Below are 52,118 nucleotides of genomic sequence, written 5' to 3'. Positions count from 1 at the left end.
GAGGACGAGGCTCCTGCCGAGTTGGCTGAGGCCATGGGCCGCCGCACGGCCTGCGATCGCGCGCAACAATTCCGGGACAAGGTGTCCAGGTCGTCCAGGCCAACGTTTCACCGCGCCAGGGCGAGCCTCTCCGCCCTGGTGCGGCTTGTGCTCAGTTGGGGACGCCGCCGCGTGGCGAGGCGGGGGCCGACGCCGTACCGCCGGAGTCGCCGCCCGAGCCGCTCGAATCCTCGAGGATGGACCCGGTGCCGTACGGCCTGGCTTCCTGGTGGTCCAGGAGCCAACGAGCCTTGGGGTCGAAGACCCGAACCTTGACGCGCTGGCCGCCCCTCCCCGACGCGACGGTGGTCCCGCCGTTGTTGTGCTGGGAGAAGACCTCGCCGGTCGCGTAGTTGAAGAAGCCCAGCCAGTGGTGGTCCAGGCCCATGCCGAATGGGGGCTTGTACTTCCAGTCCATGGCGCCGAAGACGGCCTTGTGCACGGGGGCGGCGTGGAAGGCCAGGAGGATGATCGACATGGCGACGCAGGACGTGGCCAGCGCGAAGATCAGCCGCCCGGCGTGATAGACGGGCGTGGGGAACCGCACCATGGCGGGGGCGATCGTCTCGGTGGTCATCCGGAAGAGGAGCAGGCAGACGCAGAAGATCAGCAGCATCGCCAGCGTGTCGGAGAATCCCCAGCCGATCCCGGTGCTGTCGATGAGCTTGGCGAGGGGCTCGTAGTAGTTGAACGTGATCATGCCGCTGAAGACAACGTTGAAGAACATCAGGGCCGCGCCCCAGAGTCCCTCGCTGGAAACCACGTAGGTCATCAGCAGGATGAAGAAGCTGATGACCAGGTCGGTGATGATCTTCGTTCCCATGGACTGGATTCCCTATCTCGAATGGCCGGCCGCTCGACTGTGCCCTTGATCCCGCGAGACCGCATCGGCGTCATTTCACCACGCGCAGGAGCTCTTCGATGGAGGTCCGCCCCTGGATGACCTGCCGGAGGCCGTCCTCCTGGAGGAGCATCATGCCGTTCTTGCGGGCCTCCGCCTTGATCTTCTGGAGCGACGGATTCTCGCGGAGCATCTCGCGGATCGGCTCCGTGATGACGAGCAGCTCGTAGATGCCGGTCCGGCCGAAATAGCCCGTGCCGCCGCACTGGGGGCAGACCTGCTCGGGATTCTCGGGCCGCCGGTAGAAGACCTCGACCTTGTCGGTGGGGATGTTGGCCTTCTTGAGGAACTCCGGCTTCGGCTTGTAAGGCTCCTTGCACGACTCGCAGAGGAGCCGGACGAGCCGCTGGCCGAGGACCGCGGAGAGGGCCGACGAGATCATCGACGGCTCGACGCCCAGGTCGAGGATCCGGATCAGGGCCGTGACCGCGTCGTTGGAGTGCACCGTGGAGAAGACCATGTGGCCGGTGTTCGCCGCCTGGCAGGCGATGGTCGCCGTCTCCTGGTCGCGGATCTCGCCGATCATGATGACGTCGGGGTCCTGGCGGAGGATCGACCGCAGGCTGGTGGCGAAGGTCTGGCCGGCCTTCGTGTTCACCTCCATCTGGGTGATGTTGTCCATGTGGTACTCGATCGGGTCCTCGACCGTGATGATGTTCCGCTGGTAGCGGTCGATCTCGCGGAGCGCCGCATAGAGCGTGGTCGACTTGCCCGACCCGGTGGGGCCGCAGCAGAGGAACATCCCGTGCGGCTGGGTCACGACCGATCGCACCTGCTCGACCAGCTTCGGCCTCATGCCGAGGTCCTCGAGCTTGGTGATCGCCCCGGAGTTGTCGAGGATTCGCATGACGAGCTTCTCGCCCGCCTTGGAGCCGGACGTCGCCACGCGGAAGTCCAGGTCGCGTCCCTGCAGCTTGGCCCCGAACGAGCCGTCCTGCGGCTTCCGCTTCTCCGAGATGTCCATCGCGGAGAGGACCTTGAAGACGTTGATGACCGCGTCGCCGGTCGGCCGATCGAAGGGCTCGGCGGCGTGGAGGATGCCGTCGATCCGGTAGCGGACCGAGAGCTGCTCCGAGGTCGGCTCGAGGTGGATGTCGGTCGCTCGCCGCAGGGCCGCGTCGTAGACGAGCTCCTTGGCGGCCATGAACGACCGCGACTCCTCGGCCTTGGCCACCCGGTCCGGATCCTCCTTGCCCATGCCGGCGGTCTTGCCGATGAACGTGATCGGCGGCCCGGCCCGATCCACGGTCGTCACGTCCCGGTTGAACAGCGGCCTCATCCCGAGCTTGAGCAGCAGGCCGTTGACGACCTCGCCGAGGTGGTAGGGGGTCAGAACCTTCTGGTCGTCCGGCACCGTCTGATTTCGAATGAAGGCGTAGGTGATGACCGGGGCCAGCCAGGCGACGAGCAGGAGCGGAAGGGTGAGCGCGTAGATGGGGATCGCGAAGACCAGGATCAGCCCGAGGATCCCGGAGAAGAAGACGACGCTGTTCCAGGTGGCGAACTTGGTGTTGTTCAGGTCCTTGGTGTCGTGCTCCACCCAGTCCGTGGTCCAGGCCCAGAGGAGGTAGATCAGGACCACGGGGATGAACTTGAGGAGATTCAGGTACGATCCAAAGTAGGTCCCCCGGAAGACCGTCGGCGACTGGGCCAGAAGGGACGGGACCGGGCCGAAGTCTGCGGCCGAGGCCCCGGCGGCGACGCCGAGGAGCGCGGCCAGGGCCGTCGCGGCCACCAGGAACGGGCGAATCATGGAGCGAGCCTTTCTTGGGAGCACGACCTCGAGTCCGAGCGGCGAGGCGGGGAGAGTCAATTCTCTTCTTCCCTCTGTCGGTTGGTTCCTGGGGATGGGCGGCCCCGGGCGAGGGCAATGGGATGGATCGCCGGCCCCCGTCCCTCCGGGGGCCGGCGATCCCCATTCACCTTACAAGATACCAGGTTGAGCGATCGTAATCCCCTTGAGGGCCATTTTCAAAGCCTCGGGGCTGGGAGCGACCTCGAAGGCCGTGGCGCGCTCGACCTTCTCGGCCACCACGAGCAGCCGCAGGCTCTCGGTGAAGTCCATCATCCCTTCTTCCTTGCCGATCCGGATCGCGTCACCGAGCTTGGTGTCTTCCTCGTTGAGGATCAGCTTGCGCACGGTCGGGTTGATCCGCATGATCTCGTTGGTCGGCACGCGGGTCGTCCCCTTGGCCGTGAGCTCCTTGGTGGTCGGCAGCAGCTTCTGGGCGATGATCGCCTTGAGGTTGAACGCCAGCGACTGCCGGAGCGAGGAGTGCATGTCGCGCGGGAAGAGGTCGAGCAGACGGCCGATCGTCGAAGGGGCCGTGCCGGCGTGGATCGTCCCGAAGACGAGGTGGCCTGTCTCCGCGGCGTGCATGGCCGCGCTGAAGGTCTCGCGGTCCCGCATCTCGCCCACCAGGATCACGTCCGGGTCCTGCCGGACGGCGTGCTTCAGCGCCACGTCCCAGTCGATGACGTCGATGCCCACCTCGCGCTGGTTGATGATCGACTTGTCGTCCTTGAAGGTGTACTCGATCGGGTCCTCGACGGTCACGATGTGGAGCCGCTCGCGCTCGTTCATGTACTGGAGCATCGAGGCGATGGTCGTCGACTTGCCGGACCCGGTGACGCCCGCCAGGATGATGATCCCCTGGTCGTACTGGGTGATGTCGGCGAGCACCTGCGGCAGGTGGAGGTCTTCGAAGCTGGGGATCTTGTTGTTGACCCGCCTGGCCACCAGGCTGAGCCGCCCGCGTTGCTTGAAGAGATTCACGCGGAAGCGGGTCTCGATATCCCCGTCGTAGATGATGTGGGCGAAGTCCACGCCCCCTTCCTCGTCGAGGATCCCGCGCTGGCGGGGGGTCAGGAGCGGGTACATCAGCCGCTCCATGTCCGAGGACGTGAGCTGGGGGAGCTGCATCTGCCGAAGGACGCCGGCCAGCCGCATCGAGGGGGCGACGCCGACCTTGAGGTGGAGGTCGGAGCCCTTGTATTTCATGACCATCCGGAAGAGCTTGTTCGCCTCCGGCTCGTTGGGCATCGTCTCGACGTTCGCTTCGACCGCTGCGGTGGACATGGGCAGTCACTCCTCGACACGCGTCGCTCGATGATCAGGGTTCAGATCCGGCCGAAATCCTTGGTTGTCGACGGGGCGGCTCGCGGTCGACCTCGCGGGACGATCGTCAGTGGCGCAAGCCGGCCGGCGGGGGGTGGGCCCTCGCGTCGGGCTCGACCAGTCGGACGGGGACGCCATGCTTCGCCAGGTGGTGCTTGGTGTCGGCGATCGAGTATTCGCGATAGTGGAAGATGCTCGCCGCCAGCGCCGCGGACGCGCCGGCATCGGCCAGGGCGGCTCGCAGGTGCTCGGGATTGCCGGCCCCCCCGGAGGCCACCACGGGGACCTCCACGGCGTCGACCACCGCGGCGGTCATCTCCAGGTCGTATCCGTTCTTGGTCCCGTCGGCGTCCATGCTGGTCAGGACGATCTCGCCGGCCCCCAGCCGCTGGACCTCGCGGGCCCAGGCCACGGCCTCGAGGCCGGTCGGGATCCGGCCGCCGTTGATGTGGACCTCCCAGGCCTCCCGGCCGTCGCGCCGGACCCGCTTGGGATCGATGTTCACGACGATGCACTGGCTGCCGAACCGCCGGGCCGCCCGATGCACCAGGTCCGGGTCGCGGACCGCGGCCGAGTTGATCGAGACCTTGTCGGCCCCCGCGTTGAGCAAGGCCCGGATGTCCTCGATGGACCGGATCCCGCCGCCCACCGTCAGGGGCATGAAGCAGACCTCGGCCGTGCGGCGGACGACGTCCCAGAGGATCTCGCGCCCCTCGTGGCTGGCCGTGATGTCGAGGAAGACGAGCTCGTCCGCCCCCTCCGCGTCATACCGCGACGCGACCTCCACGGGGTCGCCCGCGTCGCGGAGGTTGAGGAAATTCGTCCCCTTCACCACGCGCCCATGGTTGACGTCGAGGCAAGGGATGATCCGCTTCGCCAGCATGCGCAGCCTCACCGTGGCGGCCCCGGCGGAAGCCCGCCCGGAACGCCCGTATCCATCTTTCCCGGCACCAGTTGCGGTCCAATTCGTCGCGTCGAAGGGCCAGCGATCCATTCTAGTCGAGCCGAGGGCGCGATCCTAGAGCCTGATGAAAGATATCGGAGAGCGCGGCCCCGACGAATCAGGCCCCCCCCGCCCGCCTCAGCGTTTGATGGCTTCCGCCTTGACGTAGAGCGCCCGCGGCGGGCTCCGGTAATAGCGAAACATCGCCGGGCAGATCCAACCTTCCATGGATGTACCCTCGAGCCGGTAGAAATTGCCCTGGGAGTCGCCGCGGAGCCAGGTCAGTGTCTTCTGGTGGCCCGGGAAGGGGTTGGCGGAGAAGAGGAGGCGGAAGCCGTCCTTCGCCCCGGGGATGTCCTTGACCAGGACGTCGATCATCTCCGGCACGCCCGCGACGAACGGCTCGCGACGGAGGCCGACCGCCGCGTCGTCGAAGACCCACGTGCCGTTATACCAGTACGGCGCGACCACCATGATCGCGTTGCTCGACGGCCCGGCCAGGATCGATGCCCGCGACAGGTACGCCCAAACTCCGGCCGCCGCGGCCAGGAGGACGGCGCCGAGGAGGAGCCGGCGCGGTTTCTTCGACGAATTCATGGCATCCACTCCCGGCGTATTGCCATCTGCTCGGGACGGGTTCCCGATTCGACATGACTCGTCGAGTCCGGAGACCAATCCATCATACAGCCCGGGGAAAGGGCCCCGTAAGGCCCGGCCCGGCCCGGCGCGTGCCTTCGAGGTCCCGGAGGGCGACGATCTTTACGAAGTCCTTCGCTGACTATTTACGAAGCTCTTCGTAATATCGGCGCGAACCTTCACCAGACTGCGGAGGCATTCCCGATGGCGAGCGGCAAGATCCCGAGGCCCACCGAGGCGGAGCTGGCGATCCTCCGGGTGCTCTGGTCCGAGGGGCCGGGCACGCTGAAGGAGATCCACGAGACCGCCTCCCGCGCCAAGCCCACGGGCTACACCACGGTGCTGAAGATCCTCCAGATCATGCTCGAGAAGGGGCTCGTGGTCCGCGACGAGTCGAGCCGGCCCCACGTCTATCGGGCGGCCCAGACCGAGTCGCGGACGCAGCGGCAGCTCGTGGGGGACCTGCTCGAGCGCGCCTTCGGGGGTTCCGCGATGAAGCTCGTGATGCAGGCGTTGTCGTCGCGCAAGACGCCGCCCCAGGAGCTGTCGCAGATCCGGGAGCTCATCGAACGACTGGAGCGAGAACGGGAGGACTGAGCGATGGACTTCACGACGATCCTCGAACGTGCCTCGGCCGGTCCGCTCGTCTTGCGGCTGGGCTGGACGCTGGTCCACTCGAGCTGGCAGCTCGCCGCCACGGCACTCGCGGCGGCGGTGGCGCTTTCGCTGCTCCGGGAGCGATCCGCGAATGCCCGCTACCTGGTCGGCTGCGCGGGCCTCGTGATCATGGCGGCCTGGCCCGCCGCGACCTTCTTCCGGCTCTGAGAGCCGGTCCCATCGTCGCGGCCTGCGGCGATGATCATCGCGAGCGATCGCGGGGAGTTGCCGAAGGTGGAGGAGCAAGGCGAACGGCCGGCCTCGTCGTCGGTCAAGGGCCTTTCGACCCGCCCCACGAACGCCCGACTCCTGGAGCGCTGGCTTCCCCCGCTGGTCGCGGCCTGGGGCCTCGGGGTGCTCTTGCTCTCGATTCGACTCCTAGGTGGCTGGCTGGCGATCCGGGGGCTCGTCCGGCGGGGCGTCCGCCCGCTCGATGGCGACCTTGAGGAGCCCCTCACGCGGCTTTGTCATCGGCTGGGCCTGCGCGGGCCCGTCCGACTGCTCGAGTCCGCGCGGGTCCAGGTGCCGATGGTCGTCGGCTGGCTGCGGCCGGTGGTCCTGCTCCCGGCGACGGCGCTCACCGGCCTCAGCTCGGATCAGCTCGCCCTGATCCTCGGCCATGAGCTGGCGCACATCCGCCGGCGGGATTTCCTGGTCAATCTGGTGCAGAGCCTGATCGAGACCCTCTTCTTCTACCATCCCGCGATCTGGTGGCTTTCGTCCCGGATCCGGGCCGAGCGCGAGAACTGCTGCGACGACGCGGCCGTCGCCTGCTGCGGCGATCGGCTCGATTACGCCAGGGCGCTCGCCGCCCTGGAGGAGCTCCGTCAGGGTATCTGGTCGCTGGCCCCCTCGGCGCGAGGCGGGACATTGCTCGGTCGAATCCGGCGGATCCTCGGGATCCGACCGACCGAGGAGGCGATGTCTCGGACCACCGCCGGGACGCTCGCCCTGACGAGCCTGCTCGCGGCCACGGCGTTCCTGCTGCTCTTCCCGGGCCATACCGCGGCCATGGCCGAAACGCGGCAATCCCGGGCGATCACCGGGACGGTCATCGACGCCGCGGGCAAGCCCGTGCCCGGGGCGGGCGTATGGATCGTCGCCGAGACGTTCCCCGGTCCGAAGGCCGTCGTCCTGGGCGAAGCCCGCACCGACGCCGACGGCCGCTACCGACTTTCCTGGGACGAGGAAATCCCCGAGGATCGCATCGTCGGCAGTCGTGGCGTCTGGGCGTTCCACGATGAGCGGGGTCTCGGTCAAGTCTCGTTGCGGACCGGCCCGGCGCGATCGGGCGTCGATCCCGGCCGGCCGGTTTCGCTCGTCCTTTCACCGGCCGCGGTAACAACCCTCCAGGTCACCGCTCCCGACGGGCGGCCGGCGGCCGAGGCCAGGGTCGCGCCCATCTCCCTGCTTGGAACTTCCATACGCCTGCCCGAGATCCTGGCCGCGCGGCTGACGACCCGGGCGGACCGCGAGGGTTCCGTGAAGGTGGTCAGCCCCGCCGGCCCGTCGATCGAGGCGATTCGCGTCGAGGTCCCCGGCCTCGGCATCCAGGAATTTCATCGTTCGAAAGGCTTCCTGGACGGCGTGGAGCTGAAGCTCGTCCCGCCGATCGCGGTGTCGGGACGCCTGACGGCGACGGATGCGGCCTCGACCCAAGCCGTGAAGCTCCGGATCGCCTCGATGACGCACCCGGTCGACGACGCCTGGGTCGCTTCCGTGGCCGAGGTGACGACCGATAGCCGGGGGGAATTCCCGGCCATCCCCATGGTGTCCAGCAGCCTCACGGCCTGGCCGTCCCTCCCGGTCGATGCGATCGACCGGCCGATCGACCTGAGCGTCAAGGAGATCCACGCCGCCGAAGGCCGGCTTCGGATCGTCGTGCCACTCGTCCGGTGGGTGAAGGTTCGGGCCACCGTCCGCGAGAAGGGGACCGGAAGGCCCGTCCAGGGAGTCGGCCTGCGGTTACATAGCCGGCTGGGCAATGCCCCGCTTCGACCGTCCCTGGCGACCACCGACGAGACCGGACGGTTCGAGGCCCTCTCACCGCCGGGGAAGCAGGTCCTCGGCTTCGTGGATGTCCCGACCGGATACATCAAACTCTCTCAGGGCATCGCGATGCCGGAGATCGTCGGCGACGGCCAGGAGTTGCCGCCGATCGAGCTCGAGCGTGGCGTCGAGCTTCGGGGACTTGTCGTGGACGAAGCCGGACAGCCTGTTGAAGGGGCGGGAGTGGTCGGAGAATGGGATCGGATCGGGCCGGGCGTGGAACAGCCGAACGGGGCCACGATGTTTCTCGGCTCCACGTTCAGCGCCACGGCGACCACGACGCTCCGCGGCGAGTTCACGCTCCGGGGCATCCACCGGGGTGCGAACGTGACGCTCGAGGCGGAGCGTGACGAGGCGAGGACCGAGGCGCCGCGGACCGCCGCCGCCGGGCTCGCCGAGCCGGTCAAGCTGGTCATCAGTGACGCCAATACGGTTTCGCTCTCCGGACGCGTGATCGACTCGATGGGTCGGCCCATGCCGGGGGCCCTGATCCGGATCTATTCGCGGGCCATGAAAAGGGACGCCCTGCCCGACATGGACCCGATTCGCTTCGAGGGGCAGCCGCCGATTCGGACCGACACGTCCGGGCGGTACGCGACGCCTCGTGGCGTGAAGCGGGGCTTCGAGTATTCCGCGCGGGCCGAGGTCGAGTCCGAGGCGGTCATGGCGGATGGCTCGCCGTGGATCGCACTCGGGCCGACCACCGCGCCGGTGCTCGGCGACATCGTCGTCCGCCGGCTCCGCAACCTGGAAGGCAAGGTCGTGGACCCCACCGGCCGGCCGATCCCCGGTGCCAAGGTCCGGCAATCCGGGGATGGACCGAAGTTCGAGGAGGTCGAGACCGACGAGGCGGGGCGATACCGGCTGACCGGCCTCTTCGCGGAGCCCGTGCTCGTCTTCGCCTCCGGGAAGGGCTACCGATTCGCGGGCCGGACGATCGAGGCCGACGCCCCGACGGCCGACATCATCCTGGAACCGGTCAACGGTCCGCCTCCCGCCGCCCTCACGAGCCTGCCGCCGGCGATCGGAATCGAACAGGAGAAGAAGCTGATCCACGTCCTGTTCGATGCCTACGCCGACCGAATCCTGAAGGACCCGAAGACGCGCGATTTCGAACGGGTCTTCCGGATCCTGGCCCAGGTGGACCTACCCCGCGCACGTGAGTTCCTGAATCACGAACTCGCGAGCGTGGACCCGAGCCAAGCCGATGGCCCGCGATGCGAGGTGGCTGAGCGGCTGTTCGGAGAGAAGCCGGACGAGGCGATCGAGATCATCGCGGCGATCCAGGATCCGGGCGTCCGATCGTATGAGTATGAGCGATTGAGCCGCCTCGTGCCCGAGACCGACGCCCCGCGCCGGCTCGCCCTGCTCGAGGAGGCGCTGGTCGCCGGTCGGGCGGACTCCGAGCCGAACTATCGCGTCCTGAGGATGGCAGACCTCGGCCGTCGCTTCCTGGACCTGGGACGTGCGGAGCTGGCGACAGGCGTGCTCCAAGAGGCGAAGGAAATGGCTCATCGCCTGCCCCGGAACTTGAACACGTCGTGGCCACGACGCCGGCTGGCGGAAGAACTCTCGCTCGTCGACCTTCCCGCGGCGATGGCGTTGATGAAGGAGACTGAGGACGACCGGGACTACGGCGCGTCGATGGGGCACATCGCTCACCGGCTGGCGGCGAAGAATCCGGCCGAGGCCGAGCGGATCGTACGGACGATGCCCGACAAGTGGCCCAACTTCCGCGATACGTACATCCAGCGCGTCTGCTACCGGATGGTCGCCGTGGATCCCGACCGGGCCATCAACCTGGCCCGGACCGTCATGACGCGGCCCAATGATAAGGCCCGGGCCTTCGGTGTGATGGCCGTCGGCCTGGTCCGGGCGAAGAAGGACCGGCAGGTCGCCTTGCAGCTCCTCGAGGAGGCCTATGACGTTCTGGAGACCGCCTCCCGCGGGGACCAGGATCAATGGGACGGCCTGGGCATGGCGTGCACGTCGGCCGCGGGCCTGCTACCGCTGGTCGAGGAAGTCGATCCGACCAAAGTGCGGGAGTACCTTTGGAGGACGCTGGCGATGCGCCCGCCCTTCCAGGGGAAGGACCCGCGTGAGGGGATTACCCTGCTGGCCAGTAGTCGTGTGGCGGCGATGGTGGCACGGTATGACAGGGACCTCGCCCGGATGTTGCTCGATCGGATGATCCGCGCGGAGCTATCCAAGCTGACCGGCGCCGCCATCGGCAATTCCGAATTCGGGGCCGAGTCCCTGATGACGGCGGCCGCCTACATCGCCCCGTATCAGACCGCCTCGCGGATCGGCGAGTTTCCGGATAGTCCGGGGCGATGGAGCCGGTCGATCCGCGGCCGGATCCGGGAGGAATTCATCACCGTGCTGGCCACCCCGCCGGGCCCCGAGCGATGGCGTCGGCTGGAGCGGAAGTTCCTCCACGTCTGGCCGATCGATGAGGAGGAAGACCACTGAACCCGGCCGGTCCGCGATGGGACGGCCGGGTTCAGACGAATCCTGGTGGAGTTGTCATGGGCGCCGGGCTCACTTCGCGCTGGCGACGATGTCATTGGCGAGCCGCTCGAGGACCTCGCGGGTGAGCTGGCAGGGGGTCCGCTCGCGGCGGCGGGTCGCCTCGTCGAAGGCGATCCGCTCCATCCGGAGGAGGCCGGAATTGAAGAGGCGGACCTCGTAGAAGGCCCGGCGGTCGTTGCGAGGGGTCGGGGCATCGCTCCGCAACTGGACCTCGCCGCCCCCGGCGTCGATCTCGAGGACCTTGAGCGGCTCGAGCAGGTAGGTCACCCGGCCGGCCAGGCGACTGCCCCAGGCATTGAGGGCCTCGGACGACCATTCGGTGCGGTCGGTCGTGTTGAATTCCAGGCTGTCGAGGGAGGCCCCGACGCTGTCGAGGGCCTGGAGGTGGAGGGTGAATCGATAGCCCGGATCCTCGGCCGTGACCGTGCACGGCAGGACGTAGGCCCGGGTGTTCTCGTCAAGCGCGGCGGCGATCCTTTGACTCGGAGTCATGTGAAGATCCTCCCAATGGGCGGATGGAGTGGTCGGTCCCGTCGAACGAAAGGAGAGTGGGGCGGCCGTCGGACACCGTCTCGATGTGCGTCGGCCGCGACCAGAGGCGGTGCAGGTGGCGGAGCGTGTCCTGGGCGTAGTCCAGCTTCAGGTCCAGCCCGAAGTGCTCGTGGACCAGGTACATCTCCCCGCGATTCCGGTAGTTGCCGTCCTTGACCCGGATGATCGGCTGGCCGAAGTTGGTCAGGTTGAAGAGGAGCCGCTCCTTGATCTTCTTGAACTCGCGGCTCTCGATCTCGTAGGTGTCGTTCTGGTCGTTGTGCTTGTAGCTGAACATCTGGTAGCGGCGGCAGAAGTCCTGGGTGAGGAACGTGTCGATGAACGTCACGTCGTTGTGGATCCGCCGGACCTCGAAGATCTTCTGGCGGCCCAGGCCGAGCTTCTTATCCCACCGCTGCTTCTCCTGGTAGTCGTCGCATTCCTCCCACTCGGGGCCGAACTGGCCCTTGTTCCACCGCTCCTCGATGTCGCGGAGCAGCTCGATGCCGAGCTTGTAAGGGTTCAGCCGCCCCGGCTGGGTGGCCATGGTGCCGGAGTGGTGATCGGCGTAGTCGAGGAGCTCCGAGGGGTGGAGGATCTTCTGGGTCATGATCGTGGAGTGCCAGAACGAGGCCCAGCCCTCGTTCATGATCTTGGTCTGGCCCTGGGGGGCGAAGTAATACGCCTCCTCGCGGACGATCGCCAGCACGTCATACTGCCAGGCCTTGAGCGGGGCGTGCTCGAGCAGGAAGAGCAGGACGTCACGCTCCGGCTGCTCCGGGAACGACATGGGCTTCTGCTTCTCCTTCTCCGCCTCCCGCCTGAGCGCCTCGGCCTTGAGGATCTCCGGCGGGTTGATGAAGGCGTCCATGTAGCCCTTGCTCTGGAACTTGCCCGAGCGGTCCTCCTCGCCGTCGTCGGGCGCGAAGTCGTAGCGGCTAATGGCGTCCCGCCGCTTGATGTGGGGAGAATAGATGTCGATCAGGTTCTCGAGCGACAGGCAGCTATCGATGAAGTTCTCGACGACGTCCTCGCCGAACCGCTCCATGTAGGACCGGATCCGGCTGCCGTGGTTGGCGGTCTCGTCCATCATCTTGCGGTTCGTCTGGCTGAACCAGATGTTGTTCTTGAAGAAGTCGTTATGCCCGCAAACGTGGGCCATGACGAGCTTCTGGTCGACGAGCTGGTTGCACCGCAGCAGGTAGGCGTAGCAGGGGTCATTGTTGATGACCATCTCGTAGATCTTCTGGAGCCCGTACCGGTAGCCCTTGGAGAGCTGCTGGTACTCCATGCCGAATCGCCAGTGCGGATACCGCGTGGGGAACCCGCCGAGCGCGGCGATCTCGGAGATCTCGTCGTAGTCGAGGACCTCGTAGATGCAGTCGTAGAAGTCGAGCCCGTAGCTCCGGGCGTGCTCCTCGGTCTCGAGCTGGATGGCCCGCAGGTCGGCCGGCAGGTTGTGGGCATTCACGATCGACATGGGTCGGGCCTCTTGGTCTCGGGATCGGTCGGGTTCGCGGGCTGGTGTGAGGGCTGCGCCGTTCAGGTCGCGCCGCCGCGGCTGCGGGGAGCGACGACCTCCGCGGACCAGCGGCGGATGTCGTCCATCCAGGCGATGATGTCCCGGCCTTTCCTCCGAATGATCCAGGAATGGACCTCGGCCGCGGTGATCCCTGGGATAGCAATGCTCACGTCGCCCCGGGCGTATGACCCGTCCGGTTGCAGGATAAGGACGAGGAGCTCTCGTCGAGTAAAGATCCACACCTCGGGGACACCGAATCGGCGGTACACCTCGATCGAATCCTCGGCGTCGTGCGACACAACGACCTCGACGACCAGGTCGGGCGGCGGATCGACGCTCAGGTCGATGGTCTCCTTCTCCAGGACGACATCTCGATGGGCGATGTAGTACGACGTATCGCCCTCGGCTCCCCCTTTCTTCTGCTCTCGACGGTAGGTGGTCGATCCCGCAGGCTCGAATTCGATACCGAGCCCGCTCAGGGCGGCCGCGACGAAATACTCCAGGTGGATCTTGAGGCTCTCGTGACGATAAGAGGGAGACACCAGCGACAGCCTCCCGTCGAGATAGACGATCCTGGGTGAGCTTCGTTCGCCCCGCATCCGAAGCATCGCCTCATAGTCGGGCCAGTCGACACGGTCCAGGATGATGCACTGATCCGTTTCGGTCCCGGCCTCGCGTTCGGGCGTCGTGACGGTCGCCATGTTTGCCCTCCACGTTCGTCGAGATTATCCTCGCCTCGCTGGGTTCTTCCGCTCATCCCGCCCTGTCACGGCGTCGAGGTGCAACGACCTCGGCGATCCATCGTCGGAGATCTCGCCCCACGCCCCTTCGTCGTCATCATCTTCCTTCCTGAGCCAGGAGTGGACCTCGGTCGCGGTGATGCAAGGCATCGCGGTGCTTGACGTCGAAGGGGCGAGTACCCCATCCTGGCCCCGGATGAGGAAGACGAGTTCCTCCTCGGTGCAGATCCAGACCTCGGGCACTCCGAGCCGACGATACACCTCGAGGGCGCGTTTCGCCCGGTGAGTGACGACCACTTCAACGGCCAGATCCGGCGGCGGATCGATGCTCAGATCGATCTTCTTCTTACCGCGCACGTAACGCCGGTTCGCCAGATAATAGGACTGGTCGGCTTCGACTCCACCTTGCTCCTGTTCCTGACGGAAGGTTGTGGACCCGAGGGGCAGATGGGGGATTTCAAGCCCTTCCAGGACGGCCCGGATGAGGTCGTGGAGGCGATTGTTAAGGAACTCGCGTGTCGGGGAGGGGGACATGAACGACACGTCGCCATCGAGGAAGACCACCCGAGGGGACCGTCGCTCACCTTTCAGTTCGAGGATCGCCGAATACCCCTGCCAGTCGATGCCCCGCATCGTGACGAGTTGATCGCTCGGCGGGCGGGTCGATTTCGCGGCCGTGCTCGCGAGGTTGGCTTCAGGGGTGGTGACGGTCGCCATTCGTTTGTTCTCCTCGTCGGTCGGAGCATTCCGCTCGCCTGGCAGATCAGGACCCCTCGCCCGCCCGATCACGAGGGCCGACGACCTCGGCCGCCCATTGGCGGACGTCGCTCGTCCATCGCGCCTCATCCTCGTCGTCGTACTGCATCAGCCAGGAATGGACCTCCGAGGCCGAGATGCCCGGAATCACCGAACTCACGGCCCGGCTCCCGTACTGGCCGTCGCCGCCCAGGACCAGGAAAACGAGTTCCTCGGCGCCGCAGACCCAGACTTCGGGAACGGCCAGCCTTCGATAGACCTCCAGAGATCGGTCCGCGCCGTGGGTGTGGACGACCTCCACCGCCAGGTCGGGGGGAGGGTCCTTGAGCAGGTTGACCGTTTTCTTGCGACGGATCCGATCCAGATTCGTGATGTAGTAGGACTGATCGCCTTCCACGCCGGCTTCGTCCCGCTTGCGTCGGAACGTCGTCTGCCCGAACGAGCGGAAGGGGATCTTCCGCGCCACCAGGACCGACCGGATGATCTCGCGGAGAAGATCGTTGAGGGACTCATGGGGCGTGGCGGGGGACATGAGAGACACGCTCCCGTCCAGGTAGACCATCCTGGGATACCTGCGTCCGGCCCGGAGCTTCAGCAGGGCGTCATACCCCTCCCAGCCGATGTCGTCGAACGTGACGGGATCTTGTCGCTCGATCACGGATGCACGTTCGGGTGTGGTGACGGTCGCCATGGCGATCCTCCTCGCGAGGCCGGGCCTAGCGCCCCCGCCCCAGGAATTCCTTGATCGAGTCGTAGATTCCTTCCTTGTTGCGGATCTCCGAGAGGGCCAGGTTCGGGGCCTCGTCGAAGGCCTCCTCGAGCTCGCGATAGAACTCGCCGGAGCCGTAGGGGCTCTCCACCTGGCCGTAGCAGAAGAGGTTGCAGCGGGGCAGGAGCTGGTCGCGGAGCAGGCCGATGCACTGGCGGTTGTCCTCGCCCCAGTTGTCGCCGTCGGAGAAGTGGAGGATGTAGATGTTCCAGTCCAGCGGCGAATGGCTCTCCTCGATGATCTTGTTGGCCAGCGCATAGGCGGAGCTGATCCGCGTCCCGCCGCTCTCGCGAGTGTGATAGAAGGTGTGCTCGTCCACCTCGCGGGCGACGGCGTCGTGGATGATGTAGCGGGTGGTCACGCCGTCGTACTGGCTCTTCAGCCAGGCGTCGATCCAGAAGGCCTCGGTCCGGACGATCTCCTTCTGGTCGTCCGTCATCGAGCCGGAGACGTCCATCAGGTAGAGCACCACGGCGTTGAACTGGGGCATCGAGATCGGGTTCCACGACCGGTAGAGCTTGTCCTCCCGGATCGGGATGACCAGCGGATCGCGGGGATCGTAGGTGTTCGAGGCGATCTGCCGCTTGAGGGCCTTCTTGTAGGTCCGCTTGAAGTGGCGGAGGCTCTCCGGGCCGGTCTGGCGGATGCCCGTGTACTTGTCCTTCTCCTCGATGATGTTGGCGCGGCCCTTCGGCTCGATCCGAGGGAGCGCCAGCTCCTCCCCCAGAATCTGGGCGAGGTCGTCCATCGTCAGCTCGACCTCGAGGATGTGCTGGCCGGGCGCCTCGCCGGCCCCCTGCCCCGGCTCGCCGTCGCCGGAACGCCCGATCGGCGTGCCCACGTCACCCGGCCCCTGGCCGACGCCGCCCCGGTTCTTGGAGCCGTAGCGGAACTCCGGCAGCTCGATCTGCGGCAGCGGGATCGAGACGAACTCGCCCCCCGACTTGCCGATCATCTCCCCATGCGTGATGTACTTTCGCAGGTCGGATTTGATCTTGCCGCGCACGATCTGCTTGAAGCGATTGGCATCGCGATCGATTTTCCGCACCGCTCTTCCCCCCGTCCCTATCCGTTTGATTCGCGAGGGCCTCGTGCCGCAACCGTGCTGCCGAAGGATCCGACACGGCGGCCCAGGAGGCAGGATCGCACTTCCGTCGTCGGACGGCCGGTGTAGGCTGAGGAGGCGACGCCCCGCGAACGATTCCCGCGGCCGATCGCGGGGACTTCGCGCAGCACCGCCCCGGCCGGCCGGAAGGGACGATCCGCCCTCAGCCTAGATGGAAAAGAACAGTATGGTTCGGGCCGGCCGCGATCCTGTCAGCGCCTCGGCTTGGGCTTGATGGGTGACTCGAGAGGCGAGAACGTTTCGTCGATCCGCGACCGGCCCGTGGATGATCTCGCCATCAAGGGTACTGCAAATTCTAGACCTTCGTACAGACCGGATTCAAGGAGCATTTTGCCGCGTGGCCCGCATGCAGCGCCCGCAGAATCGGCAAGAATTGCAACTCCTTGCCTATCTTGCGGGCTATCGTTGCGTGCTCGTTGGGCGACTCGATTCGATCAATGGCTCCCGCGCTTGACGTCGCCGCGGGCGAAGATGCTGGCCACATAATTGAGGACGTCGGTGGCCGAATCCTCGTCGTAGCCGTAGTTTCGGATCAGCCGGGCCTTGACGATGTCGATCTTCTCCTGGGTGTCCTTGTCGACCACGCTGGAGACCAGGCTGGTCAGCTTGATGGTGTCCTTCTGATCCTGGAAGAGCTTCAGCTCCAGGGCCTTCTGGAGCCGCTCGTTGGTCCGATAGTCGAACCTCTTGCCGTCGAGGGCGAGGGCGCCGATGTAGTTCATGATCTCGCGGCGGAAGTCGTCCTTGCGGCTCTCCGGGATGTCGATCTTCTCCTCGATCGATCGCATCAGCCGCTCGTCGGGCTCCTCGGTCTGGCCCGTGTACTTGTTCTTGACCTTCTCCCGCTGGGTGTAGGCCTTCACGTTGTCGATGTAGTTGCCGCAGAGGCGGGTGAGCGCGTCCTCGTCGGCGGCGATGGCCCGCTGGACCTCGTTCTTGACGATGTCCTCGTACTCCTCCTTCACCAGCGAGAGGAGATGGCGGTAGTGCTTGCGGGTCTCGTCGCTGTTGATCAGCGAGTGATGCTTGAGGCCGGTCTCGAGCTCATTGAGGACCATGAACGGGTTGATCGAGCGTTCGGTCGGGTGGGCGACCAGGGCGTTGGAGATCTTGTCCTGGACGTATCGGGGGCTGATCCCGAGCATCCCCTCGCGCTCGGCCTCCTCGCGGAGCTCCTTGATGTTGTCCTCGGTGAACCCCGGCAGAGTCTTGCCGTTGTAGAGCTTGAGCTTCTGCATCAGGGTCAGCCCGGCGTTCTTGGGCTCCTCGAGCCGGGTGAGGATGGCCCACATGGCGGCGACCTCCAGGGTGTGGGGGGCCAGCCGCTTGCCCCGGACCTTGCGGTCGTTGTAGTCCTTCTCGTAGATCCGGACCTCGTCGGCGAGCCGGGTGACGTAGGGGACGTCGATCTTCACGGTCCGGTCGCGGAGGGCCTCCATGAACTCATTGGACTGGAGCTTCTTGTACTCCGGCTCGTTGGTGTGGCCGACGATCACCTCGTCGATGTCGGTCTGGGCGAACTTCTTGGGCTTGATCTTGTGTTCCTGGCTGGCCCCCAGCAAGTCGTAGAGGAAGGCCACGTCGAGCTTGAGGACCTCGATGAACTCGATGATGCCGCGGTTGGCGATGTTGAACTCGCCGTCGAAGTTGAAGGCCCGGGGGTCGCTCTCGGTGCCGTACTCGGCGATCTTGCGATAGTTGATGTCGCCGGTCAGCTCGGTGGCGTCCTGGTTCTTCTCATCCTTGGGCTGGAAGGTGCCGATGCCGACGCGGTCCTGCTCCGAGAGGATCAGCCGCTGCACCTGCACGTCCTCGACGACCCGCGCCCATTCGCCGCCGTAGCGGGCCATCCGCTCGTTGAACATCTGGCGGCAGAAGGGGCAGAGGTCCCCCTCGATGGACAGGTCGTAGGGATGCGACGGGGCGCCCTCCGCGAGCAGGCGGATGATCTCGGGGCGGTCCTCGTGGGGGATCAGGTGGAGCGGATCCTCGTGCATCGGGCACTCGGTCAGGAGCTCCTCGCCATCGGGGCCGGTCTCCTTCCAGGAGTAGGTGAAGAGCCGGCCCTCGTCGGTGCGGGAGTACCGCTCCAGCCCCTTCTTGAGGAGCCGCGCCAGGGTGCTCTTTGAGGAGCCGACCGGCCCGTGCAGGAGCAGCACGCGGCGCTCCGTGCCGTAGCCGTGGGCCGCGCTCTTGAGCACGTTGACCAGGCTCATCATCGTCCGCTCGAGGCCGAAGATCGCGTCGTCGCCGTTGTTGTCCGGATCCTCGAAGAAGCGATAGCGGGCCAGCTTCTCCTTGTTGACGACGATCTCCTCGGTCCCCTTGCTGATGATCATGTCGTAGAGCCGCTGGTACGCGGTCCGCGTCACGTTCGGATCGCTGCGGACGATCTCCAGGTACTGGGCCATGGTGCCGGTCCAGTGCTTCTTCTGGTAGTCGTCGAGGTTCTGGCGGCTCGCGATGAGCGAGATCAGATCCGATCCTGTGGACATTGGAATCCCTCCTGAAGACGGCTCGATCTCTGTTCCGGTTCGTGGCGGGACCGCGATGCGTCCGCGGTCGGGCGTGGCACGCGTGGCGGCACGGCCCGCGCGCACGGCAGTCACGTCCTCATGCTGCGTGAGGGCTTCGCCGAATTGTCAACTACCTCGGGGATCGCGGTGGGTGCATCCCGCGGGGTCAAGGGAACGAATGCCTTCAACGGGTCTTAAGTCCGTCGAGCGGACGTGATGGTCTGGAAGCCAGATCAGACGGTGGGGGACCGGCATCCCGCAGAGGTCCGTCGCCGATCACCCGGTCTCATTACAACGCCGCTTTCGCCGATCTGTCAAGCGGACCAGCGGGCCCCTGGCCGCGAATGGAGGACCCGTTCCGTCTCGAAAAAGCGACGTCGGATCCCCGGACCTGGTCCCGGGTCGGGCATCCCTCACGCCCCGGTCGCGGCAAGCCCGGGCTGTTCGATATCGACGCCGGATTCACGACCTTCTCCCGGTCCCTCGGCGGGATCGGAGCCCGGCTCCTCGGGCATTTCCCGGGCGACCGGCAGCGTCCGGCGGGCCAGCTCGATGAGCGCGGAGAGGGTCCAGAGGCCAACCGGGAGCGTCGCGTAATGCGAGTAGCTGTCGGCGGCGGGGAGGACCCAGCCGGCGGGGGGGAGGAAGAGGAGGATGGCATAGGGCAGGCCGGCCGTCAGGCCCATCGCGGCCGCGGCCAGGGCCAGGGTCGCGACCAGGTGGCCTCCTTCCTCGCGGAGCAGCCTGGCCCCGCCGTGGACGAGGTCCGCCACCGCGCCGCGACTCCAGGCCGCGACGCCGACAAGGCCCACCAGCAGGAGGGATGCCCCCTGCATCTCGATCATCCCCCAGCCCAGCAGCCAGCGGATGGTGCGGCCCCCCTGGACGCCGCCGAAGGACCGGGGGAGATGCTGGAGGGCGAGGAAGACGAGGGTGCCCGCGTACCGGGCCGGGAGCGCCGCCAGGCAGCCGATCGCCGACGCCGGCAAGAGCTCCATCGCGACGAAGGGGCGGAAATGCGAATCCCCGGCGTTCACGCCGGGGAGGTCGGCGTCGCGCAGCTCGGTGAGCAGCCAGGCGAGGAGGAAGCCGTCGCAGATGAGCATGATGAGCGGGATCAGGACGGCCTCGATCATCAGGCAGCCGCCCAGCGGCAGGTCCGTACCCGACGCCTTCGAGACGATCCGGTAGAGCGCATACAGGGAGCCGCAGCCCCAGACGAGCGTCGCCCATCCGGATCCGTCGTGCGGCCTGCTGCCCCGTGGCTCCCCCGCCTTCGCCCGCCGGAGCGCCGGGGAGGCCAGCCCCGAGGCCGCCCGGAGGACCATGTAGGCGGACAGGGCCAGCAGCGGCAGGTTGTCGCCCAGCCCCGCGACGTCGCGCAACGGCGTCATCGCGGCCAGGCTCCCCTGCTCCACGGCCATCTCGGCCGGCGATCGCGTCCGGGAGATCAGGGCCATGTCATTCTTCCACCGATCCGCCCGATCCGAGAGATATCCGACCGTCAGCCCCCCGGTCCACGAGAAGACCGTGAACGCGATCATGGCGGCGACGATCCAGCTCGCCCCCCACACCCGGCGGCTCGCCGCGCGGACGAGCCCCAGGTGACCTCGGACGTCCAGGAGCTGCACGAACGCCCGCCCCACGCCCTGGAAGACGATCGCTGTCAGGAAGAGGGCGGCCAGGGCGACCAGCAGCACGTTCAGCCCGTCCATCCCCGGCGCGGGATCGGGCGAGCCCAGGGTCAGCCCCGTGGACCATCGACGGAATGCCAGCAGCGCCATCGAGGCAGGATTGCCCGCGGCGGCGGGCGCCGTTGGTCCCCCGGAACCCGCGCCCGCGACCTGGCACCATAGCACGGGAACGATCTGGCCGCTCATCCGGTCTCCCCATCATTCGACGGCTCGATTCGTCCTCGGCAATCCCGAACGCCAGGGACGCGGGCCATTATCGCGAGGGGGACGACACGTTCCAATGACGCTCTTCCGTTCAGGCCCGATTCGGTCCCGAGGGCACGCGGATCGATGCCCCGACGGTCAGCCGATCGGCTGCCGCATCCTCCGGACCCGGGGACGATACAAGCGGTCCGAGGAATCCCCGGTCGTCGACCATGCGTTGCGGCGAGCGCCCTTCCAGGCGAGCCAGCCGGCGGAGCCGGCCATGGCGAGGGCGCCGGCGAGCCGGGGTGCGGAGGCCGCGGCCGACTCGCCATCCTCGGTCGAGAGCCGGAGGTTCGCCGCGGACGGCTCGACCGATTTGGCCCCGGCCCCCCTCGCCTCGTCGGCCGCCGGAGCGAAGGGCGTCGTCCCGATCGTGCTCAATCCGCGGTCGACGAGATGGACCGGCGCGAGAGTCCCGGCGAGGATCGGCGCGTCGGCCGGGGCGGGCACGACCGGTGCGTCCGGGACGATCAGGGGCGGCGGGACCAGGTCGATCAGCGACTTGACGTCGGGTTCGTCCCCGAATCTCGCCTTTCGCAGCGCGCTCAGCGAGTCGGTCGGGGCCGCCTGCCCCACCCGGATCAGGTTGGTGAATCCGGGATTCGCCTCGTCGATCGCGGTCGTCGGCGAAGTGTCCAGGTGATGGACCGCGGTCGAGGACGGCACGGGGAGGTCCTCGACCTGCTGGACGATCAGGACGTAGCGGCCGGATCCGACGGGGATCACGATCACGAGGGTATTAGGCGCGATGACCGTTGAGACCGGCTCCGTGAGCGAGGCCACGGGGGCCGCGGCGATCCCCGTCGTCGAGTCGCCCCCGCCGAGGCCGAGCCCGATCTCGAGATGGAGCTGGGCGGCCCGGAACCGGAGGTTCGGGGAGGCACGAAAGGTCGACGTGGAGCCGGCGTAGCCGCCCGGCGAGGCCACCAGGTCGGCGATGAGCCTTGGCGCCACGGGCGTCCCGAGCCCGGTCACCAGGTCGTAGCCCGAGGAGGCGTAGTAGCCGTTGAAGCCGTTGACCACCGCGTTGAAGGCGGAGGTGGGGAGCGAGTAGACCGCCGCCGCGACGTTCCCCATCGAGCCCTTCCCGGAGAGGGCCAGGCCCTGGTCGGCGACGGCGATCAGGCCGGCCCATATCGGGGCCGCGGCACTCGTGCCGCCCACCGCGAACCAGCCGCTGTTCCCCTGGTAGCGAACGGAGCTGTACACGGACACACCCGAGGCCGGATCGCCGATCGCCGCGACGTCCGGCGTGGCGCGCACGCCGTACGAGAGGTTGGCGGCGACGAGCGTCGACGTCTGATAGGCCGGCGCGGCCTCGTACGTGCTGTAGCCCCCGGTGCTCCACCTCCAGCCGGTCTCGCTCGCGTAGCTCCCGTCGGCACCGAGATAGATCGACGTCCCCCCCACCGACAGGACGTTCGGGGACGTGGAGGGATAGGAAACGCCGCCCCAGGCCCCGTCGTCGCCCGACGCGGCCACGAACGCCACGCCCCCGGCCAGCCCCGCCCCGCCGATGTGGCCGACGGGAGTCGTGAAGAGCGAGTCATACCCGGTCTCGCCGGCGAATTCTCCCGTCCCCCAGCTCATCGAGACCACCGAGACCCCGCTCAGCGACCGCGCGAAGTTCACGGCGTTGAACAGGTCCTTCAAGGTGGCGGACTTCGCCTCGACCAGGACGAGGTTCGCCGCCGGCGCCATCGCGTGGGCCCATTCCACGTCGAGCGCGGTCTCGGTCGCCCAGCCGGCATCCACCTTGGTGGCCTTCTGATAATACTTGACGAACGAGGGCGGGTCCGGCAGGCCCATGATCCGGTCGAACGCCTTGAGGTCCGAGCCGATGGTGGGATGGTCGTAGGCCGAGACGATCGCGATCGTCTGCCCGGCACCGTCCCCGACCACCGTCCCGTTCAGGAACGTCACCTGGTTCAACCCGTAGGCGTTCCGGACCTGGGCCGCGGAAAGGCCCGTGGGCGTGAGGTTGGCCGCCAGCGGGGTGGCCCCGATGCTCGGCTGGGCGATGAGCGTGTCCAGGATCGACGCGGTCGTCGCGAGCAATTGCCGCGTCTCGAGGGCATCGAACGAGGGTCGCTGGGGACGTTGCCGACGAGCGTGATGCGACGCGTCAACAACTCCCCGCCCAATGGGGAAGAAGGGGCGAACTCGGCTCACGGGAGACCTCATCGGTGTGGATTCGACGGTGCATCGCCCCAGGATCGCGCTCGACGTCGATAAGTCTAGTCGCCGTTCATCCTTCTGTGAACGAAAAACCCCCCGAAATCGGCGTGCGCGTAGCGGTCGTATCGACCGCCCGCTTCGGACTGTTGTCCAATCTCCGTGGGCCCCCCGTCCACGTTTCCCGCGATCCCCGGAATCTGCTATCCTGATAGCGTCATCGCGAAGTCGCTACTCTTCCGCACCCTCGGTCGAGCCCACCAACGATGGGCTCGTCCCCCCGACTGGACCGCCCATGATCCACCCCTGGCACGATGTGACCCCGGGCGAGCGCCTGCCCAAGGAGTTCGACGCCATCGTCGAGATCCCGATGGGATCCAGCATCAAGTACGAGCTCGACAAGCGCACGGGATTGTTGCGGCTGGATCGGATGCTCTACTCGGCCGTCTATTATCCCGCCAACTATGGCTTCATCCCCCAGACCTACGCGGAGGATGACGACCCGCTCGACGTCCTGGTCCTCTGCCAGGAGCCCCTGGCCCCGCTCACGATGGTCACGGCCCGGACGATCGGGCTGATGACGATGGTGGACGGCGGCAAGCACGACCACAAGATCCTGGCGGTCGCGGTGCACGACCCGGAATTCAATAGCTTCCGCGAGGCCTCGCAGTTGCCCCCGCACCGGCTGATGATGCTCCGGCGCTTCTTCCAGGATTACAAGCTCCTGGAGGGGAAGTCGGTCGAGGTCGAGGAGATCCAGCCCTCGGAGCGGGCGATGCCGATCATCGAGGACTCCCTCCAGCGCTACAGCGAGAAGCGTCGTCGCGGATTCCATTGACGGGGGGTCCCCGACGATGACGGAAGGACCTTCGCCGTTCTCTCGCGACCCCGCGGATCGGGATCCGGAATTCGCGACGAACGCCGGCCCCGCGGGGAAGGCGGCGGGCCCGCTGCTCCAGCGTGCCCGGGACCTGGGGAGCCTGCGATCGCTGGCCGCGGTCCTGGTCATCGTGGCGACGAGCCTCTATCTCCTGGAGCGGCTGGAGCCCATCCTCCGGCCCCTCCTGATCGCGATCCTGCTCTGCTACCTGTTCCTGCCGGCTTACAACGGGCTGCGACGGCACGTGCGGCCGATGCTGGCCTTCCTCATCATCGTGGTCGGCCTGACGATCGGCCTCCAGGGCCTGGCCCGGCTCGTCTATCGCGACGTCGGGCTGATCAGCCACAACCTGCCCCGCTACGTCCAGCGCGAGGGGGAGATCGAGGAGAAGGTCCGGGACCTCACCAAGTCGTGGCTCCCGGTCCTGCACCGGCCGAGGGCCGGCGAGACGGCCGGCGACGACGAGAGCTCGCTCACGGCGGAGCTCTCGCAGCGGATCGTCCGCGGCGCGGCCAGCGCCTTCGTGAACGTGTTGTTGGAATCGCTGGTCATCGCCTTCTACCTGATCTTCCTGCTGCAATCGGCCTCGCGATTCCCGGCACGGATCCGGGCGAGCTTCCCGGCCGACCGCGCGCGGGGCCTGACGGCGATGATCGAGTCGATCAACCGCGCCATCTCCGAGTACCTGGTCGTCAAGGTGAAGGCCAGCCTGATGGTCGCGATCCCGGCGGCGATCGCCTGCTGGGCCTTCGGGATCACCGGCGCCGTGACCTGGGGGACGATCACCTTCTTCGGCAACTTCCTCCCCTACGTCGGGGCGCTCGTCGCGATCGTCCCGCCGATCACGCTGGCGGTCCTCGAGTACCACAGCCTCTGGCCGCCGCTCTGCTTCGCGGCCATCCTGCTGACGATCCACGGCGTGACCTCGAACCTGATCGAGCCGTCCATGACCGGTAGGGCGCTGGGGCTCAACCCCCTGGTCGTCCTCATCGGCCTGGCCTTCTGGAGCCTGATCTGGGGGTTCGTCGGCCTCGTGCTGGCCGTGCCGCTGACCGTGATCTTCAAGATCATCCTCGAGCGGACGCCCGCCACGCGGCCGATCGCCCTGCTCATGTCCGAGGACGACCCGGCGACGCCGGCGGTGGCGTGAGGGCCGCTGGTGAGATGGGATCAGGGAACTGTGATGGATGTTCCGGACTCGTCCTCGAGGCTCTCGAGGAGTGATCGCTCCTCGTCCTTGCCTAGCCTCCGGACGCTCTGCCAGGGACGTCGGCCCGTGTAGTCGTTGACAACGAGGAGACCTCCGCCCACGTTGATCTCAAAGCGATCGTCGCCGTCCCGGATCAGTATCGTCGGAGCGTAGCTGATGAGACTCGGCATCCAGCCGCGATGAGACAGAGAGGCATCGATCGCGATCGCGGTTCTCGAGCCGGGCTCCAATCGTCTTGCTCGGACGACATGGCCGCCGCGGTAGAAATAGACTTTCAAGTCTGCCGCACGAACAGGAAGTCTCGGACCTCGAAGGAGCGGCCCAGCGGCGGCTCCGGTGGGGACCATGGCGAGCGCAGCCGCGACGGCTGCAAGCATCTGACGTCGAGTGGAGATCAATGGAGCCTCCTTGCGGATCACTGGCGCCGGCATGGTCAAGCTCGCCGAGGATTCTAATCGCCAGTCGAAGCACCACAAGAGGAGCTCTTCCCTGGTCGTACGTCACAGCGATAGGAATCTCTCTCCGGTCCCGGCCGCATTCATGCTCTGCACCGGACTCGACCTGGAGCGCCTGAGGGGCCGCGCAGGGATCAGTGGCCCGCCAGCTCCAGCACGCTGAGCAGCGGGCGATGATCGGAGGCCGTCGGCTCGGCGATCACCCGGGTTTCGAGGACCTTCCAGCGGCCGGCCGGGCGCACCAGGACGTAATCGATCTGGCGGTCGGGCCTGTCGGCGGGGAAGGTGAGCAGCGGGGAGGAATCGGTTCGCGTCCAGTTCTCGGTGAAGGCGGCGAGGACGCGGCTGTCGGGCTTCGAGTTCAGGTCGCCGGCCAGGATCGCCGGCAGGTCGGGACGCTCGCGGGCGACCTTCTCGATGGCCTTGACCGAGTCCATCCGCTCGGCGTCGTCGGGCCGAGAGTCGATGTGGGTGGCCATGAACCGGAAGGGCGTCTTGCGGGCGTCGGGCGCGGTCACGTCGACGACCAGGAACCCGCGCTGCTCGCCGACGTGGCGGGACGGATGACGCTCGTTCCGCCAGGCCGTCACCGGCAGCCGCGTGAGCACGGCGTTGCCGTACTCGCCCCCCTGATAGGGGATGTTCCTCGCGAAGAGTGGCTTCATCCCGGTCAGCCGGCCGAGCTCCGCCGGCTCGTCCAGCCCGTTCGTCCGCTTGCATCCGCGATCGACCTCCTGCAGGGCGACGAGGTCGGGCTCCAGCGCCCGGATCACCCCGGCGATCCGCTCGAGATCCACCTTGCTGTCCATGCCCTCGCCGTGGCGGATGTTGTAGCTCAGGATCCGGAGACGAATCGGCTCGTCGGCCCGCGCCGGCGCGAAGGCGGAGAGGGTTGAACAGGTCAGCATGACGAGGGCGAGGAAACCGCGTCGTCGGTCGATCATGGTGAGAGCTCCTGGAGAATTCGACGGGGACCTTTCGCCGGTCGGCCGTAGCGGTCGCCGTTCGGGGGACGTTATAACAGGGTCACTGGAAAAGAGTCGAAGGGAAGGATGAGCGGGGTCGCGAGGGCCTGGTTTCGCAACGGTCCGCGGCTCCGCATGAAGCTTGCCTGGAGTGGATCGACGCATGAGCTCGGAACGGAACACGATGCAGCCGGTGACCTCCGCCAAGGACCCGCTCGACGCGCTGGCGATCAACACGATCCGGACGCTGGCCATGGACGCGGTGCAGGCGGCCAATTCCGGCCATCCGGGCACGCCCATGGCGCTCGCCCCGGTGGCCTATTGCCTCTGGCAGGACCACCTGCGCTACGACCCGGGCGACCCCGTCTGGCCCAACCGCGACCGCTTCGTGCTCTCGTGCGGGCACGCGTCGATGCTCCTCTACTCGCTGCTCCACCTGGCCGGCGTGAAGTCGGTCAACGAGGAGTACGAGGTGCTCGGCTCGCCGTCGGTCTCGCTCGACGACATCAAGAAGTTCCGCCAGCTCCACAGCAAGTGCCCGGGCCATCCGGAGTACCGGCTGACCTCCGGGGTCGAGACGACCACGGGCCCGCTCGGCCAGGGCGTGGCCAACTCCGTGGGCATGGCCATCGCCGAGCGCTGGCTGGCGAGTCGCTACAACCAGCCGGGCTTCGAGGACATCATCGACTTCAACGTCTACGCCCTCTGCAGCGACGGCGACATGATGGAGGGCATCTCGCACGAGGCCGCGTCGATCGCAGGCCACCTCCGGCTCTCCAACCTCTGCTGGATCTACGACAACAATCGGATCACGATCGAGGGCTCGACCGAGCTGGCCTTCACCGACGACGTGGCCGAGCGGTTCATGGCCTATCACTGGAACGTCGTCCGCGTCGGCGACGCCAATGACCTGGAGCTCCTCGAGAGGGCGTACCGGACGTTCCTGGAGACGACGGACCGGCCGACGCTGATCATCGTCGACAGCCACATCGCCTGGGGCGCACCCAACAAGCAGGACACCGCGGGGGCCCACGGCGAGCCGCTCGGCGAGGAGGAGATCCGCCTCACCAAGAAATTCTACGGATGGCCCGAGGACGCGAAGTTCCTCGTCCCCGACGGCGTCTACGAGCAGTTCCAGAAGAAGATCGGCCGCCGCGGCAAGGAGCTCCGCGACGCCTGGTTCAAGAAGCTCGAAGGCTACCGGGCGAAGTTCCCCGCGCTCGCCGACGAGCTGAGCCGGATCCAGCACCGCGAGCTCCCCGACGGCTGGGACAGGGACATCCCCACCTACCCGGCGGACCCCAAGGGGAACGCCTCGCGGAACACCTCCGGCGAGGTCCTCAACGCCGTCGCCAAGAACCTGCCGTGGTTGATCGGCGGCGCCGCGGACCTGGCCCCGTCGACCAAGACGCTCATCAAGGGGACGGCCAGCTTCGAGGCCGACAGCTACGGCGGCCGGAACCTGCACTTCGGCATCCGCGAGCACGCGATGGGGGCCATCCTCAACGGCATGGCGACCGTGAAGGTCCGCCCGTTCGGCTCCGGCTTCCTGATCTTCAGCGACTACGGCAAGACCCCCATCCGCCTGGCGGCCCTGATGGAGCTGCCGCCGATCTACGTCTTCACGCACGACTCGATCGGGGTCGGCGAGGACGGCCCGACCCACCAGCCGATCGAGCAGCTCCCCTCCCTCCGCGCCACGCCGGGGCTGCTGGTGATCCGCCCGTGCGACGCCAACGAGGTGGCCGAGGCCTGGCGCGTGGTGATCCCCCAGAAGCACAAGCCCGCGGCGTTCATCCTCAGCCGCCAGAACCTGCCCACGCTCGACCGGTCGAAGTACGCCCCGGCCTCCGGCCTGGCGAAGGGGGGCTACGTCCTGGCCGACGCCGAAGGGGGCAAGCCCGACGTCATCCTGATCGGCACCGGCAGCGAGGTCTCGCTCTGCGTCGAAGCCTATGAGACCCTGACCGCCGAGGGCATCAAGGCCCGGGTCGTCAGCCTCCCCTGCTGGGAGCTCTTCGACGACCAGGACGCGGCCTACCGGGATAGCGTCCTGCCCCCGGACGTCACGGCACGCGTCTCCGTCGAGCAGGCCAGCAGCTTCGGCTGGAGCAAGTACGTGGGCGCCGACGGCGTGAGCATCGGCATGAGGACCTACGGAGCCTCCGCGCCCCTCAAGGATCTCCTCAAGGAATTCGGCTTCACCGTGGAGAAGGTGGCCGACGCGGCGCGGCAACAGTTGCGGAAGCCCCGCTGAGCGGATTTCGCAAAGGTTGTGATTTGGATTTGAGTCGGGCCACGCTCCGGTTAGAATCCAGGTTCGCCGTCCGCGCCGCGAGCCGATCGTCCCGGCGGACGTCTCGTGCGGGAGCACGCATACGCCGGCTCGCCGGAACCCGTCCCATCCGCCGCTCGACTCGCGAGTACCCAGAGCATGCTGAACTTCACCACGAGCGAGGCCGGCGGGGTCCTGATCATCGTCTTCGAGCCGACCGACGAGGCCAGCTACGACTGGCAGTCCACCCAGCGGGACTGGCTCTACAAGCTGATCGAGGCCCGCGAGGACCCGCGGTTCGCCATCGACCTCAGCGAGGTCAATTACCTGGCCAGCTCCGAGATCGGCTTCCTCGTGACCATCAAGCGGCGGATCGATCGCCGCAAGGGCAAGGTGGTCTTCTTCGGCATCAGCGCCTACCTCCTCGAGATCTTCCAGACCATGAACCTGACCAAGGTCCTGGAGATCGTGGAGACCCGTGCCGACGCCATGGCCCGACTGAAGACCTGACCGCACCGAGGGCCCGTCCCTCGCGCGCGGGCCTCCCGGGGCCGCCGTCGGCCTTGCCGAGGCGGGCGGTTGCTCATAGACTCCGCTCTGGAGAATCGATGCCGAGGGAGAGGGCGAGGACGCGATGAGCACGACGGCGAAGATCCGGGGCATCTTCACGCCCCACGTGGTCCCGCTCGACGACCGGGGCGAGATCGACGAGGCGGAGCTGCGGCGTTACATCGACTGGCTGATCGACCATGGGGTACACGGCCTCTATCCCAACGGCTCGACGGGAGAGTTCGTCCGATTCACGGCCGAGGAACGCCGGCGGATCGTGGCGATCGCCTGCTCCCAGGCGGCCGGCCGGGTCCCGGTACTCGCCGGCGCGGCCGAGGCGAACGTGCGAGAGACGCTCGCGGCCTGCGAGGCCTACGCGGGCTTCGGCGCGACCGCGGTGGCGATCGTGTCGCCCTTCTACTACCGGCTCGGCTCGGAGTCGGTCTACGCCTATTTCCGGGAGATCGCCCGCTACAGCCCGATCGACGTGACCCTCTACAACATCCCGATGTTCGCCAGCCCGATCGACGTGGATACGATCAAGCGGCTCGCCGAGTTCCCCCGGATGGTCGGCATCAAGGACTCGACGGGCGACGTCTCCGCCATGATGCGGATGATCGAGGAAGTGCGGCCGATCCGCCCGGACTTCAGCTTCCTCACCGGCTGGGAGGCGGTCCTCGTCCCGATGCTCCTGGTCGGTTGCGACGGCGGCACGCATGCGACCAGCGGGGTCCTGCCCGAGGTCACGCGGATGCTCTACGACCTGGCACGGGCCGGACGCTTCGAGGAGGCCATGGCCTGGCAGTACCGGCTCCTGAAGGTCTTCGACGTCATGCTCGGCGCGGCCAACTTCCCGGACGGCTTCCGGGCGGCCGTGGAGCTGCGAGGCTTCCGGATGGGCGGCCCGCGCCAGCCGTTGACCGAGGTCCAGGAACGCGAGATCGCCGATCGCCGCCGGACGCTCCAGCATCTGCTCGCGGAGCTCGGCTACGGGCCTCCCACGGCCGGCGTCGCCCCGCCCCGCCCGGGAGAAGCGGCCTCGGACCAGGTCTCTCGGCTGATCCTCGGCGTGATGGACGAACTGCGACGGCGAGGCGCCCTTACGGACTAGGCTCCGAGCCGTTCGGATCGTGCCCGGGATCAGCAGGTTCGTCCGGAGACGAAGCCCAGGGCGTGGGGCGCGGGGCTGGCCGGTAGGCGGAGAGCATCGCCGTGACCGTCAGCGCCGCGACCCAGACGATGAAGATCGCCAGGGCGATCCGGAATCGGGCCCGGGCCCGTGTCCTCTCCGCGGATTCCGTGCCATCGATCATGAGAGGGTCTCATCCGGGTCGTCGAAGGACATCTTCGGCCTCAGCGCCGTGGCGAAGTCGTAGACATCGTCGAAGTCCGACCGCTTGTCGCTCGGGGTCTTGTCCAGGTCGCCCGACCGGATGAGATTGTAGACGATCTCGCCGATGTCGGACGTCGATCGCACCCCCCATTGATCGAGGACGGTCACCGCCATCGGGCCGTAGTAGCGGAGCGCGACCTGCCGGGCGGCGAGGCAGAGCTCGCGTCCCGTGACGTGGCCGGACTCCTTCTCGGACTTCGGCTCCGAACCCTCGCCGGCCGGCCGCTTCTTCCTCGGTCCCGGCCCGCGCGTCCGCTCCTGCTTCCTGCGGCGAGCCCGCAGCTTGCGGCTCCGGGCGTGCTTCAGCCCTTCCAGGACGAAGGCGTAGGCCTCGATCGTGTAGCGCGAGTCCGTGGCGATCACCCGCGCGAGCTGCTCGCGAATATCCAAGGCCGGTCACCCTCCTCGGGGGCTCGAAAAGCCGTCCCGTTCGTCGGAGTCATCCTCGCCGGGCTCGTCGATGGAGCGGGCGTCCCGATCGTCGGGGTCGCGGCCCGTCCGGCGGCCCCCGCGGCCGTTCCCCCCCCGGCCCGGCGACAGGATGCTGAGGATCTCATCCCGGCCGACGATGATCCGGCGTCGATCCTCGAATTCGACGACCACCTTGAGCGACAGGATCTCCTGCGCCACGACCTTACCCCGCCCCTTCGGGGTGACCACCGTGGAGCCCACCGACGGGAGCTCTCGCTCGAACTCCACATAGGTGTCGAACTCGTAGCGCAGGCAGCATTTGAGTCGGCCGCAACGGCCCGAGATCTTGGCCGGGTCGAGCGTCGTCTTCTGGAGCTTGGCCATCTTCATGGAGACCGGCGGCATGGCCGTCAGGTGGGTGTTGCAGCAGACCGGCTTGCCGCAGTCGCCGTAGTCCGCCAGCAGCTTCGCCTCGTCCCGGACGCCGATCTGGCGCATCTCGATGCGGGTGTGGAGGGCCCGCGCCAGATCCTTCACCAGCTCGCGGAAGTCGACCCGCTTCTCGGCCAGGTAGTAGAAGATGATCCGCTCGCGGCCGAACAGGATCTCGACGTCCACGAGCTCCATCTGGAGCCGCCGCTTGCCGACCAGCTCCCGGCAGGCGGAGAAGGCCCTCTCCTGCTCGACCCCCACGGTCGACGCGTGCACGGCGTCCTGATCGCCGAGCGGCCGGAGGATCTCGCCGCGGCTCGCTCCGTCGAGCATCGCCACGGTGCGCGGGGACGCCGTGCAGAGGATCTCGCCCAGCTCCGTCCCCCGATCGCTCCGCACCACGACCCGCTGGCCACGGGGATAGGAATGCCCGTCGGCCGCGGCATACTCGCCGAGGAACCGCATCCGACCGTATCGAACGACGTAAGCCATGAAATCCCATACGAATCGGGACGCTGAGATCCGCCCGGCCATTCGCCCCGCGCGGATCCTCCTCGTCGAGACGAGGGCTCAACCGATATGGATTATGACCGGCCGTCGACCGCCGTGAAAGGCCAAGCCAGGCCCCCGCCACTTCCTGCCGCGAACCCGGATCCGGCTTTCCCCCCCGGGTCGACCGCGACATAATGTCCCTCACGCGGCGGGCTCGCCGCGAGCACGCGTTCGGAGGGATCGCCGTCATGATCAATGAAGAGCTCCTGGCACTCCTCGTCTGCCCCGTCGGCAAGGCCCCGTTGCGACGCGAAGGGGACGCCCTGGTCTGTACCCGCTGCGGGCTCCGGTTCGCCATCAAGGATGACATCCCGGACATGCTCGTCGAGGAGGCCGATCTCCCCACCGGCTGCCACTCGCTGGCCGACCTGGCCTGCGCGAAGGCCGGCGACGCCGCGCTCGACTGACCGACCGCACCTCGACGGCGGGCGCGGCCTCTCGAGCACGACGCGTCGGTGATGATCATTCAATCGAGCCGGATCGAGGTGCCGTCCTCGAGCTCAACGAGATCGCCGACGCTCATCTGCCGGCGCTTGCGGAGCTCCACCTCTCCGTTCACCTTGACCCGGCCCTCGGCGATCAGGGCCTTCCCCTCGCCGCCCGTCATGACGCAGTTGGCGAGCTTGAGGACCTGGGTCAGGTTGATGGGCCGGTCGCCCACCTTCAACGACCTGGGGGCCGGCTTGCTCATCGCGGGGCCTTTGCCGGTGCCGGCGTGACGGCGGGGGCCGGTTCGAGGCCTCCCAGCCGCTGGAGCTGTTCGTCGATCGCGTCGCCGACGGCCTTCTCGAGCCTCTGCTGTCCCTTGTCGATCGAGTCCGAGATCACCTGATTGAGCTGCTGCCTGGCCTGCCCGGCCTGCTGCTTGACCTGGCCGGACCGCTGCTTCGCCAGGGCGTTCACCTTCTGCTTCGCCCCCTTCACGTTCTGCACGGTCTGCTCGATCCGCTGGCGGTCCTTGGCGACGAGCTCACTCAGGGTGGCGGCCTTCGCGTCGCCATCCGGGCTGGTGTCCAGGGTTTCGGCGACGGTCTGCTCGATCTCCTTGCGGGCCTGGCTCGCCATCTCCTTCAGACCGGAGGAGGTCTGGCGGGCCGAGTCGCGGGCGGCCTGGCGGATGTTCACGGGTTGGTCGGAGGTCGGACGCGGGCCGGGCGCCGGGACCGCTGCCGTGGCCGGAGCGGGAGCCTCCTCGATCGGTTCGAGCGAGGGGAACTCCCCTGGGGGCTCGACGCGGCCGGTCGATTGCGCGGCCGTCTGCGGGGGGGCCGCCTTCGACACCGAGGCGAAGGTCGCGGCCACGGCGGCGACGGCCGGGTCGGCGGCCGTCGAGCCGTCGTCCTGGCTCGCGGTCGCCACGTCTCCCGCGGGCCGGCTCACGCGATCCCAGACCGGCTCCAGCACCTTGCGCACCTCGAGGGGCAGGATGGGCCCCACGTTGTTCATGATCGCGCCGACGACATGGCCGGTCGGGCTCGCGAAGATCGGGGTGCGAGTGGCCGGGGCCATGCTCACCAGCAGGAGCGTGACGAGCAGGCCCACCCCCGCCCCTTCCATGCCCCCCAGGAGCAGTCCGAGGTGGCGGTCGTACGCCTCGAACTTCAGCCTCTTGAGCGTGCCCCGGATCAGCCAGGCGACGCCGAAGATCCCGCCCGAGACCGCCATGTAGATGAGCGCCATCGCCAGCGCCCGCTGCACTTCGGGCTCGCCGGGCAGGTAGGTGGCAACCTGGCCGGAGGCGGTCCGCGCGGCCGTGTAGCCCAGCACCAGCGAGCAGATGCTCGCCATCTGCCAGGTGAAGCCGCGCCAGGCCCCGCGGATCATCCCCAGCACCAGCACGGCCGCCATCGCCAGGTCGTAGATCGTCATCCATGATCCTCCAGAGAGAAGCGAAGCGTGCCCGGTCGCGGGCCGACGGAGCAAGCGCGCGAGGTCCCGCCCGGTCATCCGCCCCGAGCCGGCGGATGGTAGCGGACGAGCCCACCTGCGGGAAGGCGGATTTGGTAAAGGCCCGCGTCGCCGCGACGTCGCTTCGCTCGTCAGACCGACGGCCCGGGCTTCTCGCCGTCTCGCGGCCGGCCCGCCCCGCGGCCGAATGCGGATTGGATGAAACCGGCATCCTTGCCGAGCCAGAAGGCGAAGAAGCCCCCGAGCCCGAGCATGATCAGCGTGATGGGTGGTTCCCTGAAGATATGAGTGACTGTGTAGTAGACGTCGTCATGGCCGTCGAGTCGGAAGCTGGAACATTCCGCGAGGACACCCAGCACCAACGCGGCGATCCCGCAGAGGACGCCGCGGGTCGTCGAGGGGTGACGGCTCAGCATCCCGCAACCGAGGCCGAGCAGGGCGCCGGGGAGGATCAGGGCATAGAATCCCTGGCCAACGATCCACCGAAACGTGTAATATCCGACGGTCCCGCCGAGGATGGCCCCGACCAGGCCCAGCAGGTTGCTGACGATGCGGCGAGAGTCCACGGTCATCGTGAAGGGCTCCGGCGGTTGGAGGATCGATACCCTGCCGCGATCATAACCCGGTGCCGAGGTGAAGGCCATGAACGAAGGAACGAGACAGGGCCCGTGGAAGATCGAGCGAGCTCCGGGCGACGCGGCGACGCTCTGGTTCAACTCGCCGGCGCACTCGCTGAACGTGCTCGATGCCGAGGCGCTGGAGGGCCTGGACCGTGCCATCACGGAGATCGAGGCCGATCCGGCCATCCGTGGGCTCCTGATCCGGTCCGCCAAGGACGGGGGCTTCTGCGCCGGGGCGGACCTCCGGTCTTTCCGCACGTGCAGCACGCCGGAGGAGCTCGCGAGCTTCCTGAGGCGGGGGCTGGAAGTCCTGGATCGGCTGGCGGCGATGAAGATCCCGACGGTCGCGGTGCTCCACGGCACCTGCCTGGGGGGCGGGCTCGAGCTCGCCCTGGCGTGCCGGAAGCGGATCGCCCTGGCCTCCAGCATCCCGCTCCAGCTCGGCAGCCCGGAGGTGCACCTGGGACTGATCCCGGCCTGGGGGGCGCTCGTCCGGCTGCCCCGGATCCTCTCGCCCAGGGACGCCCTGCTGCTGGTGCTGGGCGGTAATCCGATCGGCTTCTTGCAGGCCAAGTCGCAGGGGCTCGTCGATCGCCTCTTCTCGGCGGACGAGACCTCGCGCATCGTGGAAGCCCTCGACTCGGAGCCGATCGTCGAGGCACCGCTCGCCGCGGACGCCTGGGAGCCCGAGCTGACGTTCGCCGCGGCGAAGGTGGAGGAACAGCCCCCGGACCACCCCGAGGCGCCGGAGAAGATCCTCGACCTGATCCGGCTGGACATCGCCGACGGCCCGGCCGCCGCGCGAGCGAAGGCCATCGAGGTCTGTTCCGACCTGGCCTTTCACCCCGCCGCCCGCGAGGCCATCGACGACTTCTTCGAGCGCCGGACCAAGGCTCGGAGGGCCGGCGAGGAGGTCCCCGTCATGCCCACGGGGGGGCTATCCTCGGTCTCGGCCAGCCCGCCCCAGTCCCGGCCCGCGCCCGGCTGAAACGACGTCCCCCCTCGGCTCGTCTTGCCGGATCCGCCGGTTCCTGGCATCCTGCCGCGGGAATCCGCGCGGCGAGGGACCGCCGGGGGCGAAGGGGACTTCGAGGGAGCGTGGCTCGTGCATCCGATCCTCTTCGAGCTGCCTTGGCTGGGCTTGAGGCTTCATGCCTATAGCCTGATGATCCTGCTGGCATGCGGCGGCGCCCTCTGGATATCGGCCTGGCGAGCCGGGCGCGAGGGGCTCCGGGTCGACAGCGTGTACGAGCTGGCGGCCTGGCTCTTCAGCGGCGGGATCATCGGGGCCCGCCTCCTGTTCGTGCTCCAGCATCCGGAGGGGATCCGCTCCCCGGCGGACATCGTCCGGAGCTGGCAGGGGGGGAACATCTTCTACGGCTGCATCCTGGGCGGCCTGGTCGGGACGTTCATCTACTGGAAGCGGCGCCCCTTCCCGTTCCTGCCGATGGCCGACGCGGTCGCACCCGGGCTCGCCGTGGGCGTGATGTTCGGGCGGATCGGCTGCTTCCTCGCCGGCTGCTGCCACGGCGCCGCCTGCTCGGCCTGCTGGGGCATCCGCTTCCCGGCCGGCTCGCACGCCTGGATCGCCCAGGTCGACCAGGGGGTCCTGGCCGCGGCGGCCCGCTGGTCGCACCCGGTCCACCCGACGCAGCTCTACGGGGCGCTCGCCGGCCTCCTGATCCTGGCCTTCCTGACCTGGTTCTTCCCGCGGCGACGCCGGGACGGCGAGGTCATGGCCTGGCTGATGCTCCTCTACGCGGCCACCCGCTGGCCGATCGAGTCCCTCCGTGGAGACGACGACGCGCTCCTCCTCGGGATGACCCTATCGCAATTCATCAGCATGGGCCTGTTGGCGCTGGCCGGATACCTCTGGCTTCGGCTCCGCCGCACGCCTCCCGGTCGGCTGGCCGATCGTCGCTCGAGTCCCGCGGCCTCGCCGCCGGACGCGACTCAGCCGGCACCCCGCCGCTTCGGGCTCTCCGCCCGCTTCTTCCTGTAGTCCTCGACCTGGGACCTGAAGACGTCGTTCAGGTCGTCCTTCTCGCCCGGCCGGGTGAGGTCCTGGCCCTTCTTCGTGACGGCGATGAAGCCGATGCACATCTCGTCCGTGGTGGCCTCTCCCCAGGTCACCTCGCGCGGGACCTTGTTCGGGTTGCTGGGATTCGCGCCCGAGTTGTCGTAGTGGGCCACGACCTTGACGACGGAGCCCTTCGGGAGCTCGAGGGGCTGCTCGAAGTAGTAGGAATACTGCCAGTTGAAGTCCCACCGGTCGATCCGGATCAGGTCCCGTGTCTTGCCGTCTGGGAACGTGACGCTCATCCGCATGTCCTTGCCCAGCAGGTGCATGTGGGGGACGACGGCGTGCGCCATGACGTCCACCGGGACGGGCCAGGCGGCCTGGACCTCGGCGTTGGACGCGCCGGCCGGGACCTTCATGTCGGTGTTCAGCGCGGCGTTCCAGTGGAGGACCTGGCGGATCGGCTTGCGGGCGAACCGGAGGCCGATCCGGGTGCGGTCGGTCTCGACCTTGCCGCTGGGATGGTAGTGGACCTGGATCACGACGTCGCACTTCGCCGGCAAGGCGCGGCCGATGCCGTCCTCGAGCTGCGTGGGCTGGTTCCCGGGCGCCCAACCGCCCAGGTCCCCGACGATCTCGATGCCCGGCCCCGAGAAGCAGGTGTAGCCGCGCCCGGGCTCGGCCTCGTCTCGCTTCCGGGCCTGTCCGGCGACGTCCACATAAGACAGCACGTGATGGACGACGCTTCGATTCCCGGGCTGGTACTCGATGCCGGTGACGTACTGGTCCGCGGGCAGGTTGACCGGCACGACGAAGCACCTGTAGATGTCGCCGCCGGAGGCCGGGACCTGGAAGTCGGTCCCGATGTCCAGGACCAGGTCGGGGCCCCCCTCGATCGCCCAGTCCGCGGGGAAAGTCCGCGGCGCGGGCAGGTCGGCGGGATCGCCCTCGGGCGCGCCGGCCTCGGACCAGGCGAGCAGGACCGCGATGTCGCGATCCGAGAGCGATCGGTCGTGCCTGAACTTCGGCCCGATCCCCGGGGCCGCCTTCCAGGGCGGCATCGAGCGATCCTCGGTCACGGCGGCGATGTCGGCCGCCCGCTTCCTGGCCTGGTCGTATGTCTCGAGGGCGAACGGCCCGACCTGCCCCTTGCGATGGCACTCCTGGCAATTCGCCTGGAGGATCCGGGCGACCTCCTTGCTGTAGGTCGGGGCCGGGGCCGCGTCCCTCGGCCTGGGGATCGGGCAGCCGACGGCCGCGACGAACGGCTGCGCGACGGGCTCGCCCTTGAGCAAGGCGACGAGCGCGTCCCTCAGCTCGTTGCCCGTGGCATTCGCGTTCCGGACCCCACGCTTCGCGAACTGGCCGTCGATCCGCCCGTGATAGCGGACCTTGCCGGCGGGGTCGATGACGAAGGCCTCCGGCGTGATCGTCGCGCCGAGCTTGCGGGCGAGCGATCCCCGCGGGTCGCGGATCACCGGGAACTTCAGGCCGAAATCGCGGGCGTGGTCGGCGAGGTCCCGGTCGCTCATCTCGGGATCGACGCAGATTCCCGCCCACGTCACGTGCTGGGAACTGAAGTCGCTTACCAGGGCCGCCAGCGTCGGGCTGTACGCGTTGGAGATGGGACATTCCGGGGAATAGAAGAGGAGCACCGCCAGCCCCCCCGGGGTCGCGTCGAGCGCCACATCCTTGCCATCCGTGCCGCGCCGAGAGCCGAGGCGGACGGGGCCGAGAGGCTCGTCGGCGGCCCGAAGATCGACGGGCCCCGAGACGGCCAGGATCGCGAGGAATGCGACGGCGGACAGGGCCAGCGGCCCCCGAGGCGAAGGTGCGATGCTCACGCGGCGGCTCCGTTGCCTGACGTCGAATCGAGCGGATGGTCGGATCGTGCCCTGTACCTTAATCCGCCGACGCCGGGCCGGACAAGCCCGGCCCCGCGCCATGACGTCGCGCACTCAGAAGAAGAGCTGCATCCGCGCCAGGAAGAGGTCGCTGTTGACCTGGAACTCGCCGGTGTTGTACAGGACGGGCTGGTTGAACATGGCGTGTTGCCACTCGAACATGAATTTCAGGTACTGATTGATGTGCCAGTTGAAGCCGACGTCGACCAGGTCGACCCTGTTGGCCCAGAGGTTGCCATCGGCCAGGCCGGCGGTGAAGATGTTCCGGCTCATGTCGAGGTGCTGATATCGGCTGACGAGCTCCCAGGCACCGAACCCCACCCGGCCGGGCTTGAGGCTGAAGGGGTGCCTGGGGCGGACGATGCCAACACTGCTGCGAGTCTCGCCGGTCAGCAGGTAGCCGCCCTGCACGTAGAAGCTGTTCACGGCCAGTCGCGTCCGCTCGGCGGGAGTGTTGACGAGGGAGTAGTCCTGGAAGCCGCTCCCCCACTCGCCGACGATGGCCAGTTGCTTGTAGAAATAGGCCGTGTGCAGGTCCCAGAAGGTCTGCGGCCCGGACTCCCGGACGTTGTTGTTCAACACCAGGAACGGGACGCCCGCGACCGCATTGCCAACCAGGGGCACGATCGTCCTGAAGACCGTCGGGACCGGGAGCTTGAACGCATTGCCCCCGAACACGGAGCCTCCGACGTTGAAGTTCTCCAGCAACGAATCCCGGTCGTTGTTGAAGGGCTTCCAGTTGATGAATGCCGAGCCGAACTTGGAATCGTCGGGCGCGACGTAGCCGTTGCGGTTGCCGTTGAAGATTCCGCCCGCGTAGTCGACCGTGTCCCGGAGCACCCGGCCGTACGCCATGACGCCAAGGTCGCGGTTCTGGCCGAAATTGTTAAAGAAGATCGATCGCTCCGGCAGCATCAGGCCCTGGATCGGCTCGACGAGGAACTCGTAGGTGAACGGCGTCTTGAATCGCCCGGCCCGGAGCCGCAGCCGGGGGTCGTACTCGAAGTCCAGGAAGACGTCGAGGGTCGTCAGGTTGTCGAATCCGTTGGCGAACGAGACGAAGTAGCCGATGGGCCTGGTGATCCGGCCGCTGAACATGAACCACTGGCGGGGTATCAGGAAGCTGTCCTTGACGGTGCCCTGATTGGTCTGCTCGTAGCCCCGGTATTCGAACTGGGTCAGGTTGTGGAACTGGAAGACGTACTCATCGTCCTCCGACCGGATCTCGAAGCCCGGCCCGAACCTGACGCTGGCCTTCTTGTTTTCCAGGGTCGGCGGGCTGTCGAATCGGGCCGAGGGAGGGGGATTCGCGGGCAGCGACTGGCCAGGCGCGGCGACGCCCCCCGACGCCGACGGCGCGACGGCCGTCGCCCGGTTGGGGACGTCCGGCGCCGCCTCCCCGGCCCCTCCCGCGGACGACTGCGCCTGCATCTGGGCGGAAAGCCGATTCACCATCGACTCGAGCTGCCTGATCCGCTCCTCGAGTCGAACCTCGCGGGCGGTCATGGGGGGTTCCGCGGCCGAGGGGAGCGATGCTCCAGGCGCCGCAGCCGCGGCGGTCGACGCGGCGCCGCCGGTCTCCGAAACGCGGGCCTCCTGAGCGGCGACCATGCCGCCCGGGCCCAGCGCCACGGCCAGAGCTCCAAGGATGGCCCATCTCATCGAGGCTCGCTCCCACAATCCCGATCCGTGGCCCCGTTCGGCCCGACCGGATGGCTCCGCCGGCTGGACCGCTCGAGGCGCGGTCGTGATCCATGATCTCTTCAGGGATCGTCCTCTGCTTGCCACCGACTTTATCGATTAGCCGGAATCCGTCGAGTTTACGTGAACTGCCGGCGGCAGCCCGCCTGTCAGAAGAACTCGATCGACGCGGTCCCGGCCATGAGACCGAAGCCGAGGAGCAACGCCGCGGAGAGGGCCCATCGGTCGTGCGAGTGAAACTGGAGTTCCGGCAGGAGGTCGCTGAGGGAGATGCAGAGGAACGTGCCCGCGGAGAAGGACAGGGCGATGGCGGTGCCGCGGCCGGCCGCCTCGGGACTCAGCTTGCCGAGCCCGAGCACGAAGAGGAGGACGCCCAGCGGGATCATCGTGGCGAAGCCGAGATTCACGGCGTGGGCAAGCCGCCGCGAGGCCCCGGAGCGGAGCATCAGCGCGACGATGGTCAGGGAGTCCGCGGGCTTGTGCAGCAAGGTCGCCAGGAAGACGCCCCATCCGGTCGCCCCGAAGCCGCCGCGAGATCCGTAGTCGGCCGCGACCGCGCTGGCGAGCGCCACGCCGCCGACCAGCGAATGCACGGCCAGCCCGAAGGCGGCGGTCCACCACGAGATGGCGGGGGGGCCGGGCCGGACGGGCTCGTCATGATGGACATGGCCGTGGCCATGGTCATGACTCGGGCCGGACTCCTGGGGCTCGTGATGGTGGAAGGAGGAGAAGCGCTCGAGGAAGAAGAGCCCAAGCAGGCCGAGTGCGGCCCAGCGGACCGTCGAGGGCGAGCCGCATTCCACCGCCTCCGGGAGCATGTGGAAGAAGGCGGCGCCCAGCATGCTGCCGGCGGCGAAGCTGAGGTAGACCTGCAACCGGGTGTGGTCCAGCAACCTCGCGAGCGGGAAGATCCCCCCGAGGACGCTGACGACCACGATCAGGACGCAGAGGAGCGACAGGAGCGGCAACATGGCGGCGGGAAGGCTCCGCTCCGGTGTTCAACCCTTGTTCGTCCGAACGCAGGCAGGATAATGAACGGAGCGGTGGGACGGCCAGGCCCGGGCGGGCCGTGCGGCGAGTTCCCTCCGACCCGACCGGCCGCGCCGCCCGGCGCGGGAGGTGACGCGTCATGTCCAAGCTGACCGAAGCGGAAATCGCCGCCCGACTGGCGGGGGCGAAGGGCTGGGAACGACACGGGGATATGCTCATCCGAAGCTGGCAATTCCCCTCGTTCCGACGGGCCATCGAGTTCGTCAATTCGGTCTCAGTGCTGGCCGAGAGGTTCGACCACTACCCCCAGATTCACGTCCTTTTCCGGGACGTCCAACTGGAAGTCTCCACGCACGACGTGGGTGGCCTGACCGAGCGGGACTTCGCGCTGATCTCGGAGCTCGCCGCAATCCCGACGGATCGCTGAACGATCGGACGCCCGGCCGGGCCCACCGGCCGGGATCCCCGGACCCCGCCAGTTAGGTCGTGGGCCGGGCTCGGACCCGGGCCGATCTCAGGCCTTCTTGTCGGGACGGATCGGGCCGGATTGGCCCGGCGCCAGGCGGCGGAACTTGGTCTTGGGGAGGTTGAACACCCCCTGCTCCGGCTTCCAGCGATCGTCCTCCTGGAGGAGAGCCAGCCGCTCCGGACGGGTGAGGACGTTGCGGGCGCGGGCCAGTCCGCCCCCCTTCTTCAAACTCTTGTCCAGGGACATCTCGAAACACTCCCGGGGCTGTACGGGGCCATTCGCGAGGCCGGAAGGCGAAACGAACCCCGTGGAGGGCCGTCATTCCGGGCCCTCCGGGATTCGTGAGCTTCTCGGCATCCTCGGCCGGCGACACCCGGCGAGATGGACGCGTCCCATCTCGGTCCCGGGGAAAATCCGAAAGCCGGCCTTCACGATGAACCATCTTAATGGACGGATCGTAGTCAGGCAAGTAAACCTCTGGCGTGCCTCCAACGGGTATCATCTCGGCGGCCGCGGAATTCGAGGACGGCTCCGGCGGTAGGCCCTTTTATTAACCAAGCGCCGATGTAGGATGGAATTCGCGGGCAAACCCGCATCAGATGTCGAAACCAAACAAGAAAACGCCTTCAAAAGATCTCTACTAAACCTCTTCCGCCCCTCGGGCCGCGTGTGCTTCCGGGCGGAAATTGACCCGGGACGTGGCCGCGGCTGCAAGGGCCATCCCACCCCGCCCGATCTCGACCGGGCGCCGTGAGAGACTCGCCGCACTTTCCTCGCATCCCGGGGACAGGTGCAAGCTCCATGATCGGAGTCCATCCACCCCGCCAGGCTCCACGGCGACGGTCGCCCTGGCTCACGCTTCGATTCGGCCTCGCCGTCACGAGCCTGTTGTGGCACGGTTCCGCGATCACTCGGGCCGCTGACGATCCCGCTCCGCTGATTCGGCGGGCGGAACCCGCGCGACCCCCCTGCCCGATCCTCTATACCGAAGAGCGGGAGCCGCGGCCGGAGGGCGTGGGCACGCACCTCGTCCAACTCAATCCCGATGGATCGAAGCGGCCGCTCGCAGAGGGCTTCCAGTCGGCCCGCGACGCCGACGTCTCCTGGGACGGGCGGAAAATCCTCTTCGCCGGCAAGCACACCGCGACGGATGCTTGGGATATCTTCGAGATGGATGCCGATGGCAGCAACATCCGCCAGGTCACGCGCAATCTCGGGTCGTGCCACTCCCCGATTTACACCTCAAGCTACTACACGATCACCGAGAAGGAGCCGTGGGAGCAGATCGCCTTCGTCCGTTACGGTGTCGACCAGTTTGACGAGCGAAGTCCGAATCCCGCGACGGCCCTCTGGACCTGCAAGCTCGACGGCTCCTATCCGCAGCGGATCACGTACAACCTCTCCAGCGACCTCGACCCGGCGATTCTTCCGGACGGACGGATCGCCTATGCCTCCTGGCGCCGCGCCGATTTCCAGGATGGAACCGCCGGTCGGCTCGCGCTCGAGACCCTGAACACCGACGGCACCGACCGGGCCCCCGCGGTCCGGAGAGACGACGTTGCGCGGAGAATGCCCTGCGTGACGCCTGCCGGCGATTTGATCTTCGTCGAGCCGCACGACAGGTCGAATGGCCCCGGCCGGCTGGCCGGCGTCTCACTCCGCCGCCCACTGCATACCTACATGGTCCTGACAGGCCCACGGGACGGCCTCTTCCATTCGCCGGCCCCCCTGCCCGATGGCAGCCTGGTCGTCGAATGGTTCCCGCCGAAGGATGGAGGCGGCACGCCGGGGCTTGTCCGTCTGGATCTGGCCGCACGGACGATCGAGCCTATCCTGCTCCCGGTCGAGGGCAAGGCGATCCAGCCGAAAGCCATCGCCCCGCGGCCACGGCCCGATGGGAGGTCCAGCGTCGTATCCCCCGAAGATTCGGAAGCCGAGTTGTATTGCCTGGATTCGTCCGCGAACGACTTCAGAGATCCATCCTGGATGCCGGCGGGGACCGTGAAGACGATCCGGATCCTCGAGGGGATGCCGGAGGGCCCCTCCCGAGCCATCAGCTTCAAGCAACTCGCGGAAGCGCTGCCCGTTCTCTCCCCCCGCCGGATCCTCGCCGAGATCCCGGTCCAGCCCGACGGCTCGTTCCACGCCAAGGTCCCCGCCAACGTGCCGATCCAGCTCCAGGCGCTCGACGAGCGGGGACTCGCCCTCCGATCGTGCGGCTGGATCTGGGCGCGGAGCCACCAGGCCCAGGGCTGCATCGGCTGCCATGAGGACCCCGAGCGGACCCCGCCGAACCGCGTGCCCGATGCCCTCAAGACCGACGTGGCGATGGCCGTCGTCCCCGACCTGGCCCATCCCACGCCCGATTTCGCCAAGGACATCGCCCCGATCATCGAGTCGAAATGCCTCCCCTGCCATCAGGGCGGCAAACAACGCCCGGAACTGCCGTCCGCCGGCGCCCGAGACGCCGTGGCGCTCGACCGGCTCCACGCCGCGATCCTCGGCCCGATCGACGCGGGCGGGGCGGCTCGGGGGACCGCCCGGTACGTCCATCCGGGGCGAGCCCGCACCAGCCCGCTGACCATGCACATCCTCGGCACGCGCACGGCGCGGCCCTGGGATGATGCCGAAGCCTCGCGCGACGTGAAGCCCATCCCGGCCGGCCAGGCCCCCGCCCTGACCGGCTCCGAAACGCAGACGATCATCCGCTGGATCGACCTGGGTGCGCGCCGAGGCGCCCTGCCCGAGGCACGACGGCAAGCTCCCTCGGGGTCCAATCCATGAAGCGTAATCCTTGCGATATCCGTAATTTGATCATCCTCGCGGCCCTCGCGGGCCCGCTCGTCCCCGCCAGGGGCGACGAGCCGCCGGTGCCGACCTTCACCGACGTGACCGAGAAGGCCGGGATCAAGGTGAAGCTAAGCTTCGGCGATCAGGAACTGAGCAACATCGTCGAGGGGACCGGCTCCGGCTGCCTCTTCTTCGACTATGACAACGACGGGAAGCTCGATATCTACATCGTCAACGGCCGCTATCGGCCCGACGTCAACGACAACACGGGCCGCCGCCTCAAGGGCAAGCTGACCAATTACCTCTACCACAACGACGGCGACGGCACCTTCACCGACGTCACGAAGAAGGCCGGGGTCACCGGCGGCGACGCCTACGGCGTGGCCTGCTCCGCGGCCGACTACGACGGCGACGGGTTCGTCGATCTCCTGGTCCTGAACTACGGGCCGAATGTCCTCTATCACAACAACGGCGACGGCACCTTCACCGACGTCTCGAAGAAGTCGGGCCTGGATGCGCCGGGGTTCTGGTCGCTCTCCGGGGTCTGGTTCGACTACAACGGCGACGGCAAGCTCGACCTGTTCGTGGCCACCTATCTGGAATATGACGGCGGCAAGTTCCGCAACTTCTATCCGGCCGCGGGATACCCGGGCCCGCTCAGCTATCCGGGCCAGGCCGATCGGCTCTTCCGGAACAACGGCGACGGCACCTTCACCGACGTGACCCAGGAAGCCGGCGTGTTCAACAAGGAAGGCCGCGGGATGAGCGCCACGGCGGCCGACTTCCTCAACAGCGGCAAGCTGGACCTCTACGTCGCCAACGACGCGATGGAGAGCTACTTCTTCCGCAACCTGGGGGGGGGCAAGTTCTCGAGCGACGGCCTGACCATGGGCCTGGCCTTCGGCGAGGGGGGCCAGGGGGTTTCCTCCATGGGACCCGTCTTCGGCGACGTCGACCGCGACGGGAAGCTCGACCTGTACATCCCGGACATGGGCTACGGCTGCCTGCACGTCAACAAGGGGGAGTTCTTCGAGGACCAGACCAATGCCTCGGGCCTGGCCCTGATCTGCGGCCAGTACACCGGCTGGGGTGCCATCCTCCAGGACTTCGACAACGACGGCTGGCTCGACCTGTTCGTCGCCAACGGTGACGCCCACCACGAGTACGGCGAGGGGGCCGTGATGGCCCACAACGCGGGCAAGGGGAAGTTCGTGGACGTGGCCAACCGCTCGGGCCCCTACTTCGCCCAGAAGTTCGTGGGCCGGGGCGCGGCCTGGGGGGACTTCGACAACGACGGCGACATCGACATCCTGGTCATCAACCTGGGCGATTCCCCCCGGCTGCTCCGCAACGACGGCGGCAACACGCTCAATCACTGGCTGACGATCGACGCCCGCGGCCCCGGGGGCAAGACGCCGGCGATCGGCGCGAGGATCTCGGTGAAGGCCGGGGAGCTGAGCCAGGTCGACGACCTGGTCCCGGTCCGCGGCTACCTCTCCCAGGGCGACCCGAGGCCCCACTTCGGGCTCGGCAAGGCCGCACAGGCGGAGCGGGTGGAGATCCGCTGGCCGGACGGCAGGACCACCGTGCTGACCGACGTCCCGGCGAACCAGATCCTGAAGGTGGAGCAGCCCTCGCGCTGAGTGGAGCGACCAGCGATGATCCGCGGCACGAACGACAAGGGATTCGAGCGGCCTCCGATCCGGCCCCTGCTGGCGATCGCCGCCGCCTCGATCCTGACCTGGGCCTGGCCGATGAGCGTCCAGGCCCAGCCGAGGAAGCCGGTTTTCGTCGGTGCCAAGGTCTGCGCGACCTGCCACGACGGCCCGAGCATGGGACATCAGACGACCCTCTGGATGGGGACGCAGCACGCCCGGGCCTACGCCAGCCTGGCCATGCCCGTGGCCCGCGACATCGCCTCGATCAGCGGCGTGCCGGTCGAGCCCCAGAAGTCGCGGCTCTGCCTGGGCTGCCACGCCACCGGCGCCGAGGCCGAATCCTGGGAGACGGACGAGACGTTCTCCATCCGCGACGGCGTCCAGTGTGAGAAGTGCCACGGGCCGGGGAGCGAGCACGTCGACTCCATGGCTCCCGGCAAGCCGAAGGACTTGCGCATCGCCCTGACCAATCCCCTTCCCGCCGACTGCATGAACTGCCACAAGGACAAGCCCTCGCACACGAGGATGCTCCCCCAGAAGCCGGCCCGCCCCAACCGCACCGAGACGCCGTTCGACCTGGTGGAGGCGCTCAAGGCCATCGCCCACCCGACGCCGAAGGATGCGAAGCCGGCCGCGATCGGGCCGCCGCCGTTGCCGACGAAGGAAGGCGCCACCGCCAGCTACATCGGCTCGCACGCCTGCGCGGAGTGTCACGACGCCGCCGACAAGGGCTCCCAGTTCTGCAAGTGGCGGGACACGCCGCATGCGAAGGGCTATGCCTCGCTCGGCACCCAGGACGCCCGCGACCGGGCCGCGAAGCGGGGCATCAAGGAGGACCCGCAATCGAGCCTCGAGTGCCTGAAGTGCCACGCGACGGCCTACTCTCGCGAGTCCGCGGGCGCGGCCGAGGGGTACTCGGTGCTCGAGGGGGTCGGCTGCGAGGCCTGCCACGGCCCCGGCAGCGAGCACGCCGAAGCGGCGGCCGCGCTCAAGGAGAGGCCGAAGACGTTCAAGACGGGCCTGCTGAGCAACCCGAAGGAGACGTGCACCGCCTGCCACGGAGGGACGAAGGAGAAGCCGTTTGCCCTCGAGGAGAAATGGAAGGCGATCGCCCACCCGGCCACGCCGCCGGCCGAGCACCGGGTCGTCCGCTACAAGACGCCCCTCCGGCTGGCCTTCCGGCCCGGCGGCAAGGAGGTCTACGTCACCTGCGAGTCGGCCGCGACGGTCTGCGTCCTGGATGCCTCGTCGATGGCGAAGGTGGCCGAGGTCGCCGTCGGCGGCCAGCCGACCGACGTCACCTTCAGCCCGGACGGCTCGCTCGCCTATGTCACGAATCGGCTGGATGACAGCCTCTCGGTCATCGACACCTCCGCCCGTCGCGTGACGGCCACGGTCCCCGTCGGCGACGAGCCCCACGGCGTCCGCACCGACCCGTCCGGCAGGACGCTCTTCGTGCTGAACACCTCGTCGGACGACATCTCGGTGCTCGACGCCGCCTCCTTGAAGGAGAAGAAGCGGCTCTCCGCGAGCCGATTCCCCTGGTCGCTTGCGCTTTCCCCCGACGGCGGCCGGATGCTCGTGACCAACGCCCTCTCGCGGTTCGTCAAGTTCCGCGAGCCGTCGGTGTCCGAGATCACCGCCATCGACCCGGCCCGCGAGGTCATCGACGATCGACCGACGGCGCCCGGCGCCAACATGCTCCAGGGGATCGCCTGGCATCCCTCCGGGGCGTTCGCCCTGGCGACCCTGGAGCGGACCAAGAACCTCATACCGATGACCCGGATGGTCCAGGGCTGGACCGTGACCAACGGTCTGGCGGTGATCGCCGCCGACGGCCGGGTGGACCAGGTCCTCCTCGACGACCCCGGCGAGTCGTTCCCCGACCCGACCGACGTGGCCTTCACGCCCGACGGCACGCTCGCGATGGTGACGAGCTCCGGCTCCGACAAGGTCGCCCTGATCGACGTCGCGAAGCTCCGCCGGGTCATCGACCAGGCGACCCCGAAGGAACGCGAGGAGGTCCTGCCGAATCACCTGGGCAAGGCGTCCGAGTTCGTGCTGGCGCGGATCCCGACCGGCATCAATCCCCGGGGGCTGGCCGTCGCGCCCGACGGCAAGACGGCGTGGGTCGCCTGCGCGCTCGAGGACGCGATCTCCGTGATCGACATCGCCGCGCGGAAGGAGATCCGCCGGATCGACCTGGGGGGGCCGAAGGAGATCACCGAGGCACGGTTCGGCGAGCGGCTCTTCAACAGCGCCGGCATCGCCTTCCGCCGCCAGCTCTCCTGCCACACCTGCCACCCCGACGGCCACGTGGACGGCCTGACCTACGACATCGAGGCCGACGGCATCGGCACGGCCCCCGTGGACAATCGGACCCTCCGAGGGATCCTCGACACCGGGCCGTTCAAGTGGAACGGCGGCAACCTGACCCTGTCCCGCCAATGCGGGCCGCGGCTCTCGGTCTACTTCACCCGGATCCAGCCCTATACCGCGAAGGAGCTGGAGGCGGTGGACCACTACATCAGCACGATCCCCCGCCCGCCCAACCGCTATCGGCCGCTCGGGGCCGAGCTGACGCCCGCCCAGCGGCGGGGGAAGGCGATCTTCGAGCGGACGACGACCAACGACGGCCGGTCCATCCACAAGATGCGCCGCTGCACGACCTGCCACTTCCCGCCGCTCTACACCGACCGCGAGAAGCACGACATCGGCTCCAAGATGGAGTTCGACCTCGACGACAAGGTGGACGTGCCGCACCTCAACAACATCTACGACTCGGCGCCCTACATGCACAACGGGATCGCCGCGACGCTCGAGGAGATCTGGACCGTCTACAACCCCAACGACACCCACGGGGTGACCAACGACATGACCAAGGACCAGCTCAACGACCTGATCGAATACCTGAAGACGCTGTAGCAAGCCCCGATCGACCGACCGTCTCATCCTCCTGTTTTCCCGGATGGGTTCTCATGAAACTCCTCAAGGCTTTATTCCTCCCGGCGGCACTGCTCGCCTCCCTGCCGGTCGGCCCGCTCCGGGCCGACGAGCCGAGGCCGGCGAAGCCCGGCGCCGGGCCGACCGTGTCCCCGAAGCCGGCCCCGCCGGTGGTCCCCGGACAGGTCCCCCTGGCGGCGACCCAGATCAAGGATGTCCCCGACGACGCCCTGCCCTATGTCTACACGAAGTGGAAGAACTTCACGACCAAGGACGGGCTCCCCAACGACCACATCTTCTCGGTGAAGGCCGAGGGGCCGAAGGTCTGGATCGGCACCGAGGACGGCCTGGCCTGCCTGGACAAGCGGACGGGCAAGATCCGGAGCTGGAAGGAGAAGGACGGCCTCCCGTTCCAGGCCGTGACCGCGATCGACGTGGATCGGAACACCGGCGACGTCTGGCTCGGCCTCTTCGGCGGCGGCCTCGCCCGGTTCAGCGGCGGCCGGTTCGATCACTTCAACCAGCTCAACAGCGGGCTCGTCAACGACGTCGTCTACGGCGTCGCGATCGAGGGCGATTCGGTCTGGGCCGCGACGACGGCCGGCTGCAGCCGGTACAACACGAAGACCCACGAATGGACGATCTTCAACGAGAAGAATGCCCCGATGGAGGAGATCTGGAACTACAGCGTCTCCCACGACAAGGGCAAGGTCTACCTGGGCGTCTGGGGGAGCGGATGCCTCGAGTACGACCTCCAGACCAAGCACTGGAAGGAATACCTCGACCCCGACGGCGAGATGGAGATCGACCTCTACCGGGATGACGGCATCGTCCACGTCATCGTCACCGGGGCGACCCACGTCGACGGGGCCCTCTGGATCTCCTCCTACTTCGGCAACTGCCGCTACGACGGCCGCAACTGGCGCGGGTTCTACTCGCACGAGACCGGCATCCCGAGCGACTTCACCAACGCCGTCCGCGGCCGGAGCGCGGCCGAGGGCTGGTACGGGACCGACAAGGGCGTCGGCGTCGTCGCCGACTTCTTCACCGACACCTACGTCGCCTACACCCGCGACCCGCAGAGCCTCAAGGGGCTGGCGAAGGTCTATCGCCGCGGCAAGCTCCTGAAGACGGTGGAGATGGAGACCGGCGTCCCGCACAACTTCATCATCAACTTCGACATCGACGGCAAGGACGTCTGGGTCGCGACCGGAAAGGGTCTCGGCTGGGCCATCGGCGACGACTACTTCCCCGGCGTGAAGACGCCCGACGGCAAACCCTTCCGGGCCGCGGGGAACGCGGTCGCGAATGCGGCGAAATCCGAGTCGCCCGCCAAGCCCTGATCGTAGCGACCGAGCTCATCACGTTCCGTCCCGTCATCCCGATCAAGCCCCGGCTGTGCGAGACCCCCCATGCGAACGCGGAATTGGTCCCTCTTCATCCTCTGCCTGTCGCTCCTGCCAAGGCCGGCCGTCGCCCAGGATCTCTCGACCGATGAGATCCTCCGGGCGATCGACGCGGTCAGCCCCTACCAGCTCCCCGCGCTGCCGCTCAAGAACGACGCGCGGTACGCGCACACGGTCAAGGAGCTGGAGCCGTTCCACCACGTCGAGCCGTTCAAGACCCACTTCCGGACCCAGCTCGAATACGGCGGGCCGGGCCGCTCGCTGGCCGAGCCCGAGGGCCTGAAGTCGGTCAAGATCGGCTTCATCGGCCCGCTCTATCCGACCGTCTCGGTGGCCACCGGCGGCAAGAGCCACGAGGAGACGCTCGGCAAGAAGATGTACCAGGGCTGCGTGCTCGCGATCGAGGAGGCCAACGCCAACGGCGGCTACCTGAAGCGCAAGCTCCCCTTCGAGCTGGTCGTCTCGAATGACAACGGGCTCTGGGGCTCGTCGGGCAACGAGATCATCAAGCAGAGCTACAAGGACAAGGTCTGGGCGATGCTCGGCACCATCGACGGCGCGAACAGCCACATCGCGATCCGGGTCGCCCTCAAGTGCGAGGTCCTGATGATGAACTCGGGCGACACCGACCCGACGTTCATCGAGACGAACATCCCCTGGGTCGCCCGCTGCATCGGCGACGACCGGCAGATGAACTACATCCTGGTCGATTACATGTACAAGAAAGCGGGGTTCCAGCGTGCCGGGATCATCCGCGCGAGCAACCGGTATGGCCGGTTCGGCGTCCGGGAGATCGTCGACGCCAGCCGCCGACTCGAGCATCCGATCGTGGTCGAGATGGCCTACAAGATGGGCCGCGACGATTACTCGCTGGAGATCGAGCGGCTCAAGCAGGCGAACCTGGACGTGGTGATCCACTGGGGCGACGACGTCGACGGGGCGAAGATCCTCAACCAGATGCGGGCCCTCGGCATGAAACAGCCGTTCGTCGCCTGCGACCGCTGCGTGACCGACGAGTTCGCGAAGATCGCCGGCAAGAACGCCGAGGGCGTCATCTGCGGCTATCCGTGGAACCCGTCGCGCGACGACTCGAACTACCAGGAGTTCCGCCGCCGGTTCCGGGCCCGGTTCAACGAGGAGCCCGAGACCCAGGCGGCCCACGCCTACGACGGCATGCAGATGCTCATCTGGGCGATCCAGACCGCCGGCCTGAACCGGGCCAAGATCCGCGACATGATCGCCTACCGGACCGAGCCCTGGCAGGGCGTCACCGGCGAGATCCGCTTCAGCCCGGTCCTCGACGACGTCGGCCAGGTCTTCCTCGCCCGCCGCGAGGGGAACGCCTGGAAGTTCTACAGCCGCGACGACCTGGGCATCCCCAGGTCCGGCGGCGAGGAGAAGAAGCCCTGAGCCGGTGCGCCCGCCCACGGCCTGGTCCACTCCCCTCCGGTCCCCTCCACCCTCGCGGGGCCTGGCTCTACCCACGAGTTCCGCGAGCGGAGTCTGATGCCCTCCCCCCCGGTGAGGGAGGGTTAGGGTGGGGTGTTGGAAAGGTGGTCTTTACGACGGGCGAGGCCTATCCCGGATCTGTTGCGCGGGATTGGGGCCTCCTTGAACATCCGGAGCCTGCCCGGGGC

Annotated in this window: 43 protein-coding genes; 17 read left to right on the top strand and 26 right to left on the bottom strand. The window is 67.8% G+C overall.

What is annotated here, in order from left to right; genetic code table 11:
- Positions 1-151: 151 nt before the first annotated feature.
- The 5 genes from G6O54_RS26600 to G6O54_RS26580 form a co-directional block, all read right to left on the bottom strand.
- On the bottom strand, positions 152-862 hold the full coding sequence (locus G6O54_RS26600) for a CvpA family protein (protein ID WP_165230125.1): 711 nt from the start codon (positions 860-862) through the stop codon (positions 152-154).
- A 70-nt stretch (positions 863-932) separates the two neighbouring features.
- On the bottom strand, positions 933-2,693 hold the full coding sequence (locus G6O54_RS26595; RefSeq protein WP_165230122.1) for a GspE/PulE family protein: 1,761 nt from the start codon (positions 2,691-2,693) through the stop codon (positions 933-935).
- A gap of 171 nt (positions 2,694-2,864) precedes the next feature.
- Positions 2,865-4,019: a type IV pilus twitching motility protein PilT gene (locus tag G6O54_RS26590; RefSeq protein ID WP_165230119.1), complete on the bottom strand. Its 1,155-nt coding sequence runs from the start codon at positions 4,017-4,019 to the stop codon at positions 2,865-2,867.
- Positions 4,020-4,125: 106 nt separating this feature from the next.
- Positions 4,126-4,941, bottom strand: coding sequence for an imidazole glycerol phosphate synthase subunit HisF (gene hisF / locus G6O54_RS26585; RefSeq protein ID WP_165230116.1), 816 nt, complete (start codon positions 4,939-4,941; stop codon positions 4,126-4,128).
- A gap of 198 nt (positions 4,942-5,139) precedes the next feature.
- Entirely contained in the window at positions 5,140-5,598 is a 459-nt protein-coding gene (locus G6O54_RS26580; protein ID WP_205679050.1) for a DUF6717 family protein, read from the bottom strand.
- Positions 5,599-5,841: 243 nt separating this feature from the next.
- On the opposite strand from G6O54_RS26580, the gene G6O54_RS26575 reads away from it, so the two are divergent.
- The 3 genes from G6O54_RS26575 (at position 5,842) to G6O54_RS26565 (ending at position 10,815) form a co-directional block, all read left to right on the top strand.
- Complete coding sequence (locus tag G6O54_RS26575) at positions 5,842-6,234, top strand: BlaI/MecI/CopY family transcriptional regulator (protein ID WP_165230113.1); 393 nt, start codon at positions 5,842-5,844, stop codon at positions 6,232-6,234.
- Positions 6,235-6,237: 3 nt separating this feature from the next.
- Positions 6,238-6,462, top strand: a complete 225-nt coding sequence (locus tag G6O54_RS26570) for a hypothetical protein (RefSeq protein WP_165230110.1) — start codon at positions 6,238-6,240, stop codon at positions 6,460-6,462.
- 66 nt (positions 6,463-6,528) lie between these two features.
- Positions 6,529-10,815 carry a M56 family metallopeptidase gene (locus G6O54_RS26565; RefSeq protein WP_165230107.1) on the top strand — a complete coding sequence of 1,429 codons (4,287 nt, stop codon included), beginning with the start codon at positions 6,529-6,531 and terminating at the stop codon, positions 10,813-10,815.
- A gap of 69 nt (positions 10,816-10,884) precedes the next feature.
- Here the strand turns inward: G6O54_RS26565 and G6O54_RS26560 are convergent, their stop codons facing one another.
- The 9 genes from G6O54_RS26560 to G6O54_RS26520 form a co-directional block, all read right to left on the bottom strand.
- Entirely contained in the window at positions 10,885-11,367 is a 483-nt protein-coding gene (locus G6O54_RS26560; RefSeq protein WP_165230104.1) for a hypothetical protein, read from the bottom strand.
- Positions 11,333-12,886 (bottom strand): SpoVR family protein, encoded by a 1,554-nt coding sequence (locus G6O54_RS26555; protein WP_165230101.1) that lies wholly within the window; start codon positions 12,884-12,886, stop codon positions 11,333-11,335. Before G6O54_RS26555 ends, G6O54_RS26560 begins: the two co-directional genes overlap by 35 nt.
- A gap of 62 nt (positions 12,887-12,948) precedes the next feature.
- A complete protein-coding gene (locus G6O54_RS26550) occupies positions 12,949-13,629 on the bottom strand; it encodes a Uma2 family endonuclease (RefSeq protein ID WP_165230098.1) in 681 nt (226 codons plus the stop codon).
- A gap of 24 nt (positions 13,630-13,653) precedes the next feature.
- Positions 13,654-14,385, bottom strand: coding sequence for a Uma2 family endonuclease (locus G6O54_RS26545; protein ID WP_165230095.1), 732 nt, complete (start codon positions 14,383-14,385; stop codon positions 13,654-13,656).
- 46 nt (positions 14,386-14,431) lie between these two features.
- Positions 14,432-15,115 (bottom strand): Uma2 family endonuclease, encoded by a 684-nt coding sequence (locus G6O54_RS26540; RefSeq protein WP_165230092.1) that lies wholly within the window; start codon positions 15,113-15,115, stop codon positions 14,432-14,434.
- A 25-nt stretch (positions 15,116-15,140) separates the two neighbouring features.
- On the bottom strand, positions 15,141-16,241 hold the full coding sequence (locus tag G6O54_RS26535) for a DUF444 family protein (RefSeq protein WP_205679049.1): 1,101 nt from the start codon (positions 16,239-16,241) through the stop codon (positions 15,141-15,143).
- 512 nt (positions 16,242-16,753) lie between these two features.
- A complete protein-coding gene (locus G6O54_RS26530; protein ID WP_165230089.1) occupies positions 16,754-18,814 on the bottom strand; it encodes a PrkA family serine protein kinase in 2,061 nt (686 codons plus the stop codon).
- Between the two features lie 434 nt (positions 18,815-19,248).
- Positions 19,249-20,715 carry a hypothetical protein gene (locus G6O54_RS26525; protein WP_165230086.1) on the bottom strand — a complete coding sequence of 489 codons (1,467 nt, stop codon included), beginning with the start codon at positions 20,713-20,715 and terminating at the stop codon, positions 19,249-19,251.
- A gap of 156 nt (positions 20,716-20,871) precedes the next feature.
- Entirely contained in the window at positions 20,872-22,833 is a 1,962-nt protein-coding gene (locus G6O54_RS26520; protein ID WP_165230083.1) for a S53 family peptidase, read from the bottom strand.
- A 412-nt stretch (positions 22,834-23,245) separates the two neighbouring features.
- Here G6O54_RS26520 and G6O54_RS26515 point away from each other — a divergent pair, with 412 nt between their 5' ends.
- Together G6O54_RS26515 and G6O54_RS26510 are read left to right on the top strand one after the other, a co-directional pair.
- Positions 23,246-23,788 carry an inorganic diphosphatase gene (locus G6O54_RS26515; RefSeq protein WP_165230080.1) on the top strand — a complete coding sequence of 181 codons (543 nt, stop codon included), beginning with the start codon at positions 23,246-23,248 and terminating at the stop codon, positions 23,786-23,788.
- Between the two features lie 16 nt (positions 23,789-23,804).
- On the top strand, positions 23,805-24,980 hold the full coding sequence (locus tag G6O54_RS26510) for an AI-2E family transporter (RefSeq protein WP_165230077.1): 1,176 nt from the start codon (positions 23,805-23,807) through the stop codon (positions 24,978-24,980).
- A gap of 20 nt (positions 24,981-25,000) precedes the next feature.
- Here the strand turns inward: G6O54_RS26510 and G6O54_RS26505 are convergent, their stop codons facing one another.
- Positions 25,001-25,438 carry a hypothetical protein gene (locus G6O54_RS26505; RefSeq protein WP_165230074.1) on the bottom strand — a complete coding sequence of 146 codons (438 nt, stop codon included), beginning with the start codon at positions 25,436-25,438 and terminating at the stop codon, positions 25,001-25,003.
- 191 nt (positions 25,439-25,629) lie between these two features.
- Entirely contained in the window at positions 25,630-26,439 is an 810-nt protein-coding gene (locus G6O54_RS26500) for an endonuclease/exonuclease/phosphatase family protein (RefSeq protein WP_250847103.1), read from the bottom strand.
- Between the two features lie 184 nt (positions 26,440-26,623).
- On the opposite strand from G6O54_RS26500, the gene tkt reads away from it, so the two are divergent.
- The 3 genes from tkt (at position 26,624) to G6O54_RS26485 (ending at position 30,395) form a co-directional block, all read left to right on the top strand.
- Positions 26,624-28,717, top strand: coding sequence for a transketolase (gene tkt / locus G6O54_RS26495; protein ID WP_165230071.1), 2,094 nt, complete (start codon positions 26,624-26,626; stop codon positions 28,715-28,717).
- Between the two features lie 177 nt (positions 28,718-28,894).
- Entirely contained in the window at positions 28,895-29,245 is a 351-nt protein-coding gene (locus G6O54_RS26490) for an STAS domain-containing protein (RefSeq protein WP_165230068.1), read from the top strand.
- Positions 29,246-29,369: 124 nt separating this feature from the next.
- Entirely contained in the window at positions 29,370-30,395 is a 1,026-nt protein-coding gene (locus G6O54_RS26485) for a dihydrodipicolinate synthase family protein (protein WP_165230065.1), read from the top strand.
- Here G6O54_RS26485 and G6O54_RS26480 read toward each other — a convergent pair.
- The 3 genes from G6O54_RS26480 to G6O54_RS26470 are packed head-to-tail and all read right to left on the bottom strand — an operon-like array spanning position 30,385 to position 31,985.
- Positions 30,385-30,597: a hypothetical protein gene (locus G6O54_RS26480; protein WP_165230011.1), complete on the bottom strand. Its 213-nt coding sequence runs from the start codon at positions 30,595-30,597 to the stop codon at positions 30,385-30,387. The two genes, G6O54_RS26485 and G6O54_RS26480, sit on opposite strands and share 11 nt — an antisense overlap.
- Complete coding sequence (locus G6O54_RS26475) at positions 30,594-31,067, bottom strand: Minf_1886 family protein (protein ID WP_165230061.1); 474 nt, start codon at positions 31,065-31,067, stop codon at positions 30,594-30,596. Before G6O54_RS26475 ends, G6O54_RS26480 begins: the two co-directional genes overlap by 4 nt.
- 6 nt (positions 31,068-31,073) lie before the next feature.
- A complete protein-coding gene (locus tag G6O54_RS26470; protein WP_250847102.1) occupies positions 31,074-31,985 on the bottom strand; it encodes a PSP1 domain-containing protein in 912 nt (303 codons plus the stop codon).
- Between the two features lie 275 nt (positions 31,986-32,260).
- On the opposite strand from G6O54_RS26470, the gene G6O54_RS26465 reads away from it, so the two are divergent.
- Positions 32,261-32,479 carry a Trm112 family protein gene (locus G6O54_RS26465; RefSeq protein ID WP_165230055.1) on the top strand — a complete coding sequence of 73 codons (219 nt, stop codon included), beginning with the start codon at positions 32,261-32,263 and terminating at the stop codon, positions 32,477-32,479.
- A gap of 59 nt (positions 32,480-32,538) precedes the next feature.
- Here G6O54_RS26465 and G6O54_RS26460 read toward each other — a convergent pair whose 3' ends face one another.
- From G6O54_RS26460 to G6O54_RS26450, 3 genes are all read right to left on the bottom strand, one after another.
- Positions 32,539-32,763: an RNA-binding S4 domain-containing protein gene (locus G6O54_RS26460; RefSeq protein WP_165230052.1), complete on the bottom strand. Its 225-nt coding sequence runs from the start codon at positions 32,761-32,763 to the stop codon at positions 32,539-32,541.
- On the bottom strand, positions 32,760-33,941 hold the full coding sequence (locus G6O54_RS37465; RefSeq protein ID WP_205679047.1) for a CvpA family protein: 1,182 nt from the start codon (positions 33,939-33,941) through the stop codon (positions 32,760-32,762). Before G6O54_RS37465 ends, G6O54_RS26460 begins: the two co-directional genes overlap by 4 nt.
- 170 nt (positions 33,942-34,111) lie before the next feature.
- Entirely contained in the window at positions 34,112-34,552 is a 441-nt protein-coding gene (locus G6O54_RS26450; protein ID WP_165230049.1) for a hypothetical protein, read from the bottom strand.
- 70 nt (positions 34,553-34,622) lie between these two features.
- Here G6O54_RS26450 and G6O54_RS26445 point away from each other — a divergent pair, with 70 nt between their 5' ends.
- On the top strand, positions 34,623-35,588 hold the full coding sequence (locus G6O54_RS26445; RefSeq protein ID WP_165230046.1) for an enoyl-CoA hydratase/isomerase family protein: 966 nt from the start codon (positions 34,623-34,625) through the stop codon (positions 35,586-35,588).
- A gap of 117 nt (positions 35,589-35,705) precedes the next feature.
- Complete coding sequence (locus tag G6O54_RS26440) at positions 35,706-36,602, top strand: prolipoprotein diacylglyceryl transferase (RefSeq protein WP_165230043.1); 897 nt, start codon at positions 35,706-35,708, stop codon at positions 36,600-36,602.
- Here the strand turns inward: G6O54_RS26440 and G6O54_RS26435 are convergent.
- The 3 genes from G6O54_RS26435 to G6O54_RS26425 all read right to left on the bottom strand — a co-directional run bounded on the left by G6O54_RS26435 (position 36,554) and on the right by G6O54_RS26425 (position 41,196).
- A complete protein-coding gene (locus tag G6O54_RS26435; protein WP_250847101.1) occupies positions 36,554-38,464 on the bottom strand; it encodes a redoxin domain-containing protein in 1,911 nt (636 codons plus the stop codon). The genes G6O54_RS26440 and G6O54_RS26435 overlap by 49 nt on opposite strands.
- Positions 38,465-38,578: 114 nt before the next feature.
- Positions 38,579-40,186: an OprO/OprP family phosphate-selective porin gene (locus G6O54_RS26430; RefSeq protein ID WP_165230037.1), complete on the bottom strand. Its 1,608-nt coding sequence runs from the start codon at positions 40,184-40,186 to the stop codon at positions 38,579-38,581.
- Between the two features lie 188 nt (positions 40,187-40,374).
- Positions 40,375-41,196, bottom strand: coding sequence for a ZIP family metal transporter (locus tag G6O54_RS26425; RefSeq protein WP_165230034.1), 822 nt, complete (start codon positions 41,194-41,196; stop codon positions 40,375-40,377).
- Between the two features lie 158 nt (positions 41,197-41,354).
- Here G6O54_RS26425 and G6O54_RS26420 point away from each other — a divergent pair, with 158 nt between their 5' ends.
- Positions 41,355-41,642, top strand: coding sequence for a 4a-hydroxytetrahydrobiopterin dehydratase (locus G6O54_RS26420; protein WP_165230031.1), 288 nt, complete (start codon positions 41,355-41,357; stop codon positions 41,640-41,642).
- An 87-nt stretch (positions 41,643-41,729) separates the two neighbouring features.
- Here G6O54_RS26420 and G6O54_RS26415 read toward each other — a convergent pair whose 3' ends face one another.
- Positions 41,730-41,930: a small basic protein gene (locus G6O54_RS26415; RefSeq protein WP_165230028.1), complete on the bottom strand. Its 201-nt coding sequence runs from the start codon at positions 41,928-41,930 to the stop codon at positions 41,730-41,732.
- Between the two features lie 768 nt (positions 41,931-42,698).
- Between G6O54_RS26415 and G6O54_RS26410 the strand changes: the two genes are divergently transcribed.
- From G6O54_RS26410 to G6O54_RS26390, 5 genes are all read left to right on the top strand, one after another.
- Complete coding sequence (locus tag G6O54_RS26410) at positions 42,699-44,468, top strand: HzsA-related protein (RefSeq protein WP_165230025.1); 1,770 nt, start codon at positions 42,699-42,701, stop codon at positions 44,466-44,468.
- Entirely contained in the window at positions 44,465-46,117 is a 1,653-nt protein-coding gene (locus G6O54_RS26405) for a CRTAC1 family protein (protein WP_165230022.1), read from the top strand. The genes G6O54_RS26410 and G6O54_RS26405 overlap by 4 nt, the downstream gene beginning before the upstream one ends.
- 15 nt (positions 46,118-46,132) lie before the next feature.
- Complete coding sequence (locus G6O54_RS26400; RefSeq protein ID WP_165230019.1) at positions 46,133-49,057, top strand: multiheme c-type cytochrome; 2,925 nt, start codon at positions 46,133-46,135, stop codon at positions 49,055-49,057.
- Between the two features lie 53 nt (positions 49,058-49,110).
- Positions 49,111-50,418 (top strand): ligand-binding sensor domain-containing protein, encoded by a 1,308-nt coding sequence (locus tag G6O54_RS26395; RefSeq protein ID WP_165230016.1) that lies wholly within the window; start codon positions 49,111-49,113, stop codon positions 50,416-50,418.
- A 69-nt stretch (positions 50,419-50,487) separates the two neighbouring features.
- On the top strand, positions 50,488-51,891 hold the full coding sequence (locus G6O54_RS26390) for an ABC transporter substrate-binding protein (protein WP_165230014.1): 1,404 nt from the start codon (positions 50,488-50,490) through the stop codon (positions 51,889-51,891).
- Positions 51,892-52,118: the final 227 nt, after the last annotated feature.

Origin of the sequence: Aquisphaera insulae, from assembly GCF_011064615.1 — a bacterium.
Classification (GTDB): Bacteria; Planctomycetota; Planctomycetia; order Isosphaerales; family Isosphaeraceae; genus Aquisphaera; species Aquisphaera insulae.
The sequence above is the reverse complement of the archived record's forward strand: the minus strand, read 5'-3'. Positions and strand labels throughout refer to the sequence as shown.

Coding starts and splice junctions, on each gene's coding strand:
- G6O54_RS26600 (WP_165230125.1), bottom strand. CDS start 862: ATGGGAACGAAGATCATCACCGACCTGGTCATCAGCTTCTTCATCCTG.
- G6O54_RS26595 (WP_165230122.1), bottom strand. CDS start 2,693: ATGATTCGCCCGTTCCTGGTGGCCGCGACGGCCCTGGCCGCGCTCCTC.
- G6O54_RS26590 (WP_165230119.1), bottom strand. CDS start 4,019: ATGTCCACCGCAGCGGTCGAAGCGAACGTCGAGACGATGCCCAACGAG.
- hisF (WP_165230116.1), bottom strand. CDS start 4,941: ATGCTGGCGAAGCGGATCATCCCTTGCCTCGACGTCAACCATGGGCGC.
- G6O54_RS26580 (WP_205679050.1), bottom strand. CDS start 5,598: ATGAATTCGTCGAAGAAACCGCGCCGGCTCCTCCTCGGCGCCGTCCTC.
- G6O54_RS26575 (WP_165230113.1), top strand. CDS start 5,842: ATGGCGAGCGGCAAGATCCCGAGGCCCACCGAGGCGGAGCTGGCGATC.
- G6O54_RS26570 (WP_165230110.1), top strand. CDS start 6,238: ATGGACTTCACGACGATCCTCGAACGTGCCTCGGCCGGTCCGCTCGTC.
- G6O54_RS26560 (WP_165230104.1), bottom strand. CDS start 11,367: ATGACTCCGAGTCAAAGGATCGCCGCCGCGCTTGACGAGAACACCCGG.
- G6O54_RS26555 (WP_165230101.1), bottom strand. CDS start 12,886: ATGTCGATCGTGAATGCCCACAACCTGCCGGCCGACCTGCGGGCCATC.
- G6O54_RS26550 (WP_165230098.1), bottom strand. CDS start 13,629: ATGGCGACCGTCACGACGCCCGAACGCGAGGCCGGGACCGAAACGGAT.
- G6O54_RS26545 (WP_165230095.1), bottom strand. CDS start 14,385: ATGGCGACCGTCACCACCCCTGAAGCCAACCTCGCGAGCACGGCCGCG.
- G6O54_RS26540 (WP_165230092.1), bottom strand. CDS start 15,115: ATGGCGACCGTCACCACACCCGAACGTGCATCCGTGATCGAGCGACAA.
- G6O54_RS26530 (WP_165230089.1), bottom strand. CDS start 18,814: ATGTCCACAGGATCGGATCTGATCTCGCTCATCGCGAGCCGCCAGAAC.
- G6O54_RS26525 (WP_165230086.1), bottom strand. CDS start 20,715: ATGAGCGGCCAGATCGTTCCCGTGCTATGGTGCCAGGTCGCGGGCGCG.
- G6O54_RS26515 (WP_165230080.1), top strand. CDS start 23,246: ATGATCCACCCCTGGCACGATGTGACCCCGGGCGAGCGCCTGCCCAAG.
- G6O54_RS26510 (WP_165230077.1), top strand. CDS start 23,805: ATGACGGAAGGACCTTCGCCGTTCTCTCGCGACCCCGCGGATCGGGAT.
- G6O54_RS26500 (WP_250847103.1), bottom strand. CDS start 26,439: ATGATCGACCGACGACGCGGTTTCCTCGCCCTCGTCATGCTGACCTGT.
- tkt (WP_165230071.1), top strand. CDS start 26,624: ATGAGCTCGGAACGGAACACGATGCAGCCGGTGACCTCCGCCAAGGAC.
- G6O54_RS26490 (WP_165230068.1), top strand. CDS start 28,895: ATGCTGAACTTCACCACGAGCGAGGCCGGCGGGGTCCTGATCATCGTC.
- G6O54_RS26485 (WP_165230065.1), top strand. CDS start 29,370: ATGAGCACGACGGCGAAGATCCGGGGCATCTTCACGCCCCACGTGGTC.
- G6O54_RS26480 (WP_165230011.1), bottom strand. CDS start 30,597: ATGATCGATGGCACGGAATCCGCGGAGAGGACACGGGCCCGGGCCCGA.
- G6O54_RS26470 (WP_250847102.1), bottom strand. CDS start 31,985: ATGCGGTTCCTCGGCGAGTATGCCGCGGCCGACGGGCATTCCTATCCC.
- G6O54_RS26465 (WP_165230055.1), top strand. CDS start 32,261: ATGATCAATGAAGAGCTCCTGGCACTCCTCGTCTGCCCCGTCGGCAAG.
- G6O54_RS26460 (WP_165230052.1), bottom strand. CDS start 32,763: ATGAGCAAGCCGGCCCCCAGGTCGTTGAAGGTGGGCGACCGGCCCATC.
- G6O54_RS37465 (WP_205679047.1), bottom strand. CDS start 33,941: ATGACGATCTACGACCTGGCGATGGCGGCCGTGCTGGTGCTGGGGATG.
- G6O54_RS26450 (WP_165230049.1), bottom strand. CDS start 34,552: ATGACCGTGGACTCTCGCCGCATCGTCAGCAACCTGCTGGGCCTGGTC.
- G6O54_RS26445 (WP_165230046.1), top strand. CDS start 34,623: ATGAACGAAGGAACGAGACAGGGCCCGTGGAAGATCGAGCGAGCTCCG.
- G6O54_RS26430 (WP_165230037.1), bottom strand. CDS start 40,186: ATGAGATGGGCCATCCTTGGAGCTCTGGCCGTGGCGCTGGGCCCGGGC.
- G6O54_RS26425 (WP_165230034.1), bottom strand. CDS start 41,196: ATGTTGCCGCTCCTGTCGCTCCTCTGCGTCCTGATCGTGGTCGTCAGC.
- G6O54_RS26420 (WP_165230031.1), top strand. CDS start 41,355: ATGTCCAAGCTGACCGAAGCGGAAATCGCCGCCCGACTGGCGGGGGCG.
- G6O54_RS26415 (WP_165230028.1), bottom strand. CDS start 41,930: ATGTCCCTGGACAAGAGTTTGAAGAAGGGGGGCGGACTGGCCCGCGCC.
- G6O54_RS26405 (WP_165230022.1), top strand. CDS start 44,465: ATGAAGCGTAATCCTTGCGATATCCGTAATTTGATCATCCTCGCGGCC.
- G6O54_RS26400 (WP_165230019.1), top strand. CDS start 46,133: ATGATCCGCGGCACGAACGACAAGGGATTCGAGCGGCCTCCGATCCGG.
- G6O54_RS26395 (WP_165230016.1), top strand. CDS start 49,111: ATGAAACTCCTCAAGGCTTTATTCCTCCCGGCGGCACTGCTCGCCTCC.
- G6O54_RS26390 (WP_165230014.1), top strand. CDS start 50,488: ATGCGAACGCGGAATTGGTCCCTCTTCATCCTCTGCCTGTCGCTCCTG.